Source organism: Candidatus Dormiibacterota bacterium (assembly GCA_035532835.1).
Lineage (GTDB): Bacteria > Vulcanimicrobiota > Vulcanimicrobiia > Vulcanimicrobiales > Vulcanimicrobiaceae > DAHUXY01.
Genome location: DATKQG010000095.1, coordinates 1 through 57,671, shown reverse-complemented (window position 1 = coordinate 57,671; position 57,671 = coordinate 1). Strand labels below are relative to the sequence as shown.

Below are 57,671 nucleotides of genomic sequence, written 5' to 3'. Positions count from 1 at the left end.
GAACTGATTGCCGGCGAGCGCCGCTGGCGCGCGTGCGCCGCGCTACGCAAGGCGACCGTCCCGGCGATTCTGCGCGAGAGCGACGATCGCGACTCGCTGGAAGTCGCCATCGTCGAGAATTTGCAGCGCGAAAATCTCAACCCGCTAGAAGAAGCGGCGGGCTTCGCGCACTTAATCGAAGAGTACGCGTTCACGCAAGAAGACGTGGCGAAGCGCTTGGGCAAGAGCCGCCCCGCAATCGCGAACGCGTTGCGGTTGCTCGCGCTTCCCGATGCGATCAAAGCGATGCTGGTCGACGGCAGAATCACCGCGGGCCACGCGCGCGCGCTGCTCGCCGCGCCCGAATCGCAACGGCTCGCCCTGGCGCAGCGCTCGGCTAACGAAGGCCTTTCGGTGAGAACGCTCGAGCGGCTCGCCGGCGCCGTCACCACGCCGCTCGCCGCCAAAGCCGCGCCGAAGTTGCGCGATCTTTCACCCGAAGAGCACGATTTCGAATCGCGATTGCGCGAACGCCTCAGCGCGCACGTCGCGCTGGTTCGCAACGGTAAAGGCGGCCGCATCGAGATTCGTTTCGGTAACGAAGGCGAGCTGATGCGCTTAGGCGATCTGCTCCTCGCCGACCGGGAGTAACCGCGGCGATGCTCATTCCTTTCACGCGAATCGTCGCGGTTGCGATGTCGGGCGTCCTCTGCTTCGGCGTGATCATTCCGCTCGCGTTGCGCCGCCACAACCCGCTGCTCGCGGCCTTCGTTGCGGTGGTGTTCGCCGGCTATTTGGTGGCAAACGTCGTGCTCTACTTGCGCATGAGAAAACGCGCGTGACGCGTGCGCAGCGAGCCGCACGTTTGCGCGGCATTTACGCGATCGTCAACGAAGGCGAACGCAACGTCGTTGCCATCGCGCAGGCGGCCTACGAAAACGGCGTTCGCGTGGTGCAGTATCGCGCCAAGGCCGGCATCATCCACGAAAACGTCCGCGCCATACGCAAGCTCGCGGAAAAACACGAGGCGCTCCTCATCATGAACGACGATTGGCAAGCTGCGGTCGCTCTCGATTGCGACGGCGTGCACTTGGGGCCGGACGACACCGGGTTTCTCGACGCAGCGCCGGTGCGCGCATTGCTGCGCGAACGGCTGATCGGGCTCTCGTGTGGTACGCGTGCGGAAGCCGAACGAGCGGACGCGATGGATATCGATTACCTCGGCGTCGGCGCGGTGTTCGCGACGGCGTCAAAAGCCGATGCGGGCGCACCGATCGGCATCGATGGGCTGCTGCAGGTGGCGAACGCGACGCGCCTCCCCGTCGCCGCGATCGGCGGCATCACCGTGCAGAACCTGCCGTTGGTGCGAGGCTCCGGTGTGGCCATGGCCGCGCTGATCGCGGCGATTACCGGGGCGGCCGACCCCGCCATTGCGGCGCGCGAGCTCGTCGCCGCCTGGAACGCCGAAGCGTAGCGCGATGAGCGGGCCCGTAGTCCTCTCGATCGGCACGACGCATCCGTGGAACGTTGCCGGCGTCGGGCTCGATCTCCGAATCGCGCAAGAGTACGGCGTGCGCGCGCTTACCGTCGTCGCGGCCGTGAGCGCGCAGGACGCGCGCGGCGTCCACGCGCTGCAACCGCAGCCTACGGCAATCGTTCGCGCGCAGATGGAAGCGGTGCCGTGGGATTGCATCGGCGCGGTGCGCGTCGGTGCGCTCGCGTCGGCCGATGCGGTATTTGCCGTCGCCGAAGCGCTCGCCGCGCACCCGCAGATCCTCGCGGTTGTCGATCCGGTGTGGAGCGCCTCGCTCGGCGGCGCGCTCTCCGACGATGCGGCCATCGAAGCGCTCCGCGATCGGCTTGCGACGTTGCCGAACGTCATCCTTACCCCGAATCTTTCGGAAGCGGCGCGCCTCGTCGGCCTCGAGCGCATCGAGCGCGACGATATGGAACGAACCGCCGAGCAATTGCGTGCCCGCGGCGCTTTTGCCGTGATGCTCAAAGGCGGCCATCTCTCCGGCGAACCGGCCGATATCCTCGCTCACGGCGGCGGCACCGCGATCTTCGCCGGTGCGCGGATTGCGGGTGAGATGCGCGCGACCGGTTGTACCCTCGCGATGTCGCTCGCGTGCGAAATCGCGCGCGGCGTTCCACTTCTGGATGCGGTAGCTGCCGCTCGCGGGTTCGTGAGGGCGAAGATTGCCGGGAACCATCGCTTTGAAGGCTTGCAGACCGCGTATTGAAGCGAGGCGCTGGAATAGCAAAGGGGCCGATCTTCAATCGACCCCTTTGGTAGCTCAATGAGCTGCTTTCGCAGGCGGTAATTCGAGTATAGCACGGTTGGCATGAGCGCTGCTTTTGGAATCGAATGACGGTGAGGTTATGACGGTAAGCATGGGAAACAAACCGCGAGTGATGTCGGGGATGCGCCCGACGGGCGGCCTGCACTTGGGCCATCTCGTCGGCGTGCTCACGCAGTGGGCGAACTATTGCGACACCGCCGACGCGTATTTTGAGATCGCCGATCTTCACGCGTACACCACCGGTTTTGCCGACCCGCAGCTCATTCGCGACGCGCGTATCGAGATGGTTGCCGTATGGCTGGCCGCCGGCGTCGATCCGCAAAAATCGACGATCTTCTTGCAGTCGGCCGTTCCGCAGATCAGCGAATTGCAGGTACTGCTTTCGATGATTACGCCGGTGTCGTGGCTGGAGCGCGTCCCAACCTATAAAGGCCAAATCGAAGCGCTGGGCCAGGATATCGCGACCTATGGGTTCCTCGGCTATCCGTTGCTCCAACTCTGCGACATCGCGATCGTGCGCGGCGAACGCGTGCCGGTCGGTCGCGACCAAGTCGCGCATTTGGAACTGGGGCGCGAAGTGGTGCGCCGCTTCAACCATCTCTACGGCAACGGCGACGAAGTGCTCGTCGAACCGCAGCCGACGCTCTCGGAGTTTCCCGAAGTTCCGGGTACCGACGGGCGCAAGATGTCGAAATCGTACGACAACGCGATCCTCATCAGCGACGACGAGGAGACCACCACCAAGCGCGTGCGCTCGATGGTGACCGATCCGCTCAAACTGCGTCGCGGCGATCCGGGCCGCCCGGAAGTCTGCCCGGTGTTCTCGCTGTGGAGATTCGTCAATCCGCTCAAGCTCGACGGCATTGCCGCCGAGTGCCGCTCCGGCGCCCTCGGATGCGTCGCCGACAAAGGCGATTTTGCCGAACAGCTCAATGCATACTTGCGGCCGGTGCGCGAACGCTACCGCACGTACATGCAAGACCCCGGCGAAGTCGAGCGCATCATCGACGAAGGCACGCGCCGCACCCGCGAGATCGCGGCCGACGTCCTCGGCGACGTGAAACGCGCGATGAAGTTCTAATCGAAAGGCTGCCGCTTCTCTGGACCCTAGGCAAATGAAGCGCTGCTATAGCGTACGCCCTTACTTGCCACATTGACAGCACTATGTCACGGAGGTATGCTGTCAGCATGGTGAAAAAAATGGTGTATTTGGAACCCGCGCAAGAAGAAATTGTAAAGCGCCTTGCACGCGAGGGGAACACCTCGGAAACAGATGTGATCCGGCGAGCCATTACGGCCTACGGCGGCGCGAACGCGGCGAAGATCGCCGCCGATACGCGCCGTGTCATGGAGCACCTCAAAACATATCCCGAGTGGAACGATGATCCGGCGGAGTTCTTTCAAGGATGACTCCCGGGAGTATCGTCGTGGTCGATTGGCGCGATGCCCTGGCCGAATCCGGGGAACCTAGTAAACAACGCCCAGCCGTTGTCGTTGGGCGTGACGACCTTTTTCATGGCGATTTTGGCTATCTCTTAGTCGTCCCGTTGACGGGCGACGCCGCGATGCGCGTTACCGAAGCATCGGTTGAGATTGCCCCGACGAAGGAGAACCATTGCTCAAAACGCTGCTATGCGTTGTCGTGGAACGTGCAGACGGTGCCAAAACGACGGGTTCGGGCTACAGAAGCCCGCGTCACCACCGCCCAACTTAAAGCGGTGCGCGATCAAATCGCGCGGTTAGTAGAGCGATAGACCCGAGAAAAACAAAGGCGGCCCCGCTGAATACAGGCGGGGCCACTTCGGTTCGCGCGGGCGAGGCGGCGGATTATTTGACGACGTGCCAGTCGTTGATGACGTATTGCGCGCCGCTCGAAGTGACGGTGAGCGTCCCGTCGCCGAAGGCATCGACGCTGAAGGTGGCGATCTGCGCGCCGTTATTGCCGACGATCCCGGTGATGAAGGTGCTGCTCGCCGGCGCGACGCCGGCGTTGGTGGTGACGTTGAGCGTGTTGCCGTCGGCGAGCACGGCGTTGGTGACGGTGAGGTTGGTGAGGATACCGTGCAGGTACGTCACCGTGACCGGGATCGAGAGCGCGCCGCCCTGCGTCCCGCCGCTAAGGCTATACTCCGGCGTTGCGATCGGACAGGCCGTATTGGCGGGAGCGATGGCGAGCGAGAGCGAGCCGATCGCGCCTTTGAACGCGCTGCCGGTGTGCGTGGCCGCCCAGGTTACGGAACCGTCGCTGTTGACCGTACGGGTGCCGCCGCTCAGGACGCCGCCTTCCCAGCCGAACGTTTCGTTGAGCGAAGCGATACCGGTTGCGTTGTAGCCGGCCGAATCGCCGCAGAACGAATTGACGCCGTTGCTGCCCGGCAGCATCACGAGTTCGTCACCCGAGGCGATCGTCTTCGAGCCCGCGATATCGAGCTCGCGCATGCTGGAACGATCGAAGCCCGCGGCGGCCAGGGGAAAGCCGTATTGGTCGAACGTGGCATTGCTGATATTCACGCTATCGGTGCGCACGGCGCTCGGCGTCGTGTTGTTGATCGCGTAGATCTTTACGGTGCGGTTGTCGCTCTCCGACGATCCGTTCATCGTGTAGATGCGGACGGTGTCGCGTGCGAGTTGCGTGCACGCGTTATCGTAGAAATCTTGCTTCTCGGTGGAATTAGGATCGCCGTTCTTATCCGGTGCGAAGAACTCCACGCCGTTGTTACAGGTGCCGCTCGCGCTCTGGGGCATCGCGCGCCCGTTGACGGCCTGCGCCGAAGAGACCGCGCCGTTAAAGCTGCTGATGGAGTTTACGGGCGACCCGAACGCGTTGGCCGTTTCGATGGCATTCTCCGCGGTAGTGAGTAGGATGCGAACGACCCCGTTGCAAGCGGCGACGGTATTTCGCCGCGTTGGTGGCAAGGCGTCCAGCCGTTAAGCCACGCACAACGGCCTTTTCTCCCCGCCCTGCGCCTCCACTCGGCCATACAGGTGGCACTCCGCCTGCGATAATCATAGGGTGAAGCGCATTGAAACCGTGCGACTCTACCCAACCGCCTCTCAAGACGCGGCGCTTCACCACGCGCTCCACGTCACGCGCCATCTCTACAACGCTGCGCTCCAGCAGCGTAAAGACGCCTACAGGTTGCGCGGCGTGAGCGTCTCGATGAAGATGCAGTACGCAGAGGTGACGGCGCTGCGCAAAGAATCCGCGCATCTCGCCGGGGTCTATCGCGAGATTGAGGATGCGGCGCTGCGCCGCTTGGATCTCGCCATGCAGGCGTTCTTTCGGCGCTGCAAGCAGGGCGAAACGCCGGGCTTCCCGCGCTTCAAGGCCGCCCGCCGGTGGCGTCAGATCACGTACCCGCATGGCGATCGTGCGCTGAAGTTTGATGCCACGCAGCACCGCGTCCGGATTCCCGGTATTGGTAGCGTGAAGCTGCGCAAGGGGCGCGTCGTGCCGCCGCATGGCCGTGCGTGGCTGGTCTGCAAGCTCGGCCGCTGGTACGCGCAGTTTGAGTGCGAGCGCGCAATCGAGCCGCTCCCGGAAACCGGGCACGCCGTCGGTTTAGATTGCGGCGTGAACGTGCTACTCGCCACGAGCGATGGCGACCTCATCGCCAACCCAAGGCATGTTGGGAAGGCGCGGCTACAGGTCGAGCGGGCGCAGCGCGTGGTTGCCAAGCGCAAGCGGCGCGGGAAGAACCGGCGTAAGGCGATCGATACGCTCGCGCGCCTGCACGAGAAAGTCGCCCGTCAGCGCCGTGACTACGCGCATAAGGTCTCTCGCGCGCTTGTTGACGCGAGCGATGTGCTCGTGCTGGAAGACTTGCGCTTGCGCAATATGACGCGCAGCGCAAAGGGGAGTTTCGAAGAACCCGGCCGCAAGGTTGCGGCAAAAGCCGGGCTCAATCGGGCGCTGCTCGATGCGGGTTTTGGCATGATCGCGCAGTTGATTGCGGAGAAGGCTGAAAGCGCCGCCCGCAGCATCATTTACGTGGATCCGAAGTACACCTCGCAAACGTGCGCCGCGTGCGGGCATATTGCGAAGGAGAATCGCTCTGGGCTACAGTTTGTGTGCGTGGCGTGTTTACACGCCGACCACGCGGATGTGAATGCTGCGAAAGTGATTCTTCAGCGGGCCCAGAAGGGGCCTTTGGCGAGCCGCGCCGCAGTGGCGGACGGCAACGACCCAAGAACTATGCTGTCGCCGAGTAGACCTCGGCTCACGCTGCACGATGCAGCGTGAGGGCGCAGACTTCGAATTGCGTTTGTGAAGAGCTCGTCCCGGCGGCGCCGGCGCCGGGCGTCAGCGAGGTTGGGCTGCTCAAAGATCCGGCGCCGCCGCCGCAGCCGGCAAAGACCAGCGTTGCGGCAAGTGCCAAAAGGAGTGGAGTGCGCATGTGATTGTCCCTCATTCGTGTAGCAAATCAGTGCGGTTGTTGCCAGAGCGTAATGCCAAGCGGCGAGCGCAACATTAGTAGATGCTGAGGAGGCGTGGAGAACGGCACGATTTTAAGCCCGCGCTCATTCGGCGGCCCCGGCATATGAAAAGCCGATGAGGGCGTCGTATTACGCGCTATGTGGTTTCCGGAGATCGGCGCGCTGCTCGATATGACCGACGGCGACGTCGCGATGATGGCCAACGTGCACGACCCCCAAGCCGGCGACGTGCGCGGCTCGGCCTTCAGCACGCTTGCGCGAGAGAGCAAAGCCTGGTTTATCGCGCATCGAGCCCGTTCGCGGAGCGTGGCGACGCTGCTGGGCAAATCGCGCATCGTCGCGGAGTACGTCGTCGATTTCGAACGCGACGGCGAAGCCTTCGATCTGCCGGTTGCGGTGGTGGTGGATAAGGGGCGCGATCTGCTCGACGTGCGGATCTACCACAGCCAATATCCGCTGCTCGGCACGCATGCGGTGCGGCCGCCGATCGTGCAGCCCGACGTGCGCGCGAACCCGTCGGGCGTCGTCGACGAATACTTCAACGCGTTGGCCTCGGGCGACGCCGAGCGCGTGGTGGAGTGCTACGAACTCGATGGATACTTTCGCGAACCCAGCGGCGCGCGATACGTGCACCGCGGACGCGACGTATTGTTGCCGTTTTACCGGTTTATGTTTAGCGCGGGCGGCGGCATTCCGCTACGGCATTGCACCGTCACCGAAGATGCGAAGACGTGCGCGGTAGAGTACGTGTGCGATCGTTGGGGCTCGCACGATCTGCCGCCGCAAGCCGGCGTCGCGATCTACGTGCGTGGCCCCGACGGCCTTATCACAGCGGCACACGTCTACGACGACGTGTCCGCGCCCCTGGTGGGCTAGGCTTTGAACGCGGGCAGCACTGCGGCGATCTGCTGCAGGGCGTAATCGATGTCGTCGAGCGAGGCGGCGTACGAGAAGCGCAGATAGCCTTTGCCTGCGGCTCCGAACGACGACCCGCCGCCGCACGCGACGCCGCCCTCTTCGAGTAAGAAACTCGCGAGCGCTTTATCGTCGTGCGTGATCTGCTGCACGTTGGGGAACGCGTAGAACGCGCCCTCGGGTAGCGTGCACGTCATGCCGGGGATCTTGTTGAGGCCTTCGACCAATCGATCGCGGCGCTTGCGGAATGTGGCGTTCATCTCTTGCACCGGTTCGTCGGGGCCGGTAAGCGCGGCGATGCCGGCCTTTTGCACGAAGCTCGTGACGCAGCTAAACGTGTTGTTGTTGAAGAGCGTGACGTTCTTGCACAGTTCCGCGGGCATGATCGCGTAGCCCAGGCGCCAGCCCGTCATCGCGTAGGCTTTCGAAAAGCCGTCGACGATAATGGTGCGCTCTTGCATGCCCGGCAACGAGGCGATCGAGACGTATTCCGCATCCAGATAGAAGTTGCGGCTGTATATTTCATCGGCGATGACCAAGAAATCGTGCTTCTGCGCGAGTTCCGCGATGCGCTCGAGATCGCTCTTGAGCAGCACGCCGCCGGTCGGGTTGTGCGGCGAATTAATCACCACGGCTTTGGTTTTATCCGAAACGCGGCGCTCGAGTTCGTCGAGATCGAAACGCCAGTTGCGCGATTCGAGCAGCGGAATCGCTTGCACGTTGGCCTGCAGGTACTTCGAGGCCGACGCGTACGCCGGGTAGGCCGGGTCGAAGTAGATGAAATCGTCGCCCGGGTTGAGGATGGTCGAGAGGATATTCCAGATGATCGGCTTCGCGCCGGGCGAGATGGTGACGTTCTCGGCCGTGTAGGGCGTGGAGAGTTTGCGGAAGCGCGTTGCGTAATCCGCGACCACGGCGCGCAGGTCGAGCATGCCGGCCGAAGGGCTGTAGTGCGTGTCGTGCGCCATCAGCGAATCGACCGCCGCTTGCTTGATGTGCATCGGCGTATCGAAATCGGGTTCGCCGACCTCCATGTGCACGACGCGACGTCCCGTCGCTTCGATTTCACGAGCGCGCGCGAGCACTTGAAATGCGTTTTCGGAAACTAAACGCGAGACGGCGTTGGCGATGCGATCTTTATGAACGGCGAGCATCCTACAGAGACCCCTTTTGTACGGCGGCGAATTGAAGTTTTTTGAGTGTAGGGTGCGACCCTCCGGCGGCGAACGTGCCGCGTCATGCGCACCTTGTCGGAAGTTTTTGCGCCCGGAGCACCGACGCTGCCCGAGGGCCTTCGAACTCTTGTGGTTTCGCCCGACCGCGAGTTGGAACCTGGAATGACGGTGCGCGCGACGTTTACGTTTCGCAACCAGGGCGGGGCCGAAGCGACCGGCGTCCGCGTGCGCTTCAACATCCCCGATGGGTTGGTATACCTGGTCGGAACCGGCCAACTCGACGGCGCGAACCAGGATGACGAGCAGGGCAACTCGCCGCTGCTAGCGCGCGGCGGAGCGCACATCGGCGACGTGGCCCCGGGCGAAGAGCGCCGGATCGATATCGCCTATAGCGTAGCCGGAGCTATCGAGAACGGCACCACGATCGAACTGCAGGCAGCGGTCGCTTCCTTCGAACTGGCGCCGGTCGGCTCGAACGTGGTGCGGCTGATCGCGCGCAGCCGGCCCCAGCTCGAGAACGCCCTCACCGGGGTCTCGATCGAGGCTCGCCAGGAGCCGGTGCCCGGAGCCGAGGCTCAAGTGAGCGTGCGCGTGCACAACGCCGGCGAATCGAGCGCCCACGACGTGGTCGTGGTAGCCCCGGTGCCGGAGCACACCACGTACGTCCCGGGCTCGGCCCGCGTGAACGGCCGCGAGATCGAGCGGGAGCTCGGGAGCGCGTTCGACCGCCTCTACGCGCCGATCGTGGCGGCGAGCCTGTCGGCGAGCGCCAGCACGACCCTGGTGTACCGGGTTCGGATCGATGCCCCGCTGCCGGACGGCACCTCGATTACCGCAAGCGCGCAGGTGGCCTCGCAAGAGACCGCCGCCTTCATGCCGGAGCCGGCCGCGCTGGTCGTCCGCGCGGTACCCGACTTCGAGGACGATCGCACGACCTTCGTCGCCGATCCCTCGCACGACGTGCGGCCCGGCGGCCGCGTCAATCTGGCCTTGAGCGCCTTCAACGCGGGGACCGCGGCCGCGGAGAGTGTCATCGCGACGATCGCGCTGCCCGAGAGCCTGATTCCGGTACGCGGGGGAGCGCGCGTCGACGGGCGCCCCGTTCGGCTCGGTAAAAAAGATACGCTCGCATTCGATCTCGGCCGGATCGACGCCGGCGAACGGGTGGACCTGGTCTGCGAGACGGTCGTGGTCGCGCCGCTGGCGGATGGAACCGAACTGGACGTTGCGGCCGTGCTCGCGTGGGAGCCCGCGCACGAGGGCGCGCCCTCGCGCCGGCTCGAGCGCGTGATCGTGATTCATTCCGAGCCCGCGCTGCCCTCGCGCCGCAATGCGATCGTGCGGGTCGGCGGCGGCCACGTGCATCCGGGGCAAGAAGTGGAAGCGCACCTGCTGCTTGCGAACGACGGGAGCGCCGCCGCGAGCGACGTGGTGCTGCGCCTGCGCCTCGATCCGGCCTTCGACGACGTACGTCTTTTCGAAAAGACGACGCGCGTGACGCTCGACGGCGATACCGCTGAGATCGGCACGATCGAACCCTACGCACAGCGCAAGTTTACTCTGCGCGCTCGCGTGCGCGCGCCGTATGCGGACCGCAGCGAACTGCGCATCGGAGCGAGCGTGCACACGCGCGAACTCGGCGAAACGACCCTCGGCGAAGCGACCTGGAGCGTCGATTCGCACCCCGCGTTCGCGCCGGAGAGTTCGACGCTGGAACTCGCAAGCGATGCGGTGCTGCGCCCGAATCAACTCGCGGACGTTATCGTAAGCCTGCGCAATGCCGGCACGGACGTAGCGCATAACGTGCGCGTGCGGCTGTACGTATCGCCCGAGGCGCGGCTCGAAACCGTCGACGGTGCGACGCGCGAAAAATCCAAGTTGGTCTTCGGCGAGATCGCACCGGGGGCGACGCAGCAAGCGCGGCTGGGCCTGCGCTTGCTGCGCAGCCTCGCGCGCGAATATCCCGTCACGCTGGACGCCGTGCTCACGGCCGACGCGATGTTGCCGGTGCCGCTGGAACGCTTGACGATTGCGACGAGCGCCGCGCCGGATTTCTCGATCGGAACGCTGCGCAGCGAACCGGTCGACGTGGTGGACGTCGGCGAAACCATCGAGTGGACGCTGCACGTGCGCAACGGCGGCGACGGGCCCGCGCGCCGGGTGCAAGTGCGCATGGCGCAACCCGATTCGCTAATCTACGTACCCAACTCGACGAGCGTCAACGGCGTACCGATTCGAGACGTCGGCGCGCAGTCGGCATTGGCGGCCGAGCGCGGCATCGTGCTCAACGACGTCGATCCGGGCGTCGAAGCGACGATCTGCTTCCGCGACGTCGTCCACAACGGGTTACCCGCGGGCGAAGCGATCGTGCGGGCCGCGTTCGTCGTGTACGACGGCGATCGCACCGACGAGCTTGCCTCCAACGAGCTCAAAGTGCGCGCGACGCCGATGTTCGCGAACGCGATACCCGGCTTGCCGTTCGGTTTGGACGGCATGGTAGGCCCCGCGTTCGGCTCGGGCGCGCAGCGCGCGCTCACCGAAGAACGCTATCTCGAATTGCCGCCCGCAACACCCGTCAACGGCGAGAGCAGCGGCCTGGTGGGAGAGCTCTCCGGCATGCAGTATCCGGCGCTCGAAAGCGCGCTCGATGCGTCGATCGTGGGCGACCGGGTTGGGACCGCGTCCGCTTTTACGCCCGACCGTCTCTCACGCACGCTGCGCTTTCTCGACGAAGCGCGATTCGGTGGAGCGATCTCGCACCTCTTTGCGATTCGCGCGCTCTTGCCGGATGCGATCGGCGACGCGCACACCGGCTCGATCGGTTCGCTGCGCGACCTGTTGCGCGAAGAACTCGATCGGCTCTTCATCAAACTGCGGCTGCCGAATTATACGATCGCGGCTCGCGATATCGAAACGCCGTCGCTGCGCTCGACGGTGGAGCGCCTGCTGCACGACGTTGCCGGTGCGCGCGGCGTCCCCAGCGAAGCGCCGGGCGCGACGCTGGTGCTGCGCGGCTCGTTCGATCCCAACGAGTTGCAAGACCTATCGGAGCGGCTCGATGAGGCCGAGCTCGCGACCGGGCTCACGTGGGCGATCTTGGCGCGGCTGCTGCCGGATTCCACGGCGCAGCTCGCGCACTATCGGGGCATGCTGATCGAGCGGCTCGATGCGCTTGCCGATAGCGAGGCAAGCGATTTCATCGATGCCCTGCAGCGACAACGCGACGTAACGCTCGACGCCGCGCTCGACGTTGTGCGCGCTTCGCTGCGCGTCGGGAACCCGGCGTAAACGCATGCTCGCTACGGTATTGATCGTAATCTTGGTCGCGGGTATCGCGCTCGGCCTCTATGCGTGGAAAGCGCCGCGCCGCGCGCCCGAGCCGGTCGCCGCGGCGGTCGAGCGCGAGCGATTGAACGCCGCCACGGGCTGGACCAGCGAAGCGGGCGACGAATTCGCCGGCCTCTCCGAAAGCGCGCGCTGCGATTTGATCTTCGCCGTCGGGACCTTCGACGACGAACGCTCCAGCCGGCTCCTCGAACACGCGCTCGACGACCCGTCCGAAGCCGTCGCCACCGCGGCCGCCCACGCCCTGGCTTCGAGCGGCCGCATCGCCACGGTCGATCGCTATCTGGCCGCTCACGCCGGCGAACGCGCCGACCGCATCGCCGACGTCATCGCACTCCTCGAATAGCGCCGGGGTATATTAGCTAGACTAGCTAGCTTGATTTGCGCTATACTGTCCGCATGAAGACCGTCGGGATCTTTGAGGCCAAGAACAAGCTCTCCGAGCTCGTCGCCGAGGTTGAGCGGGGCGAAAGCATCATGCTCACGCGTAATGGCCGCCCCGTCGCGGAACTCGTGCCGATCGCTGCCCAAGGCGATGAGGCCCGGGCGGCGATGCAATGGCTTCTCGCACGCCGCTGGAAGCTGCACGGCTCGTCAACAAAGGAGCTTGTGAATGCGGGACGCCGGCATTGATCGTTATCGACGCATCCGTCCCGCTATCGTGGCTTTTTGAAGACGAGCTCGACGATTTTGCGACGCAGTCTGCGGAGCGCGTGATGCGGGAGACGGCGCTCGTCCCGGCCATCTTTCCCGCCGAGGTCGCCAATGCGCTACTCTTTGCGGCTAGGAAAGCACGCGTGGCCGAGAGCGACGTGCGTGGTGCGCTCGATCGCATTGCAGAGCTGCCGATTCGGGTTGCCTCAACCGGTCTCACATTGGCGGACGAGATGGACTTGGCGCAGCGTCATGGGCTGACAATATACGATGCGATGTATTTGGCGTTGGCGAAGCGCCACCGTACCGTACTCTATACCCGCGACAACGCGTTGGTGCGTGCCGCAAGGGCGGAGCATCTCGCGGTCGGCCAAGATGAAGGTTGATTCAGGCCCGGCCGCTCGCGACGCGATAGGTTGGGTTGCTCGCGAGGGGGAATGAGAGGCTCGTGGCCGCCACCTCACTGACCGGAATCTTTGCTCCCGGCTCTCCCGCGTTGGTGGAGAGCCTGCGAACGCTCGTTATCGAACCCAAACGCGCGGTTGCGCCGGGCGAGGTGATTCGAGCCGAATTCTCCTTCTCGAATTTAGGCGGAGCCGCAGCGAGCGGCGTGCGCGTGCGCTTCGCGCATCCGCAAGGCGTCGTGCACGTGGCCGACGGCGACATGCTCGACGAACGGCCGCTCGAGCCGGGCGAACGGTTCATCGATACCACCGGAGCGAACGTCGGCAATTTAGAACCGAACGCGCAGCGTACGGTGAGTTGCAGCTTCCGCGTCAACGACACGATCGAAGACGGCACCGAGCTGGTTTTCCAAGCGGCGCTGGTGACCGACCAAACGCCGATGGTGGCGTCGAACATCGAACGCATCGTCGTACGCAGTTATCCGCAATTACAGAACGCGTCGACGCTGGTAACGATCTCCGCACCCGATGCGCCCAAACCCGGCGCGACGCTGACGATTCGCACTACCATCGTGAATACGGGCTCGTCGAGCGCGCACGACGTCGTGCTGATGCTGCCCTCGCCCGAACACACCACCTACGTCGCGCGCAGCGCGCGTATCGACGGACGCGTGATCGCCGGCCTCGAAGGCGAAGCGTTCGATTACGATGCGGCAACGATCGTGAGCGAACGTTTGGGCCCCGGGCAATCGGTGACGGCCGAATATCAAGCCACGATCGATTCGCCGTTGCCGGACGCGACGCGCATCAAAGCGACCGGCAGCGTCGGTTCGCGCGAGAGCGCCGAGATCGCGATCGCGTCGGCCGACGTCGTGGTGGATTCGCCGGTCGATTTCGCCGGTGAGGAAACCTCGTTCACCTTGCTGTGCGACGATGCGGTGACGCCCGGTATGCGCGTGCCCATGGTGCTGCGCGCCGTCAATGCGGGCACGGGAACCGCGCAAAACCTCTCGATCGCGTTTGAATTACCGCCGGGCTTGGTTTACTCGCCGGGCTCCGCCCACGTCGACGGCCAGCCGGTGAGCGACGGCGAGATTGCGGGATTGCACGTGCACGTCGGTGCGCTGGCGGCCGGCCGCATCGTCGAAGTCGGCCTCGCGGGGACGGTTGCCGTGCCGAACGGCGGCGAACCGGCGCTGCCGATTTCCGCGACGCTGCGCTGGAAGGGCGGCGAGCGTGGGTTTACGCGCAAGCTCACCGTCCGCGTTGCGCCGCGTTTCAATCGCGCGCGCAATTACGTCGAAGCCGACCGCGGCATCGCGCAAGCGCGCGAAGACGTGCGCTTCACGATTCACGTCTTCAACGACGGCACCGCGCCCGAACGGAACGTACGCCTGCGCCTCATTCCGGGCGTGCATGTGGAAGACGTGCGCATCGCGGAATCGTTCGACGACCCCGCATCCACCTATCACGAACCGATCGCGCTGGGCATCGTCAATCCGCACCAGGAGCGCACGTTCGCCGTCACCGCGCGCATCGGTTCGAAGGTGCCGGACCGCTCGAACGTTTCGCTCGGCGTCGTGCTCGAACACGACGGCGGCGCGATCGATCTCGGCTCGGCCAGCGTCGTGGTGCGTTCGCGCCCGCACGTCGCGCGCGGGGCCGTTGCCTGGGAGTTGGCAACCAACGACGTGTTACGCCCGCATCGCACGGTCGATGTGGTGCTGCGCTTCACCAACGGCGGATCCGACGTGCTGCGCGACGCGCGGCTCGTGCTGACGATGCCGCCGGACCTTGCGGTGGAACGCGCCGTCGACGCGCGCCGCGATCGCGATGGATTGGTGTTCGGCGACGTCGCGCCCGAGACCACGCACGAAGCGCGCCTAACGCTACGTTTGCTGCGCCCGGTCCCCGGCAATCGCGCGCTGTTGCTCGATGGATGGCTGCACGGCCGGGGCATTAGCCCGGTACAGTTTCCGGTACTCGATATTCCGACGTTCGCGCAACCGGAGTTCGAGCGCGACGCGCAGCTCGTTTCCGCGCCGACCGAGAGCGTGAACGCGGGCGAGCGTCTCTACTACGATATACGCTTGCGCAACGACGGCGACGGGCCGGCCGATCGGCTGTTGGTGCGCGTGGTGCCGACCAACCTCGCGGTGTACGTGCCGTCGAGCACGGCAATCAACGGCATGCCCGTGCCCGACGACGGCGGCATGTCGCAGCTGTGGTCGCAACGCGGCATGGTGCTGGCCGACGTGAATCCCGGCGTGGAACTGCGCATTCGCTGGGAGATGGTGGTGATGTATCCGCTCGCCTCCGGCACTCAGCTGGATACGCGCGCCGTTTTGGAGTGGAGCGATGGCCACACGCTAGCGCTGGCCGCGCCGACGATGCGCGTGCAAGCGCAGCCGGCCTTGGGCGAATCGACGGCGGGTAACGCGATCTCGATCGCGCGTACTTTTCCAAGCGACGCGCCCGCATACGAGCCGCCGCCGTTGCCCGAAGCGCCCAAGCCCTACACGCCGCCCGTTGCCGTTACCGCGGAGGCGCCGCCGCGCGCGCTCGCGGAAGTGATCGAGCGCCAAGCCTTGCCGACGGTTGCGGCGGAGCCCGTTGCCGAGCATGTAGCAGCGCCGGCGGCGATCACCGCCCAGGAACCGCAACGCATTTCGCCAGTCTTGTATGTTGATTTCACCGCCGAGCGGCTGGTGCATACCATCAAGATGCTCGAACGCAGCGACGTGGGCGGGCTCGTGCAGCATCTCTTCGCACTACGCATGCTCTTTCCCGAGAACGTGATCGGCGGTTCGCCGCAACTCGGCGCCACGTTCAGTAGCGCCAGCCGTGCGCTGCGCGCGCCTATGGAACGCCTGTTCGTGCGCTTGCGCATGCCGCGCCTCGCGGTGACGGGCAAAGATTTGGAAGACCGCGATAGCCGCGTTGCGATGCGGACCATCGTGGACGCGCTCGCCTCGGCGCCGACGGGGCGTTTGCTCGCGCCGCCGGATGGCGTCGTGCGGGTTGAAGGCCCCGTCGATGCCGATCTCGTGCGCGCGCTGGTGCCCGATTTGGAAAACGCGCCGCTTGGTGCCGTTGCACCGTGGCTTGCAAACGCGCACATGCTCGGCGGAACGATCTATCACGACGGCATCCGCTCCGACGCGCTCGTGCCCTATCGCGACGAAATACAAAGCGTACTCAGCGTGCTTTCGGAACTGCCGATGGAAGAGTTCCATCGCGTGCTCACCACCAGCGTCAATCGCTCGCTCGACGACGCATTCGTCGGCGTGCTCGACGCGTTGCGCAACGCCGCGCACGTCGCAAGCGAATAGCACCCGCCGATGGCGGGATCGCCGTACCTGATTTTAGCGTTGTTGCTCGTGGCCGGTGCCGCGCTGTATGGCCTAGGAACGCTGCTCGTGCGTTCGGCGAATAGCGAAGCGCCAATCGAGCCGGGGGCGCAAGCGGAGGCAGGCTCCGCAGCCGGTACCGGCGCTTCGGCGCCGTCGACGGCACGGGCCGTATCGTGGACCAGCCTTGTAACCGGCACCGACGACGCTCTCGATAGCGCGACGCGCACCGACATGATCGAACGCCTCGCACTCGTCGGGGAACCGTGGTGTATCGCCGCAATCAAAGCCGCCGCGGAAACCGACGACGATGCGCCGGTACGCGATGCGGCTGGTCGGGCACTGCGGGCGTTACGCTAATACGCCGCGGCTGGGCCTTTTTTCCCGCGTAGAATGATTTTGTGGACGCTATGTGGGAGAGCATGATCTGCCTGCCGCTGTGGTATGGCACGTTTTGGAGGGTGAAATCGTTGCTTGAACCATTTATCGGATCGATCGTTCTGTTTTGCGGTAATTTCGCGCCCAGTGGCTGGGCGCTCTGCAACGGACAGCTGCTGTCCATTGCCTCCAATACCGCTCTTTTTTCCATTCTAGGAACGTACTTTGGAGGGGACGGCGTCCGGACTTTTGCTCTTCCCGACCTGCGCGGCCGCGTTCCGATTCATGCCGGCCAAGGGCCAGGGCTCTCGAATTACGTCTTAGGCGAGTTGGGCGGCGACGAATCCGCAACGCTCGGTGTGAGTAATATGCCCGCCCATAACCATGTCATCCGGACCGACGGGACGACCGGTGGAAAAGCCTTTCCCGGCCCCAACCACGTCCTAGGTGCATCGGCGACGGGTACGCCGTATTCGGCAAACCCGCCGAACGATAACCTCAATCCGGTGTCGGTTTCAACGATGGGCAGCGGCCTGCCGTTCTCGGTCCAACAGCCCTACCTGGCGATGAATTTTATCATCGCGCTCGTCGGCGTGTACCCGCCACGCGGCTAGTGCGCCGGCGACCAACTACACAATAAAAATGTCGTAGATTTCGTTCGCGTAACTCGAGAGATCGAAGGTCTGCGCGCCATCCTGCGTAGCGATGCTATCGCTCATGCGGATGGCGCAACGGCCTCTCGGCTCTCCGTCGTCGGCGGAATTAAGAACCACGTCTCCCAGGGATGCGTCGTGTCTTCCCACGCTGCTTCCAACCGCGAAGGCGCCGTCCTGAGTGAATGCGAGCCCGCGCACGTAGCCCGAAAGCGAAAGCGCGGCGACCGGCATATCGATCGTGCGCACGCGCGAGTAGGACGACTCGCAGACGTAGAGCACTTCACCGAACGATGCCAAAGAGTGCGGATGGTAGAGGCCGGTTGCGACATACGAGTTGGCGGTAATGTCGTAAATATAGCCGTCGATCGCGCTACTCCAGCGATCCGTGCTTTTTGGGCCGAATCCGGAACACAAGAGATGGTCGCCAAACCAGGTGACGGCATTGAGATGGTGGGTATCGGTCTCGCCGGCACCAATTCGCCACACGACCTCGTGGCGCATCGTTTCCATATCGATCCGTAGGACGGAATCCGTGCCTGTCGAGACGGCTATCAAGGCGTTACCGTCGAGCGCGATCGAATGGACGTCGCGAACTTCCGGCAGCTCGACGACGCGCTGGAACCGAAAATCGCGATAGTCGAGAAGGCTGACGTATGAGGCATCCGGGCCCGTTGAAGCGCAGTACAGCCAATCGGTATCCGCTGCAAGCCCGCACGCCGACGTGAGATCGGCTCGCCCCAAATCCGGGCAAACCAATTCCGTCGTTGCCGTATCGAACAGCCCGAGAACGCGGCCGGCTGTGTGCGACGCATTGCAGAAAGAAACAGCGAGTTGAGGCATTGAATCCATAATACGAATGCGACCTTAACGCGGCCTCTAGGGGTGGGGTTTCCAGGGGAGACGTGAGCCCGCGGCTAAGCGATGAACATGCCCGTGTTCACCGAGCATGCGTGTGCCTTCGTCCATATTCCAAAAACCGCCGGCACTTCGATTCTCCAGGCTCTCGACGCCACGAAGGATACGATTGAATTCGGTGCGTTCGGGCTATGGGATGCATTGATGCTTCATCCCGAACGCGAAGCGATCGTTGTGGATATTCGTCGAAGTTTCCGGATAGCAACGTTGCGAGAGTTTCCACAACAGCATTTGCCTGCAGCGGCGCTGCGCAGATTCCTCGGAGAGGAACGCTGGGAGAAGCTTTTTAGCTTCACGTTCGTTCGCAACCCGTGGGATGTGGTCGTTTCGACCTATTTTTTCCAGCAGCAATATCAAAGGGAGGGCATCCACCGCGAGATGGATCCCGACCTCGCGGAAATCGTCGCGCGAAGCCAACGTTTTTCTGATTTTGTCGAGCTCTATGTCGTCGCGCGGGCCGATATGACCGCGATGATCGTCGACGAGCGCGACCGAGACATCATGAGTTACGTGGGGCGCTACGAATCGATCGACAGCGATTTTACGGAAATATGCCGTCGTATTGGGGTGACCGCGCAGCTTCCGCACGATAACGCATCATTGCATGCCGGCTATCGGCACTATTACAATAAAAGAACGAGGGCAATCGTGGCCCGACATTTTGCGCGAGACATCGATAGATTCGGCTACCAATTCTAAGGAATGTGTTCGAAAAGCACGCGCTCTAGGAAGAATCCAAGATCGCGTTCGTCGGGGCTCAACCCTAATTTGTGATAGTTTACGACGTTGGACGTGGTGATGAGCAATTCGTGGATCGAACCGGGCGCGAATCGTACTTCCGAGCCGATTTCCAGCTCGCCGAAAACGGCCTCTGCCTGAGCGACTGTTTTCCCATCGATAGTGACGTCGAAAAGCGTCCCGGGAGGCATGCCCTGCGGAATGCGCGCGGCAACGCTCACGAATCCAATCGCACGTTGGGCTAAAATCGCAAAGCGTGCCTCACTGCCGCACCAACCGTCGGGGTATCTGCCCGTCGCGTTGCCTTCTTGCGACACATAGCCGGCGGTCGGAATCGACAACTGGGCTGCAAGCTGCGCAACGAGGATCCGTAAGCGCGCCGCCTGGACGGAATCCGGCACACGCTCGCCTTGCTTCCGCTGGTAAAGTGCGATCAATCGATCTCTATGGCCGAGCAATTCCCCAAGCTCGCGGGCATCTTTCTGCGTAAGGGTATAGCCCGGCATAAAGCGATTCGGGAGTAGGCGCGGTACGAAGAAGGTTGTGTGGTCCGCATGAACCTCCTCGTCGGGGCGTTCGCGAGTATATAAGTAGATTGAAAGCGATTTTCGCGAGCGACCTTTTTGGTCCGACGGCAGATCGATGCAATCGAAGCCGTGCCACGAGCGTTCGCTCGTTTCGAAGATCACGCAGCGATTATAGCCGGCTTGGTACGTTACGACGTGCGCTAACGGGTCGCGAGCATCGCTATACAGTGAGATTGATCCACCCCAAGCGGGGTCCCAGTCTTCGTTGAAATACACGATGAGATTGATGCGTCGATGAAGTTTGCTCACGGGGTGGAAATTAAAATCGACATGTGGCCGCAAATCGCGCCCGTCGAAATTTTCGTGAGTTCCACCACCGTAGTTTGAAGGGTCGTATTCCAGCCCTTCGATACCGGTGAGCGTGGACAACCAATTTAGAAAAGCGGTCGAACCAAAGTATTTATGCAGCGTTCTAAACACGGGGCTCAGCGACGTCAAATCTTCGTGAACTGATTTTCCGCCTGCGGCCCCATAGAGGTTGGGTGCGCCACTTTCGGACGTAGGGAACTGAGCCGCGACGTCCCTTGCGACATCCTCAGAGAAAAATCCATCGATGCAAATATGCTTGAACGGCGACGCGGTACGGAAGCCTTGCAGAAGAGCTTCTGTGGATTGAATAACGGCGGGACTGACAACGTGATCGTACAATGCTTGCGGCTATTCTTGAGGAACGAGCAACCCTACAGGCCGATGATGGTACGGTCTCCTCGTTCCATCTTCCTGGTGATGGTAGAGTGCCGGCTACGGCGCATCGAGAAAAATGTCTAAGGCGCGGTAAAATTTATCGCGCTCGCCGCTGAGGCTGTAGCGTTCGACAATTGCGGCGGCACCGGCGAGAATGCGCCTGGTGACGAGAGCATCCGAAAGCAAAAGGCTGATCGCCTGGACTATTGCGTCTGCCGAGTATTCGGGCACCAGCGCGGTTCGGTGGTCGACACAGAACGAGCGGTTGCCGATGCAGTCCGGAGCGACGACCGCGCAACCCAGGACCATGGCCTCGAGCGCGGGGAGAAAGAAGCCTTCGGTTTCATGAGGCAGCACGACGGCGACCGATGCGGACGCCAGAAGCGCAAGGAACGCATCGTGCGGCAGCCCCTGCGTCTGTGCGATCGTTTCGATGCCGCACTCTTGCAGGCGGGCTTCAATCTCCAGGGCGAGGGGCGCATTCTTCAAACCGGCGATTGCGACGGCAAAATGTGCGTTCGTACGTGCTGCACGAAGCGCGTCGAGGTCCAAGCCATTCTCTATAGTGACGATTGGGCCGTTGACTCGGCCGGTGTCGGCCAGCGCCGTCGCTAGCTGCGGGCTGACGCAGATGCGTAACGCAGGCCGTGAAAGGTATTCGTAGCGAGGATCGCCGGGAGTGGTGTGGCTGAAGCCTTGAATGAGATTGACGACCGGGCGCCCGCCTATATCGACGCCTGCATTGTCGAGCACGCTCCAATCCAGGCCGGCTAGAAAAAATGCGTCGCTTCCATCAAGCGAATCCGTTCGCGGGATATCGTCTGCGCAAAGCGCGGGATCGTACGACGTGTCGATACCGGTCGTTGTATATAGCCGCGGTTGAAAGTAGCCCGAAGCGCCAACGTGCCGAGCGTAGTCGAGGACCTTGAGCTGGCCACCATTAAACATGCCGGAACGACGAATAAAGAGCGTAGCTGTTCCTCCTCCAGGAAATTACGTTGGCGCGCGTAGGGCCGCCTGCGCGACAAGACCGGAGCTGCAGGTCGTTGCCTCGGTTATCGTCATTCCGGCCGTTCGTATCCGAAGATGCGTATGTCCTCCGCGTACAATGCAGCAACCATATCGATCGCCTCGTCGTCGAGATCGGCAATAGCGAGCCGGTGCGTCGCGGCCTTGCGGTGTGGCAGAGACCCCTGCACGCCGACGCGTTGCAAGATCAGTTCGACGTCATGGGCAAGGCGTTCGAATCGACCGATGTAGTCGACCATTTGCGCTCCATCATCGTCGTGGATAAATGCGTGTTGGGGCATCCATTGAACGTGTGTGCGCTTGCCGATCAGTTCGAGGTAGCGCTTGAACTCATCGTCGCGCTCCATTCCGATATAGGCCCGAAGGTCGTCCCGGCGCCGCATGAAGGCGTACTGCGAGAGCGCCTTGTCCCACGGATTTCTTACAATTGTAAACTTGAAGTACGCGAAAAACGCAGCCTTACCGACTTCGGCTCGGATGTGACGCGCGAGCAAATGTTGCAGAGCCCCGGTTTGATACCTGTTGCCGAGCGAATCGGTAAACCCCATCCATAAATCCGCTTCGGTACGCTCTCCCGGCCAGATGAGGTCTTCGATGCTCGTACCCCCGCACTTTGGAATGTGTACGAAGATGCACTTATGCTGGTGAGAAATCATCCATACCATCGACGTGCAGCAAAATGCAGCGGTGGCCGGAAAAAATGCTGTCGCTATCGACCTCAACGTCCGGCGTGGTGAAGCGTATGGCCAGGCCAAGGCGCGCTTGCTCGGTGGTGTTCGGATGCGATCCGTGGACGAGGCTCTCGTCGAACAGAATGTACTCGCCCGCCTCCAGTTCGACATCGATTGCCGTTGCGAGCAAGCCGTCGTCGCATACGACGAATTTTGGATCTGCCGACGGCTCAGCCGAGAATCCCGGCAAGCGCGGGATCGCTCGGATGCAGCCGTTTTCGACGGTGGCGCGATCGAGCGCCAACCAAGCCGACACGTTGCGTCGTGGCCGCAGGATGTCTCCCCAGTGGTCGCTGTCACGATGCCAACCCAACTCGGGCGAACCGGGCGGTTTGGTAAAAAAGTTCGATCTCCAAAGTACGATGTCGCGCCCCAACACCGAAGCGATGTGCGCCAGTATCTGCGGCGTCGTGCAGGCGCTCATAACGAGCGGCGAATCGAGGTGTCGCGATTGATTGGAATTGTGCCCCAGTGGCGGCGGAGTATTCAGGACGTGCTCTTGGATGTCCGAACTCAGACGCTCTGCAGCATCTACCGATAACGCGCGAAATGGGCCTGCGATACCGCGCTCCGCGAAACCTTGCATCGGCCAAAGCTGACTCTTCATTGCGCGCGCTCCCGCAGGAGATCGTTCGCGGCGGCCGCGATGGCGATGAGCACCCACCACATGATGCCGACTTTTGGGTAGATCCAGAGCGTGTCGACGATCTGGTGGAATGCGAGGACGATCGCAACCGTAAAGCCTGCCAGCGGTAACGGCTCGCTACAGTTTCGCATGAACGCCGCTACCGATAACGCCACGAGCCCCAGCAGCGCGGCTTCGCCGAGTAGCCCTTGTTCCGATAGCACCTGAAAGTATTCGCTGTTGGCGTGCGTGCGCACGCCGGGCGCAAAGCGCGAGATCTCCAGTTCGAAGTTGCCCGGCCCGACGCCGAGCAGCGGATGCTCGCGCCAAAGCGTGTACGCACCGCTCCAAAGTTCGGCGCGCGTTCCGAGGCCGCCGTTGTAGGCGTCCGCGCTCGCGCCGAAGATGCGCGAAGCACCCGGCGCGTGGCCGGCCATCGCGGCACACGCGATGCCAAAGAGCACGACGAACCCGAGGCCCGCAGCAAGGGCAACACCGCGCGCGCGTTCGCGATGGGCCCGCAGCAGCAAAACGATCGCGAACGCTACTGCTAGGCCGGCAATCCCGCCGCGCGAGAAGGTTAGCAGCGTCGCGATCGTCCCAAGTATGAGGGCGATGCGTTCGATTCCAACCGCGGGACGCAGCGCGACGAACGCCGCGATACTCGGCACCACGATCCCGAGGTACGCGCCGAGTTGATTGGGCCCTTCGAGCGGCCCGGCAATGCGGGCGATGGAGTGGCCGAGCAACGATAGGCTCTCGGGTGCGCCGGCAACTTCTTGCAGAAGCGCGAGCACCGCGACCAAGCACGTGATCGTTGCTAAGGTGAAGCGCACCAGCCGTTCGTCGGGATCGGCGCGATACGCGAAGTACGCAACCGCAAGCGTCGCGAGAAATTCTATGTCCTTGAGCGTTTCGCGCACCGCCGCATGCACGTTCATCGCATGCAGAGCAGAGAGGATCATCGAGCCTACGAGCAGCCCTTGGGCTGCGAACAGCCACCAAAACGTGCGGCCGGGTTTAGGAAAGGCGCTCATTCCGCGCAAAACCAATCCCACCGCAACCCCAATCAACACCGTTTTTGAAAGCGTGACGGTGGTGCCGTGCGTGGAGTAGTAGAGCGCGAACGGCGCTGCGGCCACGAGCGCCACGAATCCATAGGCCGCGCGCCGCCGGGCGAGGACGAGTGCGAGGAGCCCTCCCAGCAGCGCGAGCGCGAGGCTAAGCCGTGTCCCGGCGGGCGAATCGGTCAGTAACGAATCTCCGTCGTAGCGCTCGCCGGTCGCCATGTTCAAATACCCGACGCCGCGCAAGAGCACGCTCAGGTGTCGTGTATCGCTGCCCATCCCCACCTGCGCCGGCACGAAGGTATACGCCGGGCTCAGCGTGATACGCAGCGGTTGCGATCGCAGCGCCGGAGGAATCGCGAGCGCGAGCCGATGTGAGCCCGCGCCGAAGCAACAGCGGGTTTGCGCCGGAGCATGTGCGAGCGTTACGACAAACGATTGAGGACGATCGCCGGCCGCGTACACCGGGATGAAAAGGTCGATCAGGATCGTGTCCGCGCCAGGGGGCGGCGTCACGGTGAAGGCGGCCCGGCTACCGACCCAGCAGCAAGAGCCGGTATCGCTTCCCGGTGCGATTCCCCCGAGAATGTTTCTTGGTGCGATGCCCTGCGGGTAGGTTGTCGCGGCATCGGCAAGGGACGGCCCTGCAGCACAAAGGCCGACGAATCCTAAAAGGGCGGCCAGAATCGCGGTGCGCCGGAAGCGATGCATGGGGCCTACTTTCACATCGGCCCCGGGCCACCCGTTGGGGCGGCGGGGTGTTCGTGCTTTGGGTTCGAATATGGCCTTGTAGGAGCCGGGTGGAACCATGGATGGAGTTGTTTGAGGAAGATTTCCGCCCTCGTAACGGTTCCCACGGACCGCGACGCCGCTTCAGCGCCGCGCGATGACCGCGTGCCCCGCCGCTCGCAGATCGAGCGACTGACTGCCGTGCTGCACCACGTGCTCGCCCTGCGCAACGCAACCACCATCGAGCGCGGTTACCCGGACAACTACCGGGACGACTGCCTCGAATGGCTGCCGCGCCGCGCCGAACTCACCGTCACGATCGCCGAGGCCGCAGGCCAGGGCGGATGGCGTGAAGCCGAATTAGAGCTCGGCTCGGGGCCCGATGCGATCTATCGGTACTTTCCATTCGCCAGCTTCGTCTACGTCGATGGCCGGCTTGAGGCGATCCTCGAATTTTCCGAACCGCATCAGCGCTCGGTCGCGACGTTACGCCTACCGGTCGGCCGCCCATGCACGATCGTCATCGTCACCGAACTGGCCTCCGTGCCGAACGCCACGGACGACGAGCGTGAACTCTCGCTCCTTTTTTGGGGACTGCGAACGGGCCGGCCGGCACCGCCGCGAGCAGCAGCGGCGCAGCTTACGGCGGTTGACGACCATTATTCGCAGCATAGCGTCCGGCTCGTTGACGAACTGCCGCGCCCGGTCTTCGTCTTGGGTTCGTACCGTTCGGCTACGAGCGTACTTACCTGGGCGATCGGCCAACATCCGAATATTTGGCCACTCGAAGAGACCGGTTTTCTAACGCTGCTCGGAAGCGGGGCCTTAGCGGGCTACCGCCACTCGACGTCTGCGGCGCGTAACTTTTTTCAAATCTACGATATTTCCGGCGACGAGTATCTCGCGAGCATCGGCGCCGGCATCGATGTGTTTATGAAACGTGCCAGCGAACGGCGCGCTGAGCACGTCGCCCTCGAACGCATGGCAAATAAGCCGGGCCGCTTCGGAGGGCACGACGAGCGTTTTCAACTGCGCCGCATGTCCTATGCGCCCAAACGGCGTTGGGTGGACGGAGCTCCCGAGAACACCGCCAACGTTGCGATGCTGCGAAAGCTCTTTCCGCTGGCGCAGTTCGTGTGCATGGTGCGTCACCCGTACGATGTTATTGCATCGATGCTGCATTTCGATCGCGCCGGCGGCCGGCAGACAAGCCTCGACGAGGCGATCCACATGTGGACCGGCATCATGACGTGGGCGCTACTTGCGGCGCAGGCTTATGGGCCGCAGGTCGTCAAAATCGTGATGTACGACGATCTCAAAGCCAACCCGGCGCGCACGCTCGGCGACATTTTCTCGTTTATCGGTGAACCCCAATATGCGGCATCGACACAGACGTTTTCGGAGCGCATTAATACCTCTCGCGTGGATCCTCGCGAGTACGCCGAGGCGCGCACCCAGCTCGAAGCGCGCCTAAACGATAAAGCAGGGCTGCTGCGGCTTTACGAAACGTTCGCCACCATGAGCAGGCTAGGGTGGAGTGTAAATGCCGACGCGCAAACGGAATTAGACGAGCGCCAAAACGATCTCCTCGAACGATTGATCGGGGAGATCTCGTGAACGCGCTCCGCTTCGGCGCTGCGGCCGAGCCGCAGGTAGCGATCGTCGTGCTGAACTGGAACGGCTGGCTCGATACGGTCGAATGCCTCGAGAGTTTGCTGAGGAGCGATTATGCGAATTATCGCATTATCGTGTGCGATAACAGCTCGGTCGACGGTTCGTTCGAGCGCTTGCAAGAATGGGCGAGCGGGCGGCTTACCGTGAACACGACGGCAGACGGCCCGGGCGGAACGTGGGCTTATCGCCCCGCCCTTAAGCCGCTGCGTTCCGTAGTTTACGATCCGGAGTGCGACGCGCATGCCCCGGCCGACTGCACCGATGCGCCGCTGATATTCGTGCAAACCGGCGCAAACCTAGGATATGCGGGCGGCAATAATGTCGGCATTCGTTACGCCCTGGCGCACACCGATGCGCGATACGTATGGATTCTGAATAACGACACCATTGTTGACCCTCATGCGCTGACCCGGATGGTCGATTGCGCCTCGCGCGACCGGCGTATCGCTATCGTCGGCGCGACGCTCTTGCGCCACGCGCAACCGGATATCGTTCAAGCATACGGCGGCGGTTCGATTATTCCGATGGTCGGCGTGGACACGCAGTTCGGCCGCGGCACGAAAGTGGTTGCATCGCCGGCTCTATCTAAGCCCCTCGAGCACGTAGTTGGTGCGAGCATGTTTGTGCGAACGGAGGCGATTCGCTCCGCGGGCCTGCTTGAGGAATCGTACTTTCTATATCGTGAGGAAACGGACTGGTGCATCAAGTTGCGCCGGCTCGGTTGGAAGCTGGTCTTCTGCCCGGAGGCGGTGGTTTGGCATAAAGAGGGCCGGTCGGTCGGCTTCAAAAGCGAGTTGCACGACTACTACTCAGTTCGCAACATGCTGTACCTCATGCAGCAATACTACCCCCGAACCGTACCGCTCGCGGTCGTATATTGGCTCTTTCGATCCCTGCTTCCAAAGCTGGTGCGATTACAGTTTCGTCGGATCGGCTGCGTCGCTCGCGCATTTCGTGATTTCTTCCGCGGCGTCAACGGAAAATCGGATGCGTTTGCCCACAGTTGGCCACTTTTGGAAGCGGCGTTGCGCGCCGAAGAAGAGGCCGTTCGCGCCCGGACTAAGCGTCAAAAGCGAGCGCATTGGACAGCGCGGTTAGCACGCTCTCCGGCGAAAAACGCGCCGCGCTCGCGCGTCCTTCCGTAGCGAGCCGGTTCCAGAGGAACTCGTCGCGGTACGCCTCGAGCGCACGTTCGGAGAACGCCGCGGCATCGTCGGCAACGAGAATATCGTAGCCGTCACGAAAGCCGGTTCCTTCGTTACCCGTGCTTGTGGTTACGGTAGGTAACCCCATCGCAAGACTTTGCACGATCTTGCCTTTCATGCCGGCACCGTAGCGCAACGGCGCGAGAAAGACGCGCGCGCGATCGAACAACGGCGTAACGTCGGCCACATAGCCCGTCACGCGGATGCGAGGCGAGCGCAATTGCAGCACCTCCGGCGTCGGCTCCGAACCGGCAAGCGTGAGTTCGATGTTCGGGTCGACGACCCAGAGCAGCGGCATTACGCTTTCGCAGAGATAGCGCGCGGCGTCGACGTTTGGAGGGTGCTTGTAGTTGCCCAAAAAAAGCGCGTTCCTACGTCCTTGAAACGGCGGCGGCTCCGTCGTTCGGATCGCCTCGACGACCGGAACGACAAACGCTTCGATGCCGTATTCGCGCAGCGTGGATTGCTCCTCCGGCGTACACACGATCGTACGATCCGCTTCAAGTGCGTAGGAAATTTCGGCATCCCGCGTGCGCTCCCAGGCGGTGGTACGGCCGGTGACGGCCGTTTCGCGCTGCTCGCGCAGGTGATGCAAGTCGACGGTATCGTAGATGCGCTTACAGCCCGTGCTAGCGGGCAGTAAGGCCGCGTAACGCTCGTAGAGCTCGGGCCGACAGACCCACGCGACGTCGATGGGGAGCGAGAGTTCCGCGAGCGCGGCGCGGCCGCCGTCGCGATTCTCGAGCACGTCGATACCGCACGCCCGCAGGCCCGCAGCGTATGGCTCGTGGGCTATCCCGTCGTCCGGCAGAAAAAGCACGTCGTATTGCAATGCGCGCATCAGGCGCGCAAGCGCCGCGATGCGGCGCGACCCCGCGTCGCGGTCCGTGAACGGCACGTGCGTATCGACGATTAAGACGCGTCGCTCTCCTTGCAGCCTGCGAGCAGCCAGATCACTCTGGGCGGCGTGGGGAGCTGCCGCAACGATCGCGTCGCCGTCGTAAGCGATCGCCGTCGGTTGGTAGACGACGCGTTCGCCGATCGAGCGCAGGGAGCGGGCAAAGCCGGCTGCCGAGCGATGCTCGTCCGCGAACGGTTCGGGGAAGCCGCCGGCCGCGCGCAACGCGTCAGCGCGCACGAGCATGAAGCGCGGCGTGACGAACTCCGCGTCGCGAAGGTAGGCGTACTGATGAAGCCCCGGCTCGTCGCCCACGCCGACTTCCACGAGCGCTCCATTGCCGTCCGACGCGCCGCCTGCGTGCAGTAGCCGCCGATCGCGAGAACGCAGCTGCGCGCCGCCGGCAACGATGCGTGCGTCGGCGAGGAGCGGGGCGAGCAGGTTCGCGAGCCATTCGCCGGTCGGAACGACGCCGGACGCAACGAACGCAACGTACGTCCCAGTAGCGGCCGCCGCGCCCGCATTCAAATGCTCGGTATACGAGCCGCCGCAGGCAACGATCCGTAGCCCTTCGCAGGCACGCGCGTAATCGACAATCCCCTGCTCCGTCGGATCCGCGACGAGTAGGACCTCGTAGGAGATTCCTTGCGCCGTTCGTGCAATCGCGCCAAGCGTGTTGCGGGTTCCGCGAAGCGTTTCGCCTATGACGACGATCGTGACGAGCGGATCGGCCCCGTTCGATACGCGAACCGGAGCCGGCGCGGCATCGCGAACGACTTCAAGCTCCCAACGTCGTCGCTCCAGGAAGGAGCGCCATTGCGCCGCCGTAATGCGTCGCAGCTTTTGGGTACCGCGAACGACCAAGGCCCGAAAGCCGTGAAGCTCGAGGATATCGAGCGTTTTCCGCAGCGCGCTTCGCATTCGTAAGGTGGAGGCTTCGGCGCTTGCGAAAAGAACCCTCAGCTTCGGTTTGGCGCAAGAACTCGTAACGCATCCTCCGGTAGCCCTCGCGAGAAGGCTCCATCATTTTCGCTGGCTCATTTACGAGCTGGTTGTGCGCGATCTGAAGCTTCGCTATCGAGGCTCGGCGCTCGGTTTTGCCTGGACGCTCCTGAATCCGCTGCTCTTTATGGCGGTGTACACGCTGGTGTTCGGAGTCTACCTCAAGGTGGGCATCCCGAATTTTCCGCTCTATCTCTTGAGCGGGTTGCTCGCCTGGAATTGGTTCGCGAATGCGCTCCAGCTCGGCACCAGCGCGATCGTCGACGGCCGAATGTACGTGGGCAAGACCGTCTTCCCGACCGAGGCGCTGCTGATCGTCCCGGTGCTCTCGAATCTCATAAACTTTCTGCTCTCGTTGCCCGTGTTCGTCGTTTTGGCGATCATTCTGCACGGACATCTAGGAATCGCGCTGATCGCCTTGCCGGTCCTCATCGTGCTGCAAAGCGTGATAACATTCGCGACGCTAACCTTGTTCGCCACGTTTAACGTGTTCTATCGCGACGTGCAGCAACTGGTAACGTATTTTGTGATGCTGAGCTTCTACCTGACGCCGATTTTTTATAGGACAAGCTCGATTCCCGAGGCGATTCGCCCGATCGCGCTGGCGAATCCGTTAGTCTCGCTCATCGTGAGTTATCAACGGATCCTTTTCTATAACACGTTTCCGAAAATGAGCGATCTGATATACCTGGCGCTTACGGCATTGGTGCTCTTCGGGATCGCGCAAATGGCGTACAATCACTACAAAGATTCGTTCGGCGAGTATCTATGAAGAACGCGATTAGCGTAGCCGGCGTCGCCAAATCGTTTCGCTATCGCTCGTTGGGGCGCGCGACGTTAAAAGATGCCTTGGTGAAGCGGCTCTTCACGGCCGAGGACCATCGGCTGCGCATCGTCGAGGCGCTCGCCGACATCGATTTCGAGATCGAGCACGGGCAAATGCTCGGCATCATCGGGCGCAACGGCTCCGGCAAAACAACCTTGATGCGGCTCCTGGCCGGAGTTTTTCCACCCGACGCCGGGACGATATCGATCGATGGCGCTCTCGCTCCGCTGCTTGCGCTGGGAGCCGGCTTTCACCCCGATCTCACCGGCCGGGAAAACGCACGCGTAGAGTTATTGGTGTTGGGGTTTACGCCCAAACAAGCCGAAGCGAAAATGGATGCGATCGTCGAGTTCTCAGAATTGGGAAGTTTCATGGACGCGCCGGTGCGGACGTATTCGTCCGGCATGCTCATGCGCTTGGCGTTCGCGGTTGCCGTCTGCGTGGATCCGGATATCCTGCTGCTTGATGAAGTGCTGGCCGTCGGCGACGAACTCTTCGCACAGAAGTGCCTGATGTCCATCGAAGATTTCAAAGATCGCGGCAAGACGATCGTGCTGGTTTCGCACAACACCGGGATCATCGAGCGGTGGTGCGACGTGGTGTTGTGGCTCGATCGCGGGCGCGTCAAGATGTTCGGAACGCCGCAAGAAGTAGTGCAAGCCTACGCGCAGAGCGATGCAGGGGTAGGATTCGCCTAGGAGACGCGTCGCCCGAAAATGCGGCCCACTCTCCCGAAGAAGCGCTTGAGCGACCAGAACGATCCGGATTGAATCAAATCGATAAGGGTCGCGAGTTGGGCCGATTCGGCTCGCAGGCGCGAGGCCAGCGATTCGGTGTTTTCCAGCAGCACGGATTCGAGCTCGATCGCGCGCGACTCAAGGATATTGCACCTGGATTCGGCCGCTTGTACGTCGGACTGCAACCGCGCACGCTCGGCCGTTAACGCGGATTTGGTAAACTCAAGTTCGCGAGTGACGGATTCGAATTGGCCTATCGCAGCGTGGAGTTGTTCGATAGACTCCTTGTCGGCCGTTGCACGCAGTTCGAGCCGCTGGATGTTCGCATCGAGCGAGGTAATACGGCGCTCGCGATCCGACGAGGCGCCTCGAGCGTGCTCGACGTCGCGTTGCAGCGTCTCGATTTGCGCTCGATACTCGGCGGCGGCTGCCTCGAGGCCCTCCCACTGCGCGTAGAGATCTTCTATCGTCTTGCGCGATTCGGCCTGGGCGGCGCGGAGCGATTCGGCATCGCGTTCTAGTCCTTGTACGCGTGCATCGCGATCGAAGAGCTCGCGCTCGGCCTCGCCGAGCTTCGCGTGTAGGACGCCCCGCTCGGCGTACGCAGCCGATAACATCGCGCCCGAACGCGTGAGATCCTGTTCCAGAACAGCGACCTTTTGCTGCAGCGTTGCGAGTTCTTGCTCCGCGTCTTTCGTTTGCATGCGGGCCGCCGCGACTTCGGCATCTTGCAGCTTAAAGAGCTTCTCGCTCTCTGCGATCTCAACCCGGAGGCTCTCAACGGTTGCCAGCAGCTCTGGAATGCGCTGCTGCGCTACTGCGTTTTCGGCCGGGTGCTGTGCCGCGTCTTCGAGTCTAGCGATGGCTTCCAGCAGATCGCGCGCGCGGTCGTCCTTCGCTTCGCTCTCGGCTTCGAGCCGGTGCTGCTCTTGCTGGAAAACGCCGAGGGAATGCGTTAGATCGATGACGCGCGCCTCAAGTTCGGCCGCGCGTGCGGTTTGGATTGCCAACCGCTCTTGTGCGCGGACGAGGTCGATTTCGAAACCATGGGCACGTTCCGTAGCGCTTGCCGCGGAAGCCTGGAGCGCCTCGGCATCCTGAACGCGCAGGCGCAGCCCTTCGATCTCGCGAGCGTCTGCGGCGAGGGCTTGGTAGTCCGCTTGCGCCCGTAACATTTCGGCATTTGCGGACGCCAGGAACTGACGGGTTTGCGCAAGTTCAGCTTCGTGTTGCTCGAGCCGGGCCGAGGCCTGCGCGAGTAGTTCCCGTTCGCGTTCGGAACGCGTGCGCGTATTCGCTAGCTCGGTATTTGTCGCCAAGAAGCGTTTTGCAAGGTTGCGAAATCGCGCTTCGTTGTTGAGCGGATATGCGCGCAGGATGAACTGCAACGTATCGCAATCGGGGTCGCGCCGAACGGCCTCGACTGCCTCGGCCGAAAAATCGCTTTCGCGAACGTCGGGCACCAAGTCGCTCTCGCTAAAGAGCGGCAGCACCGTCCGCCCGACTTCTTCAAGGTGGTAGCCGGCTTCGAGAAAGAGCTCCTCGGCGGACCTGCGGGTAAAGAAACGTAGGTGCGAATCGTCGAGCAGGCCCAACTCCTGGTAATCGAAGTTCCCCTGTAGCAGGGCGAGCCGGACCGCGCCATGCGCTATGTTCGGCAACGAAATGAGTGCGAAGCCGCCCTCGCGTAACAGGGAACGTGCTTCGTCGAGCACGCGTAGGGGGTTGCGCAGGTGCTCGAGTACGTCGGCAAAGACGATAATGTCAAACGTATCGTCACCGACAGCTTCGGCGATCGAGGCATTATCGAGATCTGTAACCACGACCCTCGAGCAGTACTTACGGGCTTCTTCCGCGGCTTTCGGATTAATATCGATGCCGACCGTATCGCACTGACGACTCTGCAAAACCTTGGCTAGGTAACCGGTTGCGCACCCTACATCGAGAACACGCTTGCGCTCGCCCACCGCACCGACCAGAATCGCTAGGCTCGAATTCGGATCGAGCGTACCCTGCGCAAACTCGGTTTGCTGGGGATAGTCCTTCCATCGGTCGGTGGTTTCGATGTGCACGGGGCCTCCAGGTTGGCTGCGGACGCCGGATGCGCCCGCAAAGAAGGATGCTCTGCGTCTGTTTCAAAGGGTGGCACATCGTAACCCTGCACCCAAAGTAGGCAATCCCATTGGATTCCAGCCAAATCGAGTCCGCGTCCAAGCATCTAATCGACGAACAACGGCGCTTGGCGCGTCTGCGAAACGATTACGAGACCGTCACCCGCAGCCGCTTTCATGCCCTGCGGATGTTGTGGTTTTCGTTCAAGGCGGTGCTCGGATTAGGCCGCGAGGACCGCTTCGCGGTGTGGTCGCCTGGCCTCGCGCTCAGCCTCGGCCGTCCAGCAGAGGCGCCATATGCCGCAGCCCGCACACTCGCAGAGAGGCAATTGGTACGGTCCTGGTCGGATCGGCCCGCTGCAGCGGATGGCGAACCGATGGTTTCAGTAGTGATTCCGGTCTACAACCATTGCGACGTGACGGTGCGCTGCCTGCAATCCGTCATCGACATGTGGCCAGCGACATTACCCGTGCAGCTTATCGTTGTCGATGATGCCTCTATCGACGGCACGCCCGGCGTTCTGGCCGAGCTACCTGGCATCGACTACATTCGTAACGCGAGCAATCAGGGATTCGTGCGTTCGTGCAACCGCGGTGCGGCACTCGCGCGCGGCCGTTACATTTGCTTTCTCAACAACGATACTGAGGTGCGCGAGGCCTGGCTTGACCACCTGGTGATTCTTGCGGAGTCGGACCCTTCGATCGGCGCGGTTGGATCCAAGCTCGTGTACCCGGATGGCACGCTGCAAGAAGCCGGCGGCATTATGTTCCGCGATGCGTCGGGCTGGAACTACGGCCGTACCGGCAATCCCGCAGACCCGCGGTATAACTACGTTCGCGACGTGGATTACTGTTCCGGGGCAGCCCTCATGATTCGCCGTGATCTGTTCCGACGCATTGGTGGATTTAGCGAGCTCTTTGCACCTGCGTATTACGAAGATACCGACCTCTGCTTTTCTGTTCGGGCGCTAGGTCAGCGAGTTGTCTACCAGCCACTTTCAGAGGTCGTCCACTACGAAGGGGTGAGTTCCGGCATCGATATAACGAGCGGTTCGAAGCGCTATCAAGATATTAATCGCCCGAAGTTCCATGAGAAGTGGTTTAATGTCCTGGACGGCCATTATGAGGCACATCCTTCGTCGGTCGCGGGCGCGGCGCGCCGACTCAAATCGGCCCCGACGATCCTCATCGTCGACTCGTACGTTCCCTTGTACGATCGAGAATCGGGGTCCCTTCGCTTAATGCAGATTATAAAACTTCTATGCGAGGCGCGCTACCAGGTCATATTTCTTCCCGATAACTTCGCGCAGATGCAGCCGTATACGACGGAACTCAATCAGCTAGGCGTCGAGGTGCTACATCACACAGATGGCGGACGAACGCAACAGCAAGCGTTGGAGGAAGTGCTTCCATTTTTGGATTTTGCCTGGATTTGCCGCCCCGAGCTCTTCAAGAAATACGAGCCGATGATTCGACGTAACCGTGCAACAAAGGTTTTATACGACACGATTGATCTGCATTTTGTGCGCAAGCGCCGCGAATATGAACTTTTCGGTGGCGAGCCCGACGATTGGCAAGCGAGCGAGCGCGAGGAAGTCGCTGCCGCGCGGATAGCTGACGCGACAATCGTAGTTACCGAAGACGAGCGTAAATTGCTATCGGCGCTCGGCGCTGACCATGTTTTTGTCATCCCGAACCTGCACGATCCCGAGATAATAGAGAGCCCGGGCTACTTAGAACGGAGTGGGCTGCTCTTTATTGGGGGTTATAACCACACGCCCAATGTTGACGCGGTAAGGTGGCTTTGTAGCGATATCATGCCCCTCGTATGGCTCGAACATCCGGAGATCGGTTTAACGCTTCTGGGCAGCAACCCACCAGAAAGCGTACTCGCTCTTCAATCGGATCGGGTGCGAGTTCCGGGATATGTGCCCGATGTGAGCAGCTACTTCGGGTCTGCTCGCGTCTTTGTCGCTCCGCTTCGATACGGCGCCGGCCTAAAGGGTAAGGTCGGCCAAGCCTTATCACATGGCCTGCCTGTAGTTTTGACAGACATCGCCGCGGAGGGATTCGGGTTTAAAGATGGGCGGGACTGTCTCATTGCAGGCGACAGTCAATCATTTGCGCGAGCAATCTGCAGGGTCTACGATGATGAAGAATTGTGGGGCCAAATAGCGCGCGCATCATTTGAAGTGCTAACCCCATTCACTCGAAATGCGGTAAAGCCAACTCTATTTTCAATGCTGTCGAGCGTTTTAGAAAAGGCGCATCCAACACCGACGGCCTAGTTGGTTACCACGCTGGCTTGCTGGCCTTTTACTAAAATCGACCAGTCGATAAGCTCTTTGAAGTAGTCTTGGTATACTAATGAGGTCCCATCCCAGAGAAAGTGATGCTCGTTCTCGTCATACCACGAAAGCTGGAAATGCCGAGCGACGCCGGGATGTATAGGCACGCTGATGACTCCCAGTGGACCCCGCGGCGAAAGTGCGAAATGGGATTCCATGGTTGTCGCAATATCTGCTTCTGCGAAGCGCTTATCTACCAAGAGTGCTGCTGCCGCGATTCGCTCCACGAGCTCTTGAAGAAGACGCCGTGTCGGATGATTAACCGTCCATAGAGGGCGCTCCGCAGCAAAATAATCGAAAAAAACTTGTCCCATGCCGATATCGCACTTCGCGTCGCGGGCGGCAAATCTGGCCAACTCAAGTTTTAGGAGACGATCTAGGTCAGGCTTATAATCGTCCCATGCGTTCAGATAATATTCTAGTATCTCCTCTGGCGATTTGCCCGCATCGATCTGCGATAAGATAACGCGGTCGCCGTACGGGAAGCGCCCGAACGGGAAGGATGGCTCGCTTGGATTATATGGATTTACTGCAGTCATTGGCCACAAAAGATTGCAATCAATCGACGGAAACTTGATGATTGTGCAGGTTTCTGGTAGCGCGTCGCGTTGCGGAAACTGGTTTGAGTCGTGTTGTTCACATAGAAAGGCGCAGTTAGCAATGTCTTCATCCGTTAGAACAAGCTCGTCAAAACGTCTATCTCGATAGCTTGGGATATAGCGGATGTCGAAGTGTGCCGTGATACCTACGTCGAGTCTAAAAACTGACGAAACCACTTCCGCCTGACAGTTGCCATAGACGAGGATCGTCTCCTGGTTACTCATAGCCGCGTAGCCGCTAGAGATGCTTCTATCATGCGCTCAAAATATTCACGATAGCCGAGGATTTCGTCGAAGTGCTGGTGACCAGCCGTCGGGTTGTACCATTGAAGGGAAAAATACTCCGCGACACGGGGGTGTATTGGAACTGCTATTTGGCCAAAGAGATCGCGGTCTCCAAAGCTATAGAGTAGTTCCGTTAAAACTCTACGGGTAATCAACACTTTCGAGGCAAACATACGATCTAACAGCCTTATGATGAGCTCGCATAATAATGCGTTTGTTGGACCCGCGGCGCCCCAAAATAGGCGTCTTTGTGAAGCATACTCTTGAATATAGGGAACCATTTTGACATCCGTGCGCGCCTCGAGCCAGTCGAGGCGCTCTAATTCAGTTTGGTGGAGCGACTGCAGGTCAGGCCATGAAACATCCCATTCGACGGATAGATAATATTCGACAATCTTATCTGGGTTAACATGCTGTTGTAGGCAACTAATTATAAAACTGTCTCCGTAGGGGAAACGCCCGTTTGGGTAGCGAGGCGGCTCGGGTCGGTTGAAGGGATTGACGCACGTGAATGGCCATAGGTAGCGCAGCTCAAGCGAGGGGAATGCGATCCGCTCACAACCAGCCGGAATTGCGGTAAGAAGCTGGCCAGCTTCGTAGGGCTCTTGGTGCAAAAACAACGCGCATTCAGCGAGAGCCCGCGTGGATGCGGCAACATTCTCGGCGCCAAGATGGACGACACCATATTTTCCGCTGATGCCCGCTATGCGATCGAGCACGATGGCAATTGCGCCGGCGAGTGCGTCGCCGAACACGACAATCGATCTCACGGGGCCGCCTGCTTTTTCTCGGCTAGCGTCGCGATCACTAAATCGCCAAGCTCCCCAACGTTCGCCAATTCGTAGGCCGCCTCGAAGGGCAACTCGATTCCGAATGCCTCTTCCACGTTCATGAGGAGGATGGAATGGGAGAGCGAATCCCAACCGTCCACATCAGTACTAGTGGTCTCGCTCGTGATGATTTCCTCAGGCGACACATGAAAGGTAGCCGCGACGGTGGCACGCACTTTTTGGAAGACATTCGTATCGCTCATGAGTTTTGTTGCTCTCTTGCCTCAAATTCGCCGCGCAGGTACAGCTCCTTATTCTTGGTACGGCTGATTTTTCCACTCGTCGTCTTTACTAGCGCCCCTGCGGCCACAGGAACGAAGGCATGAATTGCCAAGCCCGCACGCTCTAAGATATGCCGCTTTGCGCGTGATGTCGTAGCCGCCGACGCGCCATCTCCCGAGCACTCGGCAAGCACGACCACGACCGTCGCATCGCTCCGTTCGTCCTCAACCGCGATGGCGACGCATCGTCCCGGGACGATGCCTTCAATATCTGTCAGGAGCGCTTCGATTTCATGGGCGTAGTAGTTCCGGCCATTCACAATCAGCATGTCATCGACACGGCCCGTAACGTATAATTCACCATCATGCAAAAAGCCTACATCGCCGGTCGCATACCAGCCGTCAGCCAAGCGTTCACGCGTCTTTTCCGGGAGCCGATAGTAGCCACCGAAAAGAAACTTGCTAGTAACATGGATTTCGCCGATCTGGTTCTCGGCAACCTCTTCACCCGTGATATGATCCCGGACTAAGACCGCGACACTGTTGGCCGCACTTCCGCAGGAGAGGAGTCGCTGTTCCTGTTTTTCGTCTTGTGCATCGCTGAACACCCCCAGCGACAGCGCCGCAGCGTCGGCGCGCAACACCGTGGGGCTCTTCCCCAGCTGCGTTTGCGTTACGGCAAAAACGTTCTCTGCCATCGCATAACAAACGTGGAGCTTCTCTCGGCTGACACCGCTGGCGTGAAAACGCTCCAAGAATCGGTCGAATGTTGCCGGCTTGCAAGGTTCGGAGCAATTAATAAAAGCGCGCATCGACGACAGATCCCATTCCCTCTCTCCGCGGGCGCCGTTCACGAGGTGCGAAAACGCAAAATTGGGGAGCCAAGAAAACGTCGTGCGATACTGCTCGATCGCATCGAGCAGCATGCGCGGGCGCATCACCCATTCAAATGGATCGAGCGCGACCAGATGCGTGCCCTGCAAAAGCGAGCCCATGAAACAGGCAATAAAACCCATATCGTGATAGAGCGGTAGCCACGACGCTATAGAATCGCCATCCCCGAATCCGATCACCTCCGTATGCATCTTGTGGTGATCGAACAACATCCGATGCGTGAGCATCACGCCTTTTTTTAGGCCTGTTGTTCCGGAACTGTGCTGCAGGCATGCTATATCGCCCGGCTGCGCGTGCAAGCCGATGAAATCAGCGTGGGGATCATTCGGCGAAGCAAGGATCGAATCGTCAGCTACGCATATGCCGATTGGAAGGGTGGAGATGAGCCGTTCGGCAGTAGCCGCGTTTTCTTCATACGTGACGATGAGGCGCGGTTCGATGCGCCTGAATAGGGCTTCATGATCGGACCAATACAATGCCGGGCGTTGCTTGGGCGAGGGGAACGGCATAAATGACGGGACGGCGCCGGCCAATATCGCACCAAGGTAGCTGTAAAACAAATGCGGAGAATGACGAAGAATAATCAAGACGACATCGCCACGACCAATGCCCCGCATCTGATAATAACGCGCGTACGCGCAGCTACGTTCGTAAAGCTCAGCGAACGTGATACGAGTGGTGTGTGGCCCCAGCGTAAACGTGCAGAATGCCGCTTCAGGCGTTCGATGCGCCAGGTATTTGACTTGCTGAGACAAGTTGATGCTCATCGCTCAATATCCAATGGTGCGAGGCACACGCGCCGCAATGGTTTACCGCGCCGGGCCGGGCTGTGGCTATTTAGCTTTGCGATTATGTCGCACCATTAAAAGTTCATGCCGTGTTTTTGGCGAAATCTGAACATCGTACATTAGCGAACTTAGGAGCAATTGGAAACCCATCATAAACGGGAGCACCGCGAGCATCACGGTGCCGATGGGCTTTGGAAGGTGCGTTATAAATCCATTTATCCATTGGACCAATCCGAACACGAATCCGAAGAGCGTCAGGGAGAGACCCATAACAAAATACAGTGTCCCAATGTTCACATCGAAAATGAGATACTGAACGAAAAACCTTTTTAGGGTGAGTTTTGCTAGTCTTTGAGGGAATTCAAAAATCACGCGTCTTACGGAGAGCGAGCTGGGTGCAAGATTGTAAATCGTCGGCATCTCGAGTTCGAGTATCGGGAAACGCTTGAGGCCAAACTCGCAAAGTATCGAGATTTCAAAAAAATAGCTGTCGGCAAACGATCGCCAATCTAGCATGCGTAGCGCATCGGATCGAAAGGCGACATAGCCGTTAGTGGGGTCGAGCAGATTCCAATAGCCCGAGGCCGCTTTCGTCATCAGGGACAGAACCGCGTTCCCCCAAAGACGAACTTTCGGCATGAGGCGAACGACGCTTGCATCAAAAAAACGATTCCCTTTCACGTACGCAAGGACTGGATCCCGGTCGAACGCGTCTTGAATCGCCGGAATAAACGACGGATCCATCTGTCCGTCCGCATCGATCTTCACGATGATCTCGGCATGGCACTCTAAGGCTGCGGCAATACCGGTTTTCATAGCCGCGCCAACGCCTCCGTTGGCACTATGTGCGATGACGATCACGCGAGGATCGTTGCGGTAGGCACTGGTTATAATTGCACCGCTTCCTTGCGGGCATGCGTCATCTACCACAACTACGGCTTGCGCATAAGTAAGGGCAGTCTGCACCACGTTTTTAATTGATGCTGCGGCGCGATAAGCCGGAATGACGCAGCAAACCGTAATGGCCTCGCCATCGGAGCTCCTCGGCAGCCCTTGTTCAGACGGTGATAGTGTCCGGGAAATAGTGTCCACAGTTTGAGCGGTTTAGACGGGGCAGTTGGAGTTCCCGGTGGATGCGTCGTCATTTTTTTGTTTCGCCCCGGTCTAACGCAGGCAGGAGCTCCCGGCCGGCGAGCCTACGCTAGAGCGAGTCGTGGCAATCGGCTTCGTCGGTGGAGAAATCTTGCCTAGTCGAATCCAGACGCAGTCGTCGGCAAGGTCCGCAGTCGGGAGGCGTGTAATGCGTGGGCGATGTCTGTTGACCGGTTGAGCCGCGCTGATATAGACCGGGCGCGGGCGCGTTTACTGAAAATGCACTTCGAGAGCGGCGTCGGCCACATCGGCGGAAACCTCTCCGCGCTAGACGCACTCCTCGTTCTCATGCATGAATGTGTTCGCGGGCCCGACATGTTCGTGCTTTCAAAAGGTCATGCCGCAGGGGCACTCTACATCGCCCTGTGGAGCATCGGCCGCGTGAGCGAGGAAGACCTCCATACATTCCACGGCGAGAACACACGCTTTCCCGGCCACCCTCCGGCGGCCACCATTCCGGAGATTCGCTTTGCTACGGGCAGCCTTGGGCACGGCCTTTCCCTCGCGGCCGGATCGGCGCTCGGCTTTCGCCTAAAGGGCATCGATGCTCGTTCGTTCTGCCTGACCTCGGACGGAGAATGGCAAGAGGGATCAACATGGGAAGGCCTGATTTTTGCGAGCCATCACCGCCTCGGGAACCTGACGATTTTAATAGATCACAATCAACTGCAAGGTTTTGGTACCACCGCTGAAGTCGCTTCGATGTCTCCGTTATGGGAAAAACTGCGCGGTTTCGACGTTGATATCGATATTGTGGACGGACACGATCATGCGGCCCTGCGCAGCGCAATAGCCAAACGGTCCGATCGCCCACACTGCATAATTCTCGCGACAACGAAGGGCCACGGCGTGAGCTTTATGGAAGGCCGAATGGAGTGGCATTACCTACCGTTAACCCGCGAGCTCTATGATATGGCTCTAGGCGAGATTGGACGCATGTGAGAAAGGCCTTCTGTGACGCTCTCGTGGCGCGGGCGGCGGATCCGCGGATGGTCTTCTTTACGGGAGACCTAGGCTTTATGGCGCTCGAACCGTTGAAATCGGCTTTGGGTGAGCGCTTCATAAACGCGGGAGTCTCGGAACAAAACATGGTTTCGGTAGCCGCTGCGCTTGCTGCCCAAGATTTCGACGTGTGGGCCTACAGCATCGCGCCCTTTTGTTATGCGCGCCCCTTCGAACAAATCCGCAACGACCTAGCATTTCACGATCTTCCGGTTAAGCTCGTTGGAAATGGGGGCGGATATGCTTATGGTGTTATGGGCCCGACCCACCATGCGATCGAGGACTATGGCGTCCTCCTCACCTTGCAGAACATTGCCGTGTTCGTGCCCGCCTTCGACGAAGATGTGGCGACGGTCGTCGCCATGGCCGCGCAGGTCCGTTCCCCCGCGTACCTCCGTTTAGGCCGAGGTGAGGCGCCCGCGAGTTTCGCTGTGCCTGATTATGCGCCGTGGCGGCAACTTGTTGCCGGAGATGGGATGGCTGTCGTTGTGCTGGGCCCGCTCGTGGGTACCTACCTCGAACCGATCATGGCTCTGCCGCAGGCTCGACGGCCGAACCTCTGGGCACTAACGGAGCTTCCGCTGGAACGCCATGCTTTGCCGCCGGCCTTGCTTGACGCGATTGCGAATGGGCCTGGGCTCTGCGTGATTGAAGAACATGTTCGCCAGGGCGGGTTAGCGAGCCAGCTTGCGACCGATTTAATGGAACGCGGGCTCTTCCCTAAGCGCTTCACGAGCTTGCATGCGCGTTCGCATCGCTACGAGCGTTACGGGTCGCAGCAATATCTACGGAAGGCTTCGGGACTCGACCCGGAGTCGGTCCTTGAGGCGATCGCCCTATGATCGATCTCGAGCGCTATATTCGGGCCTTACGCGGCCCGATTCTGGTCACCGGCGGGTCGGGATTCATCGGTGCGAATCTTTTCAAAACCATAGCCGCTCACCGCAAAGACGTTTTCGCGGTAGAACAGCGCGCCAAAAGCTGGCGACTTGCGGACGTGAATGACGAGCATGTATTCACCGTTGACCTGACCGACAAAGCGGCAACCAAGAATCTCGTCGAAAGCACCGGCGTACAAACGGTGTTCGACTGCGTAGCCTACGGAGCTTACTCTTTCGAACAAGACGTCGATAAAATCTATCGCACCAATTTTTCCGCGCTCGTCAATATTACCGAAATGCTGGCTCGTGTGCCATTCGCGGCCTATGTGCACGCCGGTACGTCGTCCGAATACGGTACTAACTGCACCGCACCGCCGGAGTCAGGACCGTTCGAACCGAACAGCTACTACGCGGTTTCTAAGTTAGCGGCGGCAAACCACTTGCATTTCCTGGGAAAGCAAAAAGCCTTCCCATGCCTAAATTTGCGACTCTATTCGGTATACGGGCCCCTCGAAGACACTTCGCGTCTGATCCCTCAACTGCTTCGATCTGCGCTGAAGGGGCAATACCCGACGTTGGTTGACGCGCGTGTCTCACGCGATTTTATACACGTTGACGATGTGTGTAGAGCCTTCATCGTTGCAGCTGCGAAAATGAACCCCGCATTCTACGGCGAGAGCCTTAATATTGGAACCGGCAGATGCGTGACCGTCGGTGAATTGGCTCTGCTTGCGAAGGATGTGTTTGGCCTCCCCGGAGAGCCTGAATTCGGCTCGATGCCGAATCGCGCTTGGGATCTCGCACATTGGTATGCCGATGCCGGGAAAGCGCAGCGCATGCTCGATTGGACGGCGTCCATTTCGCTTGAAGACGGATTGAAAAAGACCGCCTCTTGGGTCGCAGGGCTCGACGATCGGCAGTTTAAGGTCGTTACGGATAAGTCAGCCCAGAAACGCAAACGCAGCGTCAGCGCCATAGTCGCATGTTACAAGGACGAGCGTGCAATTCCATTAATGCACGAGCGGCTCACCACAACATTTCGTAAGCTTGGAATCGACTACGAAATCATCTTCGTTGACGATTCAAGCCCGGACGGGGACGCTGCGGCGATCCGCGAAATCACGGCTCGCGATCCGCGCGTGGTGGGCATCTCTCACTCCCGGAACTTTGGCTCGCAAATGGCGTTTCGCAGCGGTATGGAGCTATCCACTAAGGATGCCGTGGTGCTGTTAGACGGCGATCTCCAGGACCCACCCGAACTCATCGAGGCCTTTTACGAACGCTGGGAGCAGGGATCGGATGTCGTCTTCGGGCGCCGCGTAAAGCGCGATATGCCTTTCGCGTGGGAGCTGCTTTATAAAGCCTTCTACCGTGTATTTTCCGCATTTAGTTATGTTCCGATTCCGCTTGATGCCGGCGACTTCTCGCTGATGGATCGTCGCGTCGTTGGCTGGCTCCTTGCCTGCACGGAACGCGATCTGTTCGTGCGAGGATTGCGAGCATACGTGGGCTTCAAACAAACCGGCATCGACTACGTCCGCCCGGAGCGCGCTTTTGGGCGATCAACGAACAATATATTGAGGAATATCGAATGGGCGAAGCGGGGCATTTTTTCCTTTAGCAACACGCCGCTCGCGATGCTCACGACCCTTGGTGTGGCCGCACTCGGCATATCGATGCTGATCGCCGTCATCGAGGCACTATTGCGCATCTTCGTGCCCGGTATTGCCCCTAAGGGAATCACGACCGTCTTGATCGCAATTCTCCTCTTCGGGTCGTTCAATCTCTTTGCCGTGGGTGTGGTGGGTGAGTACGTCGCAAAAATCATGACGGAAGTCAAAGGGCGTCCTCGACTAATTCGATCTGGACTGATACGCGATGGCGAAGTCACCGACCTTTTGCCCGACGGTCGCGTTCGCTGACGATGCTGGCCAACGACGAACATGTCAAGAGGGCTTGTGCGGCTGCAGCAGCGTAGGTTCGCCTCGTGCGACTAATTAAAAAAAGGCCGGCGCTCTGGATCTACTTTGTCCCAGCTAGCATTTTGCTTCCACTCTGTGCGGCTCTGATTGCGTTAAAGATCATTCATATCGACGCTTTGCGTGGGGACTCGGCGATCTATTTCCAAACGGCGCGAAACATCGCCGCGCACGGGACGCCGACGAGCAGTCTATTTACGCATGTGTTGTTCTTCGTCCAAAGTCATCTTCCCAAGATGACGGCGTCAGCGATCGCCGCGAGTCCCCTGTTAACGCCCCCAGGCGGCAATGAGAATATTCTTAGGCTGCACTCCTATTTCGTTTTATTCCCAATCGGGCTATTCGCAAAAATAATACCTGTAGAGTGGCTGCTTCCGATCGTCTTCGCGCTTTCATTTGTCGGGCTCGTATACCTAGCTGTTGTGATGTTATTAAGGCGGTCGATTCCGGCCTGGGGCGCGGCCATATTTGGGCTGATGGTGATGACTCATCCCGCATGGGGCGAGAGCATTCTGTTCGGGCAATTCTATCCGGATCGGATTTTCGTCCTGTCCGGGTTTGTTTTTATGGCTTTGGCGTCGCGGGAACGTGCGCCGCGGTGGGCGTTTATTGCCGTCGGGCTTCTCTGCGCTTCGATCAACGAGCGTGGAGCCCTCACCGCTGGGGGGGCGCTGCTGCTGTATACATTACTGTATTGGCGGACGGTCCCCGATCGAACCTTTAAGCTTGTTACATCGGTAGCGCTCGTTGTCTTCGGCGAACTGATGCTCAAGGTTGTGGTAGTAAACAGCGCTTACAGTACGTTTTTACCTACTAGCCTTCACGCGTTATTGAAGGAGCTGCAGCAACCACATTTTGTCAATGGGATCCTCGTGCTGCTCTTGGTAAATGCAGCGCTGTTTGCGATTGCTTTCTTTGAATGGCGCGCCGCGCTCGTTGCCTTGGTGGTTATGCTGCCAAATGTATTTGGGAACATTGGTGGCGCGGAGAAGACCGGATGGAGTACGCACTACCACTCCTTTTACTTTCCAATCCTCGTGTGGGCCGCCCTACTGGGTTTCGTGCGAGCTTACCACCTGGCTTGCGAGCGTAGGGTAAAATGGCTATTCTACTGTGGGGCGGTTGCTGCATTACTGCTTATAGGCTCCATCGTGCCCTTCGCGGGTGTTCCGGAGATCGCGCTTACGCAGCTCGCGCAAACCTTTGTTCCAACAGTCATCGAGCAAGTTCAAACGTTTGTGAGTCCACGTGGAGTTGCGCTATATCGCCTGGGGCAAGAGGTTGCGGCCGCCGTTCCGGAGGGAGCGTCGGTTACAACGCCGGAGGCGGGAATGCCATTCTTGTATCACGAGCGGAGCGTGTACTTCTTCCCAATGAATATCGACACTGCGGATTACGCCGTGCTTGCCGTTTGGCCGAATGGCAATGGCTACACGTACGGCGGGGCGGTGAGTTTTCTTGGTGCCGCTGAGCTGAGTCGCGTCAACAACGTTATCCTCAAGCGAATGCGCAAGGATGGGTATGATTTAAATCACCCACACGTCATTCCGGGCCTAGGGATAGCGATTGTGAAGCGCAAGAAGCGCTGACGAGGCGACTACTTTCCGAACACGCCAATGTGTATAGTCGTGGGGATCAGTAGTAGACCATCACGTGTTTCCGACCCAAGAATGCGCAGGCGGGCTCCGCCAATGTCCCGATAGCCCTGCGGCGATCGCACATGCTCGCCCCGGTCCTTCGTGGCGACGTATCGTGCAAGGCGCGACTGTTTCGGAGTAAAGCACGGATCGAGCGTTATAACACGGCCAGTGGGAGAAAGGCCTTTGCAAATATCGGCAAAGAGGTTATCGGCCGTGGCATCGTCGCAATGGTGAACAACGCCGAGAAGGAGCACAAGATCGTACGGGGCGAGCGTTTGTGCTGCGAAACTGTCAAAATAACCACATGTGAATTGTGCGCGGTTTCCGAATCGCCGCCGCGCAGATGCCACGTATCCCGCGTTAGGTTCGAAGCCGAAGTACTCGACTTTTGGAAGGTATCTTACAGCGAGACCTGGCCCACAGCCGATGTCCAGAACTCTTTCCCCCGTGACAACATTTGCGTGATGCGTGATGCAGTAGCGGCGCGGCTTCTCAGCGCCCAGGAGCCATTGCGTTAGGTTGTATACGGTAGGGTTTTCGAGAAGAGCGGTGGCTTTCACGCAGCACCCTTATGCGGGCGAGCCCCCACTTTCCCCCGCTCACGAGGAATGTTGGTCCCTCCGATGCCCCCGAACCACGGAGCCGAATGGCCCAAACCTCGATATGTGTATAGCATGCGGGGTAGCATCTTTAGTAGCGCTGTCCGCCTTCATAAACCCGGAAAGATTACGGTGCTAGCGCCGGAAAGCCGTTGAGAGGATCGGCAGCGGGACATGCCAACGATATTATGGTGCTTGCTGCCGCCGTATTCCTGATCATCCAAAATCTCATTGCCCCTGCCCCAGCGGGCGCATCCTCAACGCCTGGGCCGGGCACTACGTGGCGACCTGTCCTGGCGACGCTAGGTGATTCAATCACGTTCGGCGTCGGCGCGTCGGATGCCAAGAAGACGTCGTATGCAGCTATCTTCGCCGCGGACCTTGGTGCCAACTGGACCAATCTCGGCATCTCCGGCGAAACCTCATCCCGGAGCCCAACTCCTTTTTTCCTGGGCACTCTGCCAGCGGCGCCCCATATCCGAAAATGGACGGCATACTCGCAGACGAGGTGTCGCGCGTTCCTGTAGATTCAAATATCGTCACAATATACATTGGCACGAACGATATCTGGATGTCGACAGTTGAATTTGCGGCCCAATTTATCGGATATTACAAGCATGCCAGCGCTTTTCTCCGAAGTGCGCAGAACGTTTGCTTCAGATATGACTGCGCTGGTCGCCGCCGTTCGAGCGCGGGCACCTGATGCGCGTATCGTTATCGCGACGAATATTAATTCGGCCGACAAGGGCGGGTTGGAAAACCTAAATTGTGCGCCATACAGCGTTTATCGTCAGGGCCGCACGCGTCTCATAAATGGGATGAACGCTGCAGTTGAAGCTCAGGGTGCCACGGTCGTCGATCTTAACTGTGATTCCAGATTATACGACGTCAAAAACTACTTGACTCCTGTCGACCTTCATCCAAATGACAAAGGGCACGCGATCATCGCCGCCGATTTTCTTGCAGCGATTCAACATCCTGTGCCGCCCGCTCCGTGTAAATACGATTCAGTGCTCCGGTGAACCGCGAGCGGCTCCGGCAGCGCTACCAAGCCCGGCGGCGACGCCGATCCCTGATCCGCGCGTAACCCGGGGCATCACAGCGCGGCTTCGGTCCGTAGCGCGTCGCGCCGCCGATCCTACCGGCGGCCCCGTGCTGCCGCGGCGATAGATGAGGCGTGGGAAGGACTAAACCAAAATACTCGACAAGCCACGTAAGCTGTTGGCGGCTTCTTAGAGCCCCAGATCATCGGCCGTCGAGGGCGCCTTGTACGCAATATCACAGGTTCTCGTTGGACTTCTGGTCGCGCATGTTGCGTGGCTCTTCTTTTTCGTGACCGGACTGAGCGTCGAACCGCGCAACGCCGCCGCTCCGACCAGCGCTGGCCGTGCGATGCTTCGAATCGTTATTGCAACCGCAGCCGGCTTCGCGATCTGTGGTTTTGAAGGCTTCGTTCTAGGGATGGTCGGCCTACTAACCGTTCCCGGGCTGGCCATAATGGTGGCGGCAAACCTCGTTACCGTTAGCCTCGTACATCGTAACAGCGTCCTCGAGCGCTCGTTTTGGATCGCGCGCGGAAATACTATCCGGATCGCGTTCAACGCGCCGGCGCTGCTGTTATACGCCGTCATGTTGGTGCTTTGCACGCAAGCCGCGCTCCCGGACATCAGCTCCGATGGCGTTCGTATCCATCTAGCTTATCCGTACGAGTGGTTTCGGGCAGGTCGTATTTATGCCGATTATCGCTTCCGGTTTCCGTACTACGCATTTAACTATGAGCTATTGTACGCCTGGATGTTTGTCGCGCGCCTCGGCCGGTATGTCGCATTCCTGAACTGGCTCGCCGGAACGATCGTATGCCTGGGCATATTTGCGCTGATCGCTAGTATTGACGAAGCGGCGCAGAGAGCCGGAACGGCGCTACGCCAGGGAGCCGCGAACGTCGTCTATATCGCGCTTCCTCTGAGCGTCGTGCTGAGCGCGGTCTTCTTGCGTTGGACCGGAACGGCGATGGAAGACACCGCTACCGGGATGTTCTTCTTAGCAGCTATCGGAGCCGCGATCACGGCGATACTTACGGATGAGCCGAGGTACGTGCTCGCGGCGATACTCTGCACGTCGTTCCTCGCCGGAATGAAGCCATCGTTCTTTGTGTTCGTTCCAGCAGCGGTCGTTCTCATGCTCGTCGGATTGAAAGGCCGGGTCCCGAAGCGTCGTTTGCTGGGCTTGATCGTGCTCCTTTGCGCCCTGTCCTCGCCGTGGTACGTGAGGAATCTGATTCAAGACGGAGACCCGGTTCCACCGGTATTTAATCTCATGTTGCGAGGTAAGGATCCATCGTTCACCAAGGCCGAATGGGCGGGGATAACGGCAGACCTCCACACCGACCATTCAGCGGCTGCGGTAGCGTCCTATCCGCTGCGCGTGTTATCCGATCCACTGTCGAAGGATTTCCGCGAATATGGCGTTACCGCCGTCTTCCTTTCGCTGTACGCCATCGCTGCGGGATGGTTGTTTTTCATCCTTAGGTCGTCGAGATCGAGAGAGGAGTGGGCGATCGAGGGGCTTCTGACATGGACGCTGCTGGGCGTTGCATATCTCTTTGCTTCGTCGACGCTCGCGCGCTATTCGCTGCTGTTCTATCCTGCAATGGCTGCCGCCGCCGGTTCGCTGCTGCTGTACTTCGCACCGCGCATACGCTTCGGCCTAATCGTCATCCCCTTTTTCGCCGTGGCGACGATCATCCCATCTGCATCGGCCGACACCTTCTATCTCAACTACGACGTTGCCAATTACATGAATCTAAGCGCGTTCATGCCCAGTGATAATGCTTTGCTCGATAGAGATCTTGCGGGATATTCGGAGGCCGAGGGAATCTTCAACGCGCCGGCCTTGAAACTGCCTGCCTACAACACCGTGCTGCTCGTGCAAGCGGAGATAAACTACTACGTCGAGCTCCACGGCGCCCACGCCTTCGGCGATTGGTTCGGGCCGGGGAGTTATCGTCTTTTAGCAGCTGCCATCGATAGAGACGGGGCAATGGAATATATGGATGCCAACAAGATTGGCGCGGTTGTCGTAGGCGTTGATAGCGGCGTACTTGCGCCCACCGAAATCACATTTTTGCGTCGCCAGTTGCTGCAAGGAGGCTTCATGGAGGCGCCTACATCCGACGCGCATTTCATCGCGTTCGAACGGAAGCTTTAATAGAAAAATAGGCGCTGAAGGATGACGCCCAGGGATCGTGTGTCTTTCATGCCTGCGGGATCGATATTGTGTGGGACGAAAGCCGGTTGGGTTCGCAACTGAAAGGTTATCGGGCCTACGACGCCGCGGAGTTTCGCCGGCAGCTCGATGGTAGCGCTGTTCATCCCTCCGTGAAAGCAGCAGGCGCGGCGCGCCGGCTGGCCATTGAAGACGACCGTTAGGGCTATCCCGTGGGCTTTGAACCATCCGGTGCTTGCCGCGTCCGAATCGGGAAGATAGAACACGAGCACTAGATTTCCCGCTGGTAGATGCTTTGTTGCGGTAAGGGTAGCGAGCGGTGCCGTTAGGCAGCACGTGAGGTCGCTTGAGCGCCCGACATACAGGCCGCGGTACAAAGCCCCCGGCTTCGTACCGGCCGGGACGACGACTCCGCCTGGGGCCACGGGAGTCACGACGACGTGCTGCGGCTTGGCCGTGCAGGAGGTTATGCCGAGAGACAACGTCACTGCGAGGACGAAACAGATCGATTTATAGCGCATTACTATCTCGGGGATGAGATTGCCGACCCGCGAGTCCCGTCCCTCGTCGAGCGGGCGAGATTGTCATGTAGCCAGAATGCTCGCCGAATGTCGCGCGATTCTGTCTCTCCCCGCCTTGAAGCTCGACTCCTCGGGCGCTACCTCCTTGGGGGGGAGCCGCACGAACGAATACTGGAAGTGTACGTTCGAGCCGAGGCATACCTGGAGGAACTCGACGACTCCTCATCTCGGCTCCTGAGTCTTGCGTTGCGCCACCCCTGGCTCTTAAGCGCGATCGACGGCCGCCTTGCGATGGTTCGTTCAGATTCGCCGCTGCGAGCACGTATTTTGGCGATGTCGGCAATTTTGGAAACGTCTCCCGAATACTATGCCGACTTCGCGCCGCGTGCCGGCCTGCGATCGGGCCTGGCTGCGTTTGGGGCTGGGGCGAGATTGGTAGCAAGCGCCGCGCTAGGCACCCTTGTCCTCCGCCACTTCGTATGAGCGTTACCGACTGCATCGTCGTCGGATCGGGTGCGACCGGATCGATTGCCGCGCACTCGCTGATCTCTTCCGGTTTGAGCGTTCTTATGCTCGACGGCGGCCAGCGCGACGATACATATCAGGGTCTGATCCCGGAGCAGTCGTTCGTTGAGTTGCGCCGTTCCGACCGGGAGCAGCGCGACTACTTTCTCGGACGAGAGTTCGAGAGCCTCAGAACCCACGCTGGCGAGAGCTACGCGCATCTAACTCCTCCGCGGCGGTCGATCATCGCCGAGGTCGGCCGATTTTTACCGACGCGGTCGGATACTTTTGCGCCCGTTGAGAGCCTTGCATTAGGAGGGTTGGGCAGCGGTTGGGGGCTCGGGTGCAATGTCTTCTCCGAGGCCGAGTTACAACGAGCGTCTCTACCCATTGCGGAGATGCGCCAAGCATACCAAAACATCTCCGACCTGATCGGAATCTCGGGCTCTGCCGACGATGCCGCATCCTACACGCATGGAGGACTCGAGCGCATTCAGCCATCGATTCCGGCCGATCCAACCATCGAGGCGCTGCTTGCGCGGTACAGCCGCCGAAAGCCGCAAATACACGCCGGCGGGTTTCGCTTAGGCCGTCCTGCCTTGGCGCTCTTGACCGAAAAGAAGGACGGGCGTTGCGCAACGACGCTGCGGGACATGGATTTCTATTCGGACGCAGAGCGGGCGGCTTGGCGCCCGTGGATCCTGGTCGAAGAACTCATGCGAGACCGGCGCTTCACATACGAAGGAAACGTTCTCGTTACACGCTTTACCGAGCGCGATGGATTCATCGAGGTTTCCACACTCGACATCCGCGGCCTCGGGGAGCGTACGCACCGCTGTAGGCGCTTGGTCCTAGCCGCCGGTGTGTTCGGCTCCGCGAGAATCGTGCTCCGCTCGCGCGATGACGCGGACACGAAGCTGCCACTGCTGTGCAATCCCTACACGTATATGCCGTGCGTCGTCCCGAGCCGTGTAGGTAGGCCTATGCTGGACCGCAACACCGGGCTCGCACAGCTCGTCCTCCTGCACGACCCGGATTCGGACCACGGTGATATCGCCCAGGCGTCGTTGTATACCTATCGCTCGCTGTTACTGTTCAGATTGCTGCGCGAACTCCCAATCAATGCACGCGACGCGCGACAATTATTGCAGTTTGCGGTCTCGGGGTTGTTAATTGCGGGCATCCACCACCCGCAGGGCTATTCAAATACGACGTATCTTAGGCGTGAACCGGATGCAGTTTCACCCACCGGCGATCGGCTAGCGATCATTTCGGAGACGACCGCGCACGAAACGGAACGTATCGAGATACGGGAGCGACTCTTTATGCGCGCGCTCCGGCAACTCGGCGCCTACCCCGTCAAGCGAGTCCACCCGCCAAACGGTGCCAGCATCCACTATGCGGGGACGCTTCCGTTCGCAGATACCGGCGCGCCCTATACGCTTTCGCCGTCCGGGCGGTTGAGCACATTCCAAAACGTCTATGTGGCAGACGGATCGGGGTTTACGTTTCTTCCGGCGAAAGGTCTGACGCTTTCATTGATGGCGAATGCGTATCGGGTCGCGAAAGCGGTAGCGGCGGAGGCGCGCGCGTGAAGGGCGATCGCCGGACCATACTGTTGACCGGTGCGAGCGGGTTTATCGGCGTGGCGCTCGCGCGTGCCATGCTGGCGCGCGGTTGGCGCGTGGTCGGCGTCGGTCGAGCTAACGCGCCGATCGACGACCCGGCCTTCGAATGGCGCCGGCTCGACCTGGCCGCTGACGATCTTCCCGCCGACCTATTTACGAATGTCGACGTGCTTATTCACGGGGCGCTGCTTCGCCCCGGCGCCGCTGCGGGAGCCTTCACGAGCAACCTGCGGGCGGCGGCGAACCTCCTCGACGCGGCTATCGGTAACGGCGTAGCCGAGGCGTTGTTCATATCCAGCATGGCCGCAGACGGAGATGCGCTCTCGCAGTACGGGCAGCAAAAATATGCGATCGAACGCATGTTTCTAGAGCGGGGTTTTTTTTGTGTTCGTCCCGGCCTGGTTATCGGCAACGGCGGACTTTTTCACGCACTCGCCGCATATCTCGCAAAACACGCATACGTTCCGCTGATCGACGGCGGCCGACAATCGGTCGAAACCATCTATATTGACGACTGTGTCGAGATTCTCGTTGACGCGCTGCAAAAGCCACTGCCGAACGGCGTGTATGCCGTCGCCGCGGAGCAGCCGATAGCCTATCGTCGATTATGTTTTTTATTAGCCCGACATCTTGGCGTAAAGCCGATATTTATACCCGTCCCGTTTTTCATAGCAAACCTGGGCCTTTCGGTCGCGCAGATGCTGCACGTTCCGTTACCGATCGATCGCGATAACCTCCTAGGTTTGCGCGGCATGAAACCTACGCCGATCGAGCGGCTCACGTCCCCGCACGGACGCCCCCTCGACGCCGAGCAGAGCATCGTCGCGACCCTGGCGAGCCGCACTACATGAAATACGAAGTGGTGTTATCGGCTCTATATGGGGCGTACGAGCGCCGGCTGCCCGAAGGCGTGCGAATGAAGTTCGCGCCGTTCGTGAATTCGCCGCACAGCCTAGGATTGTTCCTTAATTATATATGGATCGGGATTGTAGGCGAAGCCATATTGTTTGCGGCATTTTGGCTGCTGTTGGCAGTGCGTATGGAGCGGCTGCTCGCGCTGGCCATAAGCTATACGGTCGCGGTCTCCGCGCAGTTTGTGTTCAATAAATACTGCAATTTCCGATCCTTCGACCGAACGATCGTGCAGCAGGCCGGAACATATGTCATTATAACCGGTGTGGTCTACCTCGTTTCGGTGGCGGTCATAGAGGTAAGCGTCCGGCTCTTCCATCTCACTCCGATCCTAGGCTTACTCCTGACCGTTCCGATCTGTTTACCGATCGGCTACCTAGGGAATCGTTATCTCACATTTGGCCCCGGGATTCTTCTCCGAAGTCTGGAACGGTTCGAGCGAATGAAGCAAAAACGCCGCGGCCGAACGGGGAAGAACAACTAACAATGCTGCGCTTTCTTCGCGGCAAGCTCCAGGGTGTTAATCCTGCGTATATCGTCTTTCTCGAGTGCGAATCCATTGCTATGTGGCTGGTAGGAGGGCTCCCGGGCACCATCGGGTTTGCCTTCCGGTATGCGGCGTTCAAAGTGTTTTTCAAAGAGCTTAGCGGCTTTTGCTGGGTCCAACCAAGGGTGACCATCGTGCACGGGGATCGTCTCAGAGTGGGATCGCACTTTGGCTGCAACTCCGGATCGTACATCAATGCCATCGGCGGCATAACGATGGGCGATTACGTCCTTGTGGGATCGAACGTTACGATTTCTTCGGGAATGCATCCCATTGAAGGCCGGGAGCCGCCGGTCTTTGCGCGACAGTCCCTCCCCAAGGCGATCGCGATTGAAGACGACGTGTGGATCGGAGCCGGTGCGGTGATTATGCCCGGGGTGACGCTGCGAAAAGGTACGGTGATCGGAGCGAACGCCGTAGTAACGAAAGATACCGAGGAGTACTCCGTAAACGCCGGTATTCCAGCGCGGAAGATCCGCTCGCGTATCGATGCCCTATAAGTTTCACGCGCCTGACCAAGGAAGGGCCCAGTGCGCCGAGGCGGAAGCGCCATTGAAAATAGTTCACGCTACGATCGCAGCGCAAAGGTATGTACCGGGCCGCCTATGCCGCGCCGGGGCGCCGGGCGTGGGCGCTCGTGGTTCGCAAGGAATGAGGTACGACGCTTATGAGTGAGAATGAATCCGGTTCGGCCGAAGCTGGTCCTTGGTACCGTTCTCAATATTGGCTGCTCTTGCTGCCGGTGATCCTCTTCGGTTTGTGGATGTGGCATAGTCTAGCTGGGCCCCCTACACCGGTTGCCGAAACGCCGTCCGTCAGCGTACCTCAGAAGGCGGTGGTGCTTAGGAGCGCCGGGCCCAATCTCCTCGCCAACCCGTCGTTCAGACTGCACGGAAATGAGTGGACCGCCTATCATAACTACCAACCGATGAACATTACTTTTTCAAATCAAAATGGCGGTGAGGCGGCGATTTCGTTAAATGGCGTCAGCAATGGCGTGCAAGAGCTCTATCAGTTCGTTCATAGCAATAGAATTGAGGCCCTTGAAGTTAGTGGAATCATTCAGATATCTGGTTCCCCGCTACCGCCAACAGCCAGCGTTAATATCATGATGATCGATTCCGCGAACAAGTCGCAGGCCGTCTTTGGTGTGACATCGGCTAATGGCATCGGCGCATTTCACTTCGCGGTTGCATATAATCCGCCGGCACCTCTGAAGCAGTTCGTCATCGCCGTGGTGACTGGGCAGGCCACGAACAAGACCACGATCGTCACTATTCGCAATCCAAAGGTTGCGAAGCTGGTGGGAGGCGCGCCGTAGCCGGATCGGTCCGTAAACAATAAAACCTTGGCACATTCATGTTGACGGAGGCCGAGCCGGTGGGCTTCCGTAGCGCGGATGTACTGGGCTTGGAGAGCGCTTGGTCACATGATCCAGAAGCTCCAAATTGAGCACCGGCGCAAGGCGCCGCCGTTATGCGTGCCGATCGCGCTCGTGTACGATCGTGTCGACGCGGCCTATTAGTCTGGGTAGGGCTTTGAGGTCGAAGTGCTCGGCATCTCGGAAGAGTGATTGATCGCGCAGCCCGTCGCTTGTTGAAAGTAGATCCCAGATCGGGATGAAACCAATGCCTTCCGTCGCGCAGAACCGCTTATAGATGCGCTCGAGCGTGAGCCGCGTGGCATAGCGCATCCGCACAGGCTTCCAATGCTCTCGCATCTCGAGGCTCGGGGGCGGCATGCCCAGCACGTACAAGCGAGAAAATCCGGCATCGCGCAGCGCGCGTAGCCCGGTGAAGAGCGGCTCAATTCGGGCTTCGATACGTGCCCGCACCTCGCCGTACCCTAGTTGCGTAGGCGCTTGGTATGCGGGCAACGCATCGAACAACGCCGGCGGATCCTCTACCTCGAACGAAAAATCGGGATACAGTTCTTGCTCGATATCCCAAGAGTCCACGCCACCACACGAAATGACCGTTGATGGCATCGTCTCGCTAGGGCGAAAGTACAGCTCTTCGGTTGCATCGTTGAAGATGCGTAAGGTAAGCGGTGTGAAGAGATCGGTCAGGTTGTCGCGGGCACGCACGGTACACTTGAGATCCCAAAAGACGCGCGTCATATGTTCGTCGAAGCGTCCATCGTAAAAAAAGGTCGACGCGCGAAAGTACGGGCGCCATCGTGCTTGCGTAATGATGCGCCGATCGGGCTTCAGTGGATCCACGAAGAGCCTGCCGCCGAGTAGCCGCAGCTGGCTGTCGCCGATGAAGTTGATCGTCTCGGGTGCCGGATCGGCCAGGACGAAGTCGCCCGTTCGTTCACTCATTGTCACCAATTCGTGTCGAAGGCGATGAGGCGTGTAGTGAATTCCGCGAAGGTCCAGCTATTCCCATACCAGCGATAGCGCGTGTCTTCGTCCACGAACCGCAGCCCTAGCCGTTCGATGACCAGCGGATGAATCGGTAATTGTTGCTCGCCCTGGCCCGGATAAAGGGCGTAGGCGGCATCGAGTTCGGTGAGCACGGTTTCGTCGAGTTCGCCGATAATTTCACGGCTCGCTGCAAGCAGCCGTTGCAACAATATCGCGAGTAGACCGGTCGCAAGATGCCCGTGCGTCCAGAACTGATAACGATCGCAAAGATGATCGAATACAGCATCCTCCATCATTACGTCGCAGGCTGCATCGCGAGCCGCGATCGTCGCACGATCGCGATCGATCAAGCGCTCGAGGTCGGGCATTGCCGCGCGCGAGCGCTCGATGTAGCGCTTGTAAGATTCCTCAGAAGGTAGCCCGAGTTCGGCAACCGCGGATGCTACCCAGTCGCTCTGAGGATAGCGTCCCCACGGATATGCTGCCTCCGCGCGATTGCGCCGGTCTTTGATGCGAAACGGCCATAATGCATTCATCGCAACTGCGGGAAAACGAAGAACCCGGCAGCCGGCGGGGACGGCGCGCAAAACCGCGTCGCGCGGTTCTAGGACCGCGCGCTGATCGTACTGTTCCCACAGGAGCACGGCTCGTCCGACATCCGCCGGCATTTCGAAGGCCGCATCGCGCGTACCGTTGGGCGCCGCGATCGTGGCAATCTGAAAATCGAAGCGTCGCGTGAGCGAGGGCACCTGACGCAGTAAAAAACATAAAAACTGCGCCTGGCAACTTCCGTAGATAACAACGCAGGGGCGATTATCCGCCATTAGGGGTCCGCTATGCCTCGCGAATGCAGGAGCTCCCGGATACTGTGAACCGATCGCAAGCGCGTCATTTCATCGCTATCGATCGCGATCCCGTATTCGCGCTCCAGCATGAACGCCAGTTCGATTTCGCGCTGGGAGTCCCACGTCGCGAGCGTCTCAAAGTTCGATTCCTCATCGATCTCCGAGGGATCAATTCCCATCTCGCCGGCGAGCAACAACAGTAATCTTCCCAACATGCATTGGCGAGCTTCTTACTCCCTGGCGTGCGCCCTGCCGGCACCCATGGCTAGGCTGAGGTCGCCCGTACGGAGGGGATGAGCCCATGCGGCTTAGTGCGCGTTTTTTACGCGGAAGTATTTCACCATGATTTCGCGCGCGATCGGGGCGGCCACTTCGGAGCCGTAGCCGCCGCTGCGATCGACGAAGACGGCGATCGCGATTTTCGGATGCTTCGTGGGCGCCCAGGCAATGAACCACGTCGTGTTCGCGCCGCTGCCGCCCACGCCGGTTTCGGCGGTGCCGGTTTTACCCGAGTACGGCAATCCCGGTATCGCTTCACCGTACGCCGTGCCGCCCGGATCCGTCACTTTCGCCATGCCTAGGCGCACGTAACGCAGCGCTACTTGCGTTGCGGGCACGTGGCGAATGATCTGCGGGTCGATCGTTTTGATGATCTTGCCGTCGGGGCTGCGAATCTCGTGCACGATCTCCGGTTTGTAGAGCGTGCCGCCGTTGATGACCGTCGATGCGACGTTCACCATCTGCAACGG

Annotated in this window: 54 protein-coding genes (1 of these 54 running past the window's edge); 33 read left to right on the top strand and 21 right to left on the bottom strand. The window is 60.3% G+C overall.

Annotated elements, in window-relative coordinates; all coding sequences use genetic code 11:
• From VMW12_11880 to VMW12_11850, 7 genes are all read left to right on the top strand, one after another.
• Window positions 1–630, top strand: the 3' portion of a protein-coding gene (locus tag VMW12_11880; GenBank protein ID HUZ50414.1) for a ParB/RepB/Spo0J family partition protein. 255 nt of this gene lie to the left of the window's left edge; only the last 630 of its 885 coding nucleotides appear in the window; its start codon lies beyond the left edge, outside the window; it ends in the stop codon at window positions 628–630.
• An 8-nt stretch (window positions 631–638) separates the two neighbouring features.
• Complete coding sequence (locus tag VMW12_11875) at window positions 639–821, top strand: hypothetical protein (protein HUZ50413.1); 183 nt, start codon at window positions 639–641, stop codon at window positions 819–821.
• Entirely contained in the window at window positions 818–1,453 is a 636-nt protein-coding gene (thiE, locus tag VMW12_11870; protein ID HUZ50412.1) for a thiamine phosphate synthase, read from the top strand. The genes VMW12_11875 and thiE overlap by 4 nt, the downstream gene beginning before the upstream one ends.
• 4 nt (window positions 1,454–1,457) lie before the next feature.
• Window positions 1,458–2,222, top strand: a complete 765-nt coding sequence (locus VMW12_11865; GenBank protein HUZ50411.1) for a hydroxymethylpyrimidine/phosphomethylpyrimidine kinase — start codon at window positions 1,458–1,460, stop codon at window positions 2,220–2,222.
• Window positions 2,223–2,361: 139 nt separating this feature from the next.
• Window positions 2,362–3,363, top strand: a complete 1,002-nt coding sequence (gene trpS / locus VMW12_11860) for a tryptophan--tRNA ligase (protein HUZ50410.1) — start codon at window positions 2,362–2,364, stop codon at window positions 3,361–3,363.
• A gap of 107 nt (window positions 3,364–3,470) precedes the next feature.
• Window positions 3,471–3,692, top strand: coding sequence for a CopG family transcriptional regulator (locus VMW12_11855; protein ID HUZ50409.1), 222 nt, complete (start codon window positions 3,471–3,473; stop codon window positions 3,690–3,692).
• On the top strand, window positions 3,689–4,036 hold the full coding sequence (locus tag VMW12_11850; protein ID HUZ50408.1) for a type II toxin-antitoxin system PemK/MazF family toxin: 348 nt from the start codon (window positions 3,689–3,691) through the stop codon (window positions 4,034–4,036). The genes VMW12_11855 and VMW12_11850 overlap by 4 nt, the downstream gene beginning before the upstream one ends.
• A 73-nt stretch (window positions 4,037–4,109) precedes the next feature.
• Here VMW12_11850 and VMW12_11845 read toward each other — a convergent pair whose 3' ends face one another.
• Entirely contained in the window at window positions 4,110–5,198 is a 1,089-nt protein-coding gene (locus VMW12_11845) for a hypothetical protein (protein ID HUZ50407.1), read from the bottom strand.
• A 97-nt stretch (window positions 5,199–5,295) separates the two neighbouring features.
• Here VMW12_11845 and VMW12_11840 point away from each other — a divergent pair, with 97 nt between their 5' ends.
• Complete coding sequence (locus tag VMW12_11840; protein ID HUZ50406.1) at window positions 5,296–6,525, top strand: transposase; 1,230 nt, start codon at window positions 5,296–5,298, stop codon at window positions 6,523–6,525.
• Here VMW12_11840 and VMW12_11835 read toward each other — a convergent pair.
• Window positions 6,503–6,679: a hypothetical protein gene (locus VMW12_11835; GenBank protein HUZ50405.1), complete on the bottom strand. Its 177-nt coding sequence runs from the start codon at window positions 6,677–6,679 to the stop codon at window positions 6,503–6,505. The two genes, VMW12_11840 and VMW12_11835, sit on opposite strands and share 23 nt — an antisense overlap.
• Before the next feature lie 178 nt (window positions 6,680–6,857).
• Here VMW12_11835 and VMW12_11830 point away from each other — a divergent pair, with 178 nt between their 5' ends.
• Window positions 6,858–7,595, top strand: coding sequence for a nuclear transport factor 2 family protein (locus VMW12_11830; GenBank protein ID HUZ50404.1), 738 nt, complete (start codon window positions 6,858–6,860; stop codon window positions 7,593–7,595).
• Here the strand turns inward: VMW12_11830 and VMW12_11825 are convergent.
• On the bottom strand, window positions 7,592–8,788 hold the full coding sequence (locus VMW12_11825; GenBank protein HUZ50403.1) for a pyridoxal phosphate-dependent aminotransferase: 1,197 nt from the start codon (window positions 8,786–8,788) through the stop codon (window positions 7,592–7,594). The two genes, VMW12_11830 and VMW12_11825, sit on opposite strands and share 4 nt — an antisense overlap.
• Window positions 8,789–8,872: 84 nt before the next feature.
• On the opposite strand from VMW12_11825, the gene VMW12_11820 reads away from it, so the two are divergent.
• From VMW12_11820 to VMW12_11790, 7 genes are all read left to right on the top strand, one after another.
• On the top strand, window positions 8,873–12,097 hold the full coding sequence (locus VMW12_11820; protein ID HUZ50402.1) for a hypothetical protein: 3,225 nt from the start codon (window positions 8,873–8,875) through the stop codon (window positions 12,095–12,097).
• Window positions 12,098–12,101: 4 nt separating this feature from the next.
• Entirely contained in the window at window positions 12,102–12,500 is a 399-nt protein-coding gene (locus tag VMW12_11815; protein ID HUZ50401.1) for a hypothetical protein, read from the top strand.
• A gap of 53 nt (window positions 12,501–12,553) precedes the next feature.
• On the top strand, window positions 12,554–12,787 hold the full coding sequence (locus tag VMW12_11810) for a type II toxin-antitoxin system prevent-host-death family antitoxin (protein ID HUZ50400.1): 234 nt from the start codon (window positions 12,554–12,556) through the stop codon (window positions 12,785–12,787).
• Window positions 12,784–13,194 (top strand): type II toxin-antitoxin system VapC family toxin, encoded by a 411-nt coding sequence (locus VMW12_11805; protein ID HUZ50399.1) that lies wholly within the window; start codon window positions 12,784–12,786, stop codon window positions 13,192–13,194. The genes VMW12_11810 and VMW12_11805 overlap by 4 nt, the downstream gene beginning before the upstream one ends.
• A 62-nt stretch (window positions 13,195–13,256) precedes the next feature.
• A complete protein-coding gene (locus VMW12_11800) occupies window positions 13,257–16,544 on the top strand; it encodes a hypothetical protein (GenBank protein ID HUZ50398.1) in 3,288 nt (1,095 codons plus the stop codon).
• Window positions 16,545–16,553: 9 nt separating this feature from the next.
• Window positions 16,554–16,922: a hypothetical protein gene (locus VMW12_11795; protein ID HUZ50397.1), complete on the top strand. Its 369-nt coding sequence runs from the start codon at window positions 16,554–16,556 to the stop codon at window positions 16,920–16,922.
• A 110-nt stretch (window positions 16,923–17,032) separates the two neighbouring features.
• Complete coding sequence (locus VMW12_11790; protein ID HUZ50396.1) at window positions 17,033–17,554, top strand: tail fiber protein; 522 nt, start codon at window positions 17,033–17,035, stop codon at window positions 17,552–17,554.
• 15 nt (window positions 17,555–17,569) lie between these two features.
• Here VMW12_11790 and VMW12_11785 read toward each other — a convergent pair whose 3' ends face one another.
• The gene (locus VMW12_11785) at window positions 17,570–18,436 is read right to left on the bottom strand and encodes a DUF4915 domain-containing protein (GenBank protein HUZ50395.1); all 867 of its coding nucleotides are present in this window, start codon (window positions 18,434–18,436) and stop codon (window positions 17,570–17,572) included.
• 87 nt (window positions 18,437–18,523) lie between these two features.
• Here VMW12_11785 and VMW12_11780 point away from each other — a divergent pair, with 87 nt between their 5' ends.
• Window positions 18,524–19,210, top strand: a complete 687-nt coding sequence (locus tag VMW12_11780) for a sulfotransferase family 2 domain-containing protein (GenBank protein ID HUZ50394.1) — start codon at window positions 18,524–18,526, stop codon at window positions 19,208–19,210.
• Here VMW12_11780 and VMW12_11775 read toward each other — a convergent pair.
• The 5 genes from VMW12_11775 to VMW12_11755 form a co-directional block, all read right to left on the bottom strand.
• Window positions 19,207–20,205: a 2OG-Fe(II) oxygenase gene (locus VMW12_11775; GenBank protein ID HUZ50393.1), complete on the bottom strand. Its 999-nt coding sequence runs from the start codon at window positions 20,203–20,205 to the stop codon at window positions 19,207–19,209. The two genes, VMW12_11780 and VMW12_11775, sit on opposite strands and share 4 nt — an antisense overlap.
• 372 nt (window positions 20,206–20,577) lie before the next feature.
• Complete coding sequence (locus VMW12_11770) at window positions 20,578–21,273, bottom strand: glycosyltransferase (protein HUZ50392.1); 696 nt, start codon at window positions 21,271–21,273, stop codon at window positions 20,578–20,580.
• Between the two features lie 308 nt (window positions 21,274–21,581).
• On the bottom strand, window positions 21,582–22,205 hold the full coding sequence (locus VMW12_11765; protein HUZ50391.1) for a sulfotransferase family 2 domain-containing protein: 624 nt from the start codon (window positions 22,203–22,205) through the stop codon (window positions 21,582–21,584).
• Window positions 22,186–22,887, bottom strand: a complete 702-nt coding sequence (locus VMW12_11760; protein ID HUZ50390.1) for a phytanoyl-CoA dioxygenase family protein — start codon at window positions 22,885–22,887, stop codon at window positions 22,186–22,188. Before VMW12_11760 ends, VMW12_11765 begins: the two co-directional genes overlap by 20 nt.
• Window positions 22,884–24,683, bottom strand: a complete 1,800-nt coding sequence (locus VMW12_11755) for an O-antigen ligase family protein (protein HUZ50389.1) — start codon at window positions 24,681–24,683, stop codon at window positions 22,884–22,886. Before VMW12_11755 ends, VMW12_11760 begins: the two co-directional genes overlap by 4 nt.
• Window positions 24,684–24,866: 183 nt before the next feature.
• On the opposite strand from VMW12_11755, the gene VMW12_11750 reads away from it, so the two are divergent.
• Window positions 24,867–26,318, top strand: coding sequence for a sulfotransferase (locus VMW12_11750; protein ID HUZ50388.1), 1,452 nt, complete (start codon window positions 24,867–24,869; stop codon window positions 26,316–26,318).
• On the top strand, window positions 26,315–27,520 hold the full coding sequence (locus VMW12_11745; protein ID HUZ50387.1) for a glycosyltransferase family 2 protein: 1,206 nt from the start codon (window positions 26,315–26,317) through the stop codon (window positions 27,518–27,520). The genes VMW12_11750 and VMW12_11745 overlap by 4 nt, the downstream gene beginning before the upstream one ends.
• Here VMW12_11745 and VMW12_11740 read toward each other — a convergent pair.
• Complete coding sequence (locus VMW12_11740) at window positions 27,435–29,399, bottom strand: glycosyltransferase (GenBank protein ID HUZ50386.1); 1,965 nt, start codon at window positions 29,397–29,399, stop codon at window positions 27,435–27,437. The two genes, VMW12_11745 and VMW12_11740, sit on opposite strands and share 86 nt — an antisense overlap.
• Before the next feature lie 7 nt (window positions 29,400–29,406).
• Here VMW12_11740 and VMW12_11735 point away from each other — a divergent pair, with 7 nt between their 5' ends.
• Window positions 29,407–30,252 (top strand): ABC transporter permease, encoded by an 846-nt coding sequence (locus tag VMW12_11735; GenBank protein HUZ50385.1) that lies wholly within the window; start codon window positions 29,407–29,409, stop codon window positions 30,250–30,252.
• Window positions 30,249–31,004: an ABC transporter ATP-binding protein gene (locus VMW12_11730; GenBank protein HUZ50384.1), complete on the top strand. Its 756-nt coding sequence runs from the start codon at window positions 30,249–30,251 to the stop codon at window positions 31,002–31,004. The genes VMW12_11735 and VMW12_11730 overlap by 4 nt, the downstream gene beginning before the upstream one ends.
• Here VMW12_11730 and VMW12_11725 read toward each other — a convergent pair.
• A complete protein-coding gene (locus VMW12_11725) occupies window positions 31,001–33,115 on the bottom strand; it encodes a methyltransferase domain-containing protein (protein ID HUZ50383.1) in 2,115 nt (704 codons plus the stop codon). The genes VMW12_11730 and VMW12_11725 overlap by 4 nt on opposite strands.
• Window positions 33,116–33,225: 110 nt before the next feature.
• Here VMW12_11725 and VMW12_11720 point away from each other — a divergent pair, with 110 nt between their 5' ends.
• Window positions 33,226–35,442, top strand: a complete 2,217-nt coding sequence (locus tag VMW12_11720) for a glycosyltransferase (protein ID HUZ50382.1) — start codon at window positions 33,226–33,228, stop codon at window positions 35,440–35,442.
• Here VMW12_11720 and VMW12_11715 read toward each other — a convergent pair.
• From VMW12_11715 to VMW12_11695, 5 genes are all read right to left on the bottom strand, one after another.
• Window positions 35,439–36,326: a WcbI family polysaccharide biosynthesis putative acetyltransferase gene (locus tag VMW12_11715; GenBank protein ID HUZ50381.1), complete on the bottom strand. Its 888-nt coding sequence runs from the start codon at window positions 36,324–36,326 to the stop codon at window positions 35,439–35,441. The two genes, VMW12_11720 and VMW12_11715, sit on opposite strands and share 4 nt — an antisense overlap.
• Window positions 36,323–37,156, bottom strand: a complete 834-nt coding sequence (locus VMW12_11710; protein HUZ50380.1) for a WcbI family polysaccharide biosynthesis putative acetyltransferase — start codon at window positions 37,154–37,156, stop codon at window positions 36,323–36,325. Before VMW12_11710 ends, VMW12_11715 begins: the two co-directional genes overlap by 4 nt.
• Complete coding sequence (locus VMW12_11705) at window positions 37,153–37,419, bottom strand: acyl carrier protein (protein HUZ50379.1); 267 nt, start codon at window positions 37,417–37,419, stop codon at window positions 37,153–37,155. The genes VMW12_11710 and VMW12_11705 overlap by 4 nt, the downstream gene beginning before the upstream one ends.
• A complete protein-coding gene (locus VMW12_11700; protein ID HUZ50378.1) occupies window positions 37,416–39,098 on the bottom strand; it encodes an AMP-binding protein in 1,683 nt (560 codons plus the stop codon). Before VMW12_11700 ends, VMW12_11705 begins: the two co-directional genes overlap by 4 nt.
• Before the next feature lie 66 nt (window positions 39,099–39,164).
• Entirely contained in the window at window positions 39,165–40,211 is a 1,047-nt protein-coding gene (locus tag VMW12_11695; protein HUZ50377.1) for a glycosyltransferase family 2 protein, read from the bottom strand.
• A 219-nt stretch (window positions 40,212–40,430) separates the two neighbouring features.
• On the opposite strand from VMW12_11695, the gene VMW12_11690 reads away from it, so the two are divergent.
• The 6 genes from VMW12_11690 to VMW12_11665 all read left to right on the top strand — a co-directional run bounded on the left by VMW12_11690 (window position 40,431) and on the right by VMW12_11665 (window position 49,579).
• Window positions 40,431–41,213, top strand: coding sequence for a transketolase (locus tag VMW12_11690; protein ID HUZ50376.1), 783 nt, complete (start codon window positions 40,431–40,433; stop codon window positions 41,211–41,213).
• Window positions 41,210–42,115, top strand: a complete 906-nt coding sequence (locus VMW12_11685; GenBank protein ID HUZ50375.1) for a transketolase — start codon at window positions 41,210–41,212, stop codon at window positions 42,113–42,115. Before VMW12_11690 ends, VMW12_11685 begins: the two co-directional genes overlap by 4 nt.
• Entirely contained in the window at window positions 42,112–44,076 is a 1,965-nt protein-coding gene (locus VMW12_11680) for an NAD-dependent epimerase/dehydratase family protein (GenBank protein ID HUZ50374.1), read from the top strand. The genes VMW12_11685 and VMW12_11680 overlap by 4 nt, the downstream gene beginning before the upstream one ends.
• A 65-nt stretch (window positions 44,077–44,141) precedes the next feature.
• Window positions 44,142–45,722 (top strand): hypothetical protein, encoded by a 1,581-nt coding sequence (locus tag VMW12_11675; GenBank protein ID HUZ50373.1) that lies wholly within the window; start codon window positions 44,142–44,144, stop codon window positions 45,720–45,722.
• Window positions 45,723–46,989: 1,267 nt separating this feature from the next.
• Entirely contained in the window at window positions 46,990–47,394 is a 405-nt protein-coding gene (locus VMW12_11670) for an SGNH/GDSL hydrolase family protein (protein ID HUZ50372.1), read from the top strand.
• A gap of 310 nt (window positions 47,395–47,704) precedes the next feature.
• Window positions 47,705–49,579 carry a hypothetical protein gene (locus VMW12_11665; GenBank protein ID HUZ50371.1) on the top strand — a complete coding sequence of 625 codons (1,875 nt, stop codon included), beginning with the start codon at window positions 47,705–47,707 and terminating at the stop codon, window positions 49,577–49,579.
• Here the strand turns inward: VMW12_11665 and VMW12_11660 are convergent.
• The gene (locus VMW12_11660) at window positions 49,576–49,869 is read right to left on the bottom strand and encodes a hypothetical protein (GenBank protein ID HUZ50370.1); all 294 of its coding nucleotides are present in this window, start codon (window positions 49,867–49,869) and stop codon (window positions 49,576–49,578) included. The two genes, VMW12_11665 and VMW12_11660, sit on opposite strands and share 4 nt — an antisense overlap.
• Before the next feature lie 728 nt (window positions 49,870–50,597).
• Here VMW12_11660 and VMW12_11655 point away from each other — a divergent pair.
• The 5 genes from VMW12_11655 to VMW12_11635 all read left to right on the top strand — a co-directional run bounded on the left by VMW12_11655 (window position 50,598) and on the right by VMW12_11635 (window position 55,030).
• A complete protein-coding gene (locus tag VMW12_11655) occupies window positions 50,598–52,217 on the top strand; it encodes a hypothetical protein (protein ID HUZ50369.1) in 1,620 nt (539 codons plus the stop codon).
• Window positions 52,214–53,101 carry an NAD(P)-dependent oxidoreductase gene (locus VMW12_11650; protein ID HUZ50368.1) on the top strand — a complete coding sequence of 296 codons (888 nt, stop codon included), beginning with the start codon at window positions 52,214–52,216 and terminating at the stop codon, window positions 53,099–53,101. Before VMW12_11655 ends, VMW12_11650 begins: the two co-directional genes overlap by 4 nt.
• The gene (locus tag VMW12_11645; GenBank protein HUZ50367.1) at window positions 53,098–53,646 is read left to right on the top strand and encodes a GtrA family protein; all 549 of its coding nucleotides are present in this window, start codon (window positions 53,098–53,100) and stop codon (window positions 53,644–53,646) included. Before VMW12_11650 ends, VMW12_11645 begins: the two co-directional genes overlap by 4 nt.
• Before the next feature lie 2 nt (window positions 53,647–53,648).
• Complete coding sequence (locus tag VMW12_11640; protein ID HUZ50366.1) at window positions 53,649–54,209, top strand: DapH/DapD/GlmU-related protein; 561 nt, start codon at window positions 53,649–53,651, stop codon at window positions 54,207–54,209.
• Between the two features lie 167 nt (window positions 54,210–54,376).
• Entirely contained in the window at window positions 54,377–55,030 is a 654-nt protein-coding gene (locus VMW12_11635; GenBank protein HUZ50365.1) for a hypothetical protein, read from the top strand.
• A gap of 153 nt (window positions 55,031–55,183) precedes the next feature.
• On the opposite strand, the gene VMW12_11630 is transcribed toward VMW12_11635, so the two are convergent.
• The 4 genes from VMW12_11630 to VMW12_11615 all read right to left on the bottom strand — a co-directional run.
• Entirely contained in the window at window positions 55,184–56,032 is an 849-nt protein-coding gene (locus tag VMW12_11630) for an SGNH/GDSL hydrolase family protein (GenBank protein HUZ50364.1), read from the bottom strand.
• 2 nt (window positions 56,033–56,034) lie between these two features.
• Entirely contained in the window at window positions 56,035–56,901 is an 867-nt protein-coding gene (locus tag VMW12_11625) for a WcbI family polysaccharide biosynthesis putative acetyltransferase (protein HUZ50363.1), read from the bottom strand.
• The gene (locus VMW12_11620; GenBank protein ID HUZ50362.1) at window positions 56,901–57,137 is read right to left on the bottom strand and encodes an acyl carrier protein; all 237 of its coding nucleotides are present in this window, start codon (window positions 57,135–57,137) and stop codon (window positions 56,901–56,903) included. Before VMW12_11620 ends, VMW12_11625 begins: the two co-directional genes overlap by 1 nt.
• 93 nt (window positions 57,138–57,230) lie before the next feature.
• Window positions 57,231–57,671: penicillin-binding transpeptidase domain-containing protein (locus VMW12_11615; GenBank protein HUZ50361.1), on the bottom strand; the 441-nt coding region annotated here is incomplete at its 5' end.

Excerpts from the sequence above, each read along its gene's own strand:
- VMW12_11635 (HUZ50365.1), top strand. The coding sequence starts at position 54,377 with ATGAGTGAGAATGAATCCGGTTCGGCCGAAGCTGGTCCTTGGTACCGT.
- VMW12_11680 (HUZ50374.1), top strand. The coding sequence starts at position 42,112 with ATGATCGATCTCGAGCGCTATATTCGGGCCTTACGCGGCCCGATTCTG.
- VMW12_11670 (HUZ50372.1), top strand. The coding sequence starts at position 46,990 with ATGCCAGCGCTTTTCTCCGAAGTGCGCAGAACGTTTGCTTCAGATATG.
- VMW12_11820 (HUZ50402.1), top strand. The coding sequence starts at position 8,873 with ATGCGCACCTTGTCGGAAGTTTTTGCGCCCGGAGCACCGACGCTGCCC.
- VMW12_11825 (HUZ50403.1), bottom strand. The coding sequence starts at position 8,788 with ATGCTCGCCGTTCATAAAGATCGCATCGCCAACGCCGTCTCGCGTTTA.
- VMW12_11810 (HUZ50400.1), top strand. The coding sequence starts at position 12,554 with ATGAAGACCGTCGGGATCTTTGAGGCCAAGAACAAGCTCTCCGAGCTC.
- VMW12_11645 (HUZ50367.1), top strand. The coding sequence starts at position 53,098 with ATGAAATACGAAGTGGTGTTATCGGCTCTATATGGGGCGTACGAGCGC.
- VMW12_11690 (HUZ50376.1), top strand. The coding sequence starts at position 40,431 with ATGTCTGTTGACCGGTTGAGCCGCGCTGATATAGACCGGGCGCGGGCG.
- VMW12_11625 (HUZ50363.1), bottom strand. The coding sequence starts at position 56,901 with ATGGCGGATAATCGCCCCTGCGTTGTTATCTACGGAAGTTGCCAGGCG.
- VMW12_11700 (HUZ50378.1), bottom strand. The coding sequence starts at position 39,098 with ATGAGCATCAACTTGTCTCAGCAAGTCAAATACCTGGCGCATCGAACG.
- VMW12_11815 (HUZ50401.1), top strand. The coding sequence starts at position 12,102 with ATGCTCGCTACGGTATTGATCGTAATCTTGGTCGCGGGTATCGCGCTC.
- trpS (HUZ50410.1), top strand. The coding sequence starts at position 2,362 with ATGACGGTAAGCATGGGAAACAAACCGCGAGTGATGTCGGGGATGCGC.
- VMW12_11785 (HUZ50395.1), bottom strand. The coding sequence starts at position 18,436 with ATGCCTCAACTCGCTGTTTCTTTCTGCAATGCGTCGCACACAGCCGGC.
- VMW12_11740 (HUZ50386.1), bottom strand. The coding sequence starts at position 29,399 with ATGCGAAGCGCGCTGCGGAAAACGCTCGATATCCTCGAGCTTCACGGC.
- VMW12_11875 (HUZ50413.1), top strand. The coding sequence starts at position 639 with ATGCTCATTCCTTTCACGCGAATCGTCGCGGTTGCGATGTCGGGCGTC.
- VMW12_11730 (HUZ50384.1), top strand. The coding sequence starts at position 30,249 with ATGAAGAACGCGATTAGCGTAGCCGGCGTCGCCAAATCGTTTCGCTAT.
- VMW12_11715 (HUZ50381.1), bottom strand. The coding sequence starts at position 36,326 with ATGAGTAACCAGGAGACGATCCTCGTCTATGGCAACTGTCAGGCGGAA.
- VMW12_11630 (HUZ50364.1), bottom strand. The coding sequence starts at position 56,032 with ATGAGTGAACGAACGGGCGACTTCGTCCTGGCCGATCCGGCACCCGAG.
- VMW12_11850 (HUZ50408.1), top strand. The coding sequence starts at position 3,689 with ATGACTCCCGGGAGTATCGTCGTGGTCGATTGGCGCGATGCCCTGGCC.
- VMW12_11620 (HUZ50362.1), bottom strand. The coding sequence starts at position 57,137 with ATGTTGGGAAGATTACTGTTGTTGCTCGCCGGCGAGATGGGAATTGAT.
- VMW12_11765 (HUZ50391.1), bottom strand. The coding sequence starts at position 22,205 with ATGATTTCTCACCAGCATAAGTGCATCTTCGTACACATTCCAAAGTGC.
- VMW12_11865 (HUZ50411.1), top strand. The coding sequence starts at position 1,458 with ATGAGCGGGCCCGTAGTCCTCTCGATCGGCACGACGCATCCGTGGAAC.
- VMW12_11780 (HUZ50394.1), top strand. The coding sequence starts at position 18,524 with ATGCCCGTGTTCACCGAGCATGCGTGTGCCTTCGTCCATATTCCAAAA.
- VMW12_11640 (HUZ50366.1), top strand. The coding sequence starts at position 53,649 with ATGCTGCGCTTTCTTCGCGGCAAGCTCCAGGGTGTTAATCCTGCGTAT.
- VMW12_11855 (HUZ50409.1), top strand. The coding sequence starts at position 3,471 with ATGGTGAAAAAAATGGTGTATTTGGAACCCGCGCAAGAAGAAATTGTA.
- VMW12_11835 (HUZ50405.1), bottom strand. The coding sequence starts at position 6,679 with ATGCGCACTCCACTCCTTTTGGCACTTGCCGCAACGCTGGTCTTTGCC.
- VMW12_11655 (HUZ50369.1), top strand. The coding sequence starts at position 50,598 with ATGAGCGTTACCGACTGCATCGTCGTCGGATCGGGTGCGACCGGATCG.
- VMW12_11760 (HUZ50390.1), bottom strand. The coding sequence starts at position 22,887 with ATGAAGAGTCAGCTTTGGCCGATGCAAGGTTTCGCGGAGCGCGGTATC.
- VMW12_11830 (HUZ50404.1), top strand. The coding sequence starts at position 6,858 with ATGTGGTTTCCGGAGATCGGCGCGCTGCTCGATATGACCGACGGCGAC.
- VMW12_11795 (HUZ50397.1), top strand. The coding sequence starts at position 16,554 with ATGGCGGGATCGCCGTACCTGATTTTAGCGTTGTTGCTCGTGGCCGGT.
- VMW12_11755 (HUZ50389.1), bottom strand. The coding sequence starts at position 24,683 with ATGCATCGCTTCCGGCGCACCGCGATTCTGGCCGCCCTTTTAGGATTC.
- VMW12_11705 (HUZ50379.1), bottom strand. The coding sequence starts at position 37,419 with ATGAGCGATACGAATGTCTTCCAAAAAGTGCGTGCCACCGTCGCGGCT.